The 52,446-nt window shown below is 31.6% G+C and carries 31 protein-coding genes; 29 read left to right on the top strand and 2 right to left on the bottom strand.

Going from position 1 to position 52,446, the window contains the following annotated elements:
* The 3 genes from BR82_RS15180 to BR82_RS0105280 all read left to right on the top strand — a co-directional run.
* A partial coding sequence (locus BR82_RS15180) for a discoidin domain-containing protein (RefSeq protein WP_147590213.1) occupies positions 1-3,891 on the top strand: 3,891 nt, incomplete at its 5' end.
* A gap of 64 nt (positions 3,892-3,955) precedes the next feature.
* Positions 3,956-4,489, top strand: coding sequence for a thioredoxin domain-containing protein (locus BR82_RS0105285; RefSeq protein ID WP_027089343.1), 534 nt, complete (start codon positions 3,956-3,958; stop codon positions 4,487-4,489).
* Positions 4,490-4,535: 46 nt separating this feature from the next.
* Complete coding sequence (locus BR82_RS0105280; protein ID WP_027089342.1) at positions 4,536-4,859, top strand: hypothetical protein; 324 nt, start codon at positions 4,536-4,538, stop codon at positions 4,857-4,859.
* Positions 4,860-4,999: 140 nt separating this feature from the next.
* On the opposite strand, the gene BR82_RS0105275 is transcribed toward BR82_RS0105280, so the two are convergent.
* A complete protein-coding gene (locus BR82_RS0105275) occupies positions 5,000-5,470 on the bottom strand; it encodes a hypothetical protein (RefSeq protein WP_027089341.1) in 471 nt (156 codons plus the stop codon).
* A 152-nt stretch (positions 5,471-5,622) separates the two neighbouring features.
* Between BR82_RS0105275 and BR82_RS0105270 the strand changes: the two genes are divergently transcribed.
* The 4 genes from BR82_RS0105270 to BR82_RS0105255 all read left to right on the top strand — a co-directional run bounded on the left by BR82_RS0105270 (position 5,623) and on the right by BR82_RS0105255 (position 17,373).
* The gene (locus BR82_RS0105270; protein WP_027089340.1) at positions 5,623-6,105 is read left to right on the top strand and encodes a hypothetical protein; all 483 of its coding nucleotides are present in this window, start codon (positions 5,623-5,625) and stop codon (positions 6,103-6,105) included.
* Between the two features lie 196 nt (positions 6,106-6,301).
* Complete coding sequence (locus BR82_RS16280) at positions 6,302-10,126, top strand: leucine-rich repeat protein (protein WP_051592747.1); 3,825 nt, start codon at positions 6,302-6,304, stop codon at positions 10,124-10,126.
* A gap of 388 nt (positions 10,127-10,514) precedes the next feature.
* Complete coding sequence (locus tag BR82_RS15160) at positions 10,515-16,982, top strand: discoidin domain-containing protein (RefSeq protein WP_161635121.1); 6,468 nt, start codon at positions 10,515-10,517, stop codon at positions 16,980-16,982.
* 145 nt (positions 16,983-17,127) lie between these two features.
* Positions 17,128-17,373, top strand: coding sequence for a hypothetical protein (locus BR82_RS0105255; protein ID WP_027089339.1), 246 nt, complete (start codon positions 17,128-17,130; stop codon positions 17,371-17,373).
* Between the two features lie 134 nt (positions 17,374-17,507).
* Here BR82_RS0105255 and BR82_RS0105250 read toward each other — a convergent pair whose 3' ends face one another.
* On the bottom strand, positions 17,508-18,392 hold the full coding sequence (locus tag BR82_RS0105250; RefSeq protein WP_027089338.1) for a hypothetical protein: 885 nt from the start codon (positions 18,390-18,392) through the stop codon (positions 17,508-17,510).
* Positions 18,393-18,696: 304 nt separating this feature from the next.
* Here BR82_RS0105250 and BR82_RS0105245 point away from each other — a divergent pair, with 304 nt between their 5' ends.
* The 22 genes from BR82_RS0105245 to BR82_RS15150 all read left to right on the top strand — a co-directional run.
* Entirely contained in the window at positions 18,697-19,518 is an 822-nt protein-coding gene (locus BR82_RS0105245) for a putative manganese transporter (protein ID WP_027089337.1), read from the top strand.
* Between the two features lie 125 nt (positions 19,519-19,643).
* The gene (locus tag BR82_RS0105240) at positions 19,644-20,609 is read left to right on the top strand and encodes an L-lactate dehydrogenase (protein WP_027089336.1); all 966 of its coding nucleotides are present in this window, start codon (positions 19,644-19,646) and stop codon (positions 20,607-20,609) included.
* Between the two features lie 31 nt (positions 20,610-20,640).
* Complete coding sequence (locus BR82_RS0105235; protein WP_027089335.1) at positions 20,641-21,471, top strand: N-acetylmuramoyl-L-alanine amidase family protein; 831 nt, start codon at positions 20,641-20,643, stop codon at positions 21,469-21,471.
* A gap of 227 nt (positions 21,472-21,698) precedes the next feature.
* A complete protein-coding gene (locus BR82_RS0105230) occupies positions 21,699-23,144 on the top strand; it encodes a S41 family peptidase (RefSeq protein WP_027089334.1) in 1,446 nt (481 codons plus the stop codon).
* Positions 23,145-23,300: 156 nt separating this feature from the next.
* The gene (gene uvrB, locus BR82_RS0105225; protein WP_027089333.1) at positions 23,301-25,274 is read left to right on the top strand and encodes an excinuclease ABC subunit UvrB; all 1,974 of its coding nucleotides are present in this window, start codon (positions 23,301-23,303) and stop codon (positions 25,272-25,274) included.
* On the top strand, positions 25,264-26,619 hold the full coding sequence (locus tag BR82_RS0105220; protein ID WP_027089332.1) for a CCA tRNA nucleotidyltransferase: 1,356 nt from the start codon (positions 25,264-25,266) through the stop codon (positions 26,617-26,619). The genes uvrB and BR82_RS0105220 overlap by 11 nt, the downstream gene beginning before the upstream one ends.
* A gap of 3 nt (positions 26,620-26,622) precedes the next feature.
* Positions 26,623-29,445, top strand: coding sequence for an excinuclease ABC subunit UvrA (uvrA, locus tag BR82_RS0105215; RefSeq protein WP_027089331.1), 2,823 nt, complete (start codon positions 26,623-26,625; stop codon positions 29,443-29,445).
* Positions 29,446-29,458: 13 nt separating this feature from the next.
* Positions 29,459-30,394 carry an HPr(Ser) kinase/phosphatase gene (hprK, locus tag BR82_RS0105210; protein ID WP_027089330.1) on the top strand — a complete coding sequence of 312 codons (936 nt, stop codon included), beginning with the start codon at positions 29,459-29,461 and terminating at the stop codon, positions 30,392-30,394.
* Positions 30,395-30,397: 3 nt separating this feature from the next.
* The gene (gene lgt, locus BR82_RS0105205) at positions 30,398-31,198 is read left to right on the top strand and encodes a prolipoprotein diacylglyceryl transferase (RefSeq protein WP_027089329.1); all 801 of its coding nucleotides are present in this window, start codon (positions 30,398-30,400) and stop codon (positions 31,196-31,198) included.
* A 188-nt stretch (positions 31,199-31,386) separates the two neighbouring features.
* Positions 31,387-33,486: a PTS sugar transporter subunit IIABC gene (locus BR82_RS0105200; RefSeq protein ID WP_084300702.1), complete on the top strand. Its 2,100-nt coding sequence runs from the start codon at positions 31,387-31,389 to the stop codon at positions 33,484-33,486.
* A 20-nt stretch (positions 33,487-33,506) separates the two neighbouring features.
* On the top strand, positions 33,507-34,334 hold the full coding sequence (locus BR82_RS0105195; protein WP_027089327.1) for a PRD domain-containing protein: 828 nt from the start codon (positions 33,507-33,509) through the stop codon (positions 34,332-34,334).
* A gap of 315 nt (positions 34,335-34,649) precedes the next feature.
* A complete protein-coding gene (locus tag BR82_RS0105190; protein ID WP_027089326.1) occupies positions 34,650-35,639 on the top strand; it encodes a mannose/fructose/sorbose PTS transporter subunit IIA in 990 nt (329 codons plus the stop codon).
* A gap of 25 nt (positions 35,640-35,664) precedes the next feature.
* Complete coding sequence (locus BR82_RS0105185) at positions 35,665-36,477, top strand: PTS mannose/fructose/sorbose transporter subunit IIC (RefSeq protein WP_027089325.1); 813 nt, start codon at positions 35,665-35,667, stop codon at positions 36,475-36,477.
* Positions 36,478-36,500: 23 nt separating this feature from the next.
* Positions 36,501-37,418: a PTS system mannose/fructose/sorbose family transporter subunit IID gene (locus BR82_RS0105180; protein ID WP_027089324.1), complete on the top strand. Its 918-nt coding sequence runs from the start codon at positions 36,501-36,503 to the stop codon at positions 37,416-37,418.
* 45 nt (positions 37,419-37,463) lie between these two features.
* Complete coding sequence (locus BR82_RS0105175; protein ID WP_027089323.1) at positions 37,464-37,847, top strand: DUF956 family protein; 384 nt, start codon at positions 37,464-37,466, stop codon at positions 37,845-37,847.
* Positions 37,848-38,025: 178 nt separating this feature from the next.
* Positions 38,026-38,940 (top strand): thioredoxin-disulfide reductase, encoded by a 915-nt coding sequence (gene trxB, locus BR82_RS0105170; RefSeq protein WP_027089322.1) that lies wholly within the window; start codon positions 38,026-38,028, stop codon positions 38,938-38,940.
* Between the two features lie 219 nt (positions 38,941-39,159).
* Entirely contained in the window at positions 39,160-41,199 is a 2,040-nt protein-coding gene (locus tag BR82_RS0105165) for a BglG family transcription antiterminator (protein WP_027089321.1), read from the top strand.
* Positions 41,200-41,201: 2 nt separating this feature from the next.
* Entirely contained in the window at positions 41,202-41,654 is a 453-nt protein-coding gene (locus BR82_RS0105160; protein ID WP_027089320.1) for a PTS sugar transporter subunit IIA, read from the top strand.
* A 2-nt stretch (positions 41,655-41,656) separates the two neighbouring features.
* Positions 41,657-42,730: a PTS fructose transporter subunit EIIC gene (locus tag BR82_RS0105155; RefSeq protein ID WP_027089319.1), complete on the top strand. Its 1,074-nt coding sequence runs from the start codon at positions 41,657-41,659 to the stop codon at positions 42,728-42,730.
* 15 nt (positions 42,731-42,745) lie between these two features.
* Positions 42,746-43,054: a PTS fructose-like transporter subunit IIB gene (locus BR82_RS0105150; RefSeq protein ID WP_027089318.1), complete on the top strand. Its 309-nt coding sequence runs from the start codon at positions 42,746-42,748 to the stop codon at positions 43,052-43,054.
* A gap of 112 nt (positions 43,055-43,166) precedes the next feature.
* A complete protein-coding gene (locus BR82_RS15155) occupies positions 43,167-49,034 on the top strand; it encodes a GH92 family glycosyl hydrolase (RefSeq protein WP_051592745.1) in 5,868 nt (1,955 codons plus the stop codon).
* Positions 49,035-49,444: 410 nt separating this feature from the next.
* On the top strand, positions 49,445-52,446 hold a 3,002-nt coding region (locus tag BR82_RS15150; protein ID WP_147590212.1), incomplete at its 3' end, for a glycoside hydrolase family 3 protein.

Here is a 52,446-nt window from a genome sequence, read left to right as displayed (position 1 = left end):
GGACTTCCAATGATCAGAGCGATGTTCTTAGAAGAGGCAAATGATTATACTTACAGTACAGCAACACAATATCAATATATGTTTGGTGATAATTTCTTAGTTGCACCAGTATATCAAGATACAAATGCTGATGAAGTTGGAAATGATGTTAGAGATAATATTTATTTACCAGGTACATCTGATACATGGATTGATTATTTTACTGGTGAACAATATTTTGGTGGACAGGTTATTAATAGTTTTGATGCCCCAATATGGAAATTACCATTATTTGTAAAAAATGGATCTATTATTCCAATGTATGAAGAGAATAATAATCCAATGGCAGTATCAGAAACAAATGAAAAAGGATTAGATAAGACAAGAAGAATCGTAGAATTCTATCCACATGGAGAAACATCATATGATCTAGTAGAAGATGATGGAATCACATTAAATTATGATGAAGCAACAAATGAACGTGATTATGGAGGAGAAGTAACAACACATATCACATCAAAAGTTGAAGACGATACAGCAACATTGACAATAGGAGCATCAAAAGGGACATATGAAGGATATGATGCAAACAGACATACAACATTTGTTGTAAATGTATCAAAAGAACCAACAGGATTAACAGCAAAAAATGGAAATACAAATGTAGAGTTAACAAAAGTAGGTTCATATGAAGAATTTGAAGAAGCAGCAGCAAACAATGAAGCAGTATACTTCTATGATGAAGCACCAAACTTAAATAAATATTCAATGGATGGGGAAGCATTCAAAGATACAGAAATAACAACGACACCAAAATTATATGTATCATTCCCTAAGACTAATGTTGATGATAACGCTCAAACTTTAGTAGTTAATGGATTTGCTAACGAAGGAAATGTTGCTGCTGATAAGTTAAATGAAAATTTAGCAACACCAGCTAATTTGGTAGCTCCAGAAGAAGAAATAACACCAACAAGTATTAATGTAGCTTGGGATACAGTAGAAGGTGCAACAAGTTACGAATTATTAATTGATGGTAATTTGAATTCTGTAGGTACAATCAATAGTTTCAAACATACAGAGTTAGCTTATGATTCAGAACATACATATCAAGTACGTGCTGTAAATGCTGAGGGATATTCTGCATGGAGTAATGAACTAAGAGTTAAGACATTACTTGATCCATGGAGAAATACTCTTGATGCTACAAATATTCAATGGCCAAATAGCGTTACATATGGAAGTATGTCAAACGCATTTGATCATGATGATGAGACTACTGGTTTCCAATCACCGATGACGAATGGAAATAATAGTATTGTATTTGATTATGGTAATGCTTATGCATTAGATAAATTTGAATTTGTACCATTCTTTATAGGTGATACGATTTATGCAGGTCTTGTCACAAAAATGGATGTTTCTGTCAGCTTGGATGGAGAACATTGGCAAAAAGTCTTTGATGGAAATGAGAATCCATGGGCTTATGACAAAACAACTAAGGTTGTTAATTTTGGCGACAATGTAGTTGGACGCTATGTTAAATTAACGATTTTGGAAACTACTAGAGATTATTTCTCAGCTAATGGATTACATGTTTACAAGAAAGATGGCACTAGTCCATTTGCGGTAGGAAGTATTTCAATTCAAGGAAGAACAGAAGTAACTGATAGTGATTATACAAACTTAAATAATTACAAAGGTTTATCTATTAAAGATGATCCAACCTTTACAAATCAAGTTAAAAATTATGGTATGGATATCAACATGAATGATATCTATGACGTTTATGATTATGCATTTACAATGTTTAAACTAGATGGTGGAACAACTAAGAGAGGATCTGTATCTGGTAATGCATTGTTACTTCCAAATGCTGAAACAGTAAAAGCAGGGGAAACATTTACTATTGATGTATATACTGATAACGTTAAGAATTTAAATGCTATTGGTCAAGTTATTAACTATGATCCTAGCAAAGTTGAATATGTTTCTATTAAACAAGATGCTTCTATTTGTACAATGGAAGATTTGACAGTAAATAAAGTATATGATGATGGAACAGCATATGTAAATATGGCATTTGCTAATAGAGGCGATAAAGACGTTTATAATGGAAGTGGAATTGTTGCAACGATTACGATGACTGCAAAAGAAGACATTACAGTTGCTGATGCAGTAGATTTAAGTAAAGTAACTTTAATTGGACCTAACTACAGTTTTGTTGAATCAGATGTTGCAAATGCTCCAGAAATTCCAGAAGTTCCTGCAATAACTAAGACTTATTATGAATTTGATGATTTTGATATTACAATGACGAATAACTATTATCCAGTAGATGATGGAACAAATGTTAATAGATTTATTCAAAATGGATCATATAATTCTTATGCTACTTTATTTAATGGATCATTTGGTCGTGAATTTGAATTATTATGGGATATTGAATCCAACTATGTTGATGGTAAATTCCCAGAACATGTTAAATTACCAATGACTTTGCATTTTGATTTGAAAGAACCTTCTAAATTAAATGAGGTTTCTGTATTTAATTCACAAACTCAAGGAAATGGATATTTAACTAGTGCTAAAGCTCAATTGATTTTTGAAGATGGTACAAAATCTGAAGAAATTACACTTGAAAACAAAGGTTTTGAGTTTGTATTTGCATGGGATACTGATAAGACTGTTACAGGGGTTGATGTAACACCATTAACAGCTACTGGTAGTGAAGATAACCATATGCTTACTTTGGGTGAAGTGCAATTAAAATATGTTGAAGAAGTTAATGTTGAAAAAATTGCTTCAGCTGATACTAATGTTACTAAATTAAAAGTTGGTGAACTAAGTGATATTAATGCTGTAGTAACACCAAACAATGCACCAAATAAATTCTTCAAAGTAACAAGTTCTGATAGTAACGTTGTTAAAATCGTTACTTTAGCTGATGAAAATGGATATCCAATTTATAAAGCGTATGGAGTTAAAGCTGGTAAAGCTACAATTACTTTAATTTCTGCTGCTGATGAGAATATTACTGCAACTTATGAAATTACAGTAACTAAAGACGGAGAACCAATTATTACTCCAGATAAGACATTATTAGCAATCGCTGTTGATGTTGCAAGCCAAATTACAGAAGAAGATTTAGCTAATGTAGTTCCAGCTGTTGTTAATGAATTTAATGCGGCATTAACGGAAGCTCAAAATATTTTAGCGTCTACAGATGTTACTGAAGAACAAATCAATGCTTCATTTGACCGTTTAGCACATGCTATGCATATGTTAAGCTTTATTAAAGGTGATAAATCATTATTAGAAAATTTTGTAGCTAATGTTGAAGATTTAGTTGCTGATGAATATATCACTTCTACTTGGGAACCATTCGCTGCAGCTTTACAATCAAGCAAAGATGTATTGGCAAATGAAAATGCTATGCAAGATGAAGTTAACGAAGCATATGATACATTAGTAAGAGCATTTGTTGATTTAAGATTAAAACCAAATAAAGATTTATTAGCTGATTTAATTAAGAAAGCAGAAGGAGTAAATGCAGCTTCATATACTGCAGAAACATATGCTGTATTAAATAATCAATTGATTGCTGCAAAAGCAACATTAGACAATGAGTCTGCTGATCAAAAAGCTGTTAATGCTGCATATGCTGCATTGAATAACGCAATTGAGGGATTAGCTGTTGCTGATTCTGGAAATTCTACAACACCAAAACTTCCAGCCAATCCGACTGTTCCAACTGATTTGGAAACTACGATAAAATCTGGTGACAACTTAGTAAAAGAAAGTGCTATAAAAACAGGAGATACAACTAGCTTCACAAGTGTAACTACTTTAGGTGCTTCTCTAGCAGCGATGGCTTACTTAGTTTTGAGTAAAAAAAGAAAAGAAGATTAGTAGATAATATCTAAAGAGGAGTGAAGATACTTCACTCTTCTTTTAGTATAAGTGAGGGATGATGATGAAACTTTATAGAATAGTAATAATCATGCTAATTTGTTTTATGATTGGAGGGTGCCAAGGAAAATCAGAGAAAGACCTTGCTAATCGTACTATTATTGAGCCAGAAACAGAAGTGGATACAGAAGAGCCACAAAAAGCAGAGATTAAAGATTACCCACGCGATACAAGTTCTGGGGAAGTTATAAATATTACGATGGCCCAGATGGAAGAAAAGATGGCTAATAAAGAAACGTTTACGGTATGTTTTGCGACAACTTATTGTATGTATTGTAAACAGCTTCATGCTATTTTAGATAGTTATTTAAAGAACCATCATGTAATTATATATCAGGTTGTCTTAGATTTAGAAAATGCTACAGAGGCAGAAAATTTAGAAATAATTCATAAATATTTTGAGGAATTCTATACAACACCAGGTGTTTTTTATGTCAAGAAGGGGGTAAATAAAAGTTATTTAGATACTTATACATTAGGAATTGAAGAAGAGGTTATTGATCAATGGGTAAGAGAGAACCAAATTGATAGAAAATAAAGACATAAATCATATAAATTATTCTATAATAGAGAGGAGAATTATTTTGAAAAAAAGAAGCATATTATTTTATATACTAGCAGTTATTTTTTTAGCAATTTCGATTTATATGGGGGTTAGTGCATATTTTTCATTAGCCGAGTCAGCAGCTCAATATGATATTTCTTTAATAGATGAGTGGTCTACAGTATTACAAAATATTTTTGCAGCAGCTGGAGGTTTTTTTGCTTTCGCTTGTATTCTTTGTGGAATTGCAATGATATTAGGAAATTTACCAGGTAAAGTTGATGACATAGCTAATTTAAAAAAGAAAAAAATTAAACGACAATCTAATGAAAATAGCGAATCTAAGAAAGATACAGCAGAATAAGCTGTTTATAAATATAAAATTATTTTATTGTAAAACAAAATACCACGTGTTAAACACGTGGTAACAATAAGGTATGGGAAAATTTTTCATGATTTATTTCTATATTAAAATTTCTAGTTCTATTAAAAAGTGTAGATATATTAATTATCTTCAATGATGTTGTTATCAATAAGAAACTTCTTATAACTTTCTAAGTCTACTTTTTCATTACTTGCACATAATGAATCTTTTACTTTTCCATTTTCAACATAATATATTGAAGGAGTTGTTGAAAAATCACCTAATTTTTCATTAATTAACTTTAAATTTTCTTCTTCACTAGTTTTTTCATCATCAAGAATAATGTCCCATAAAGTCAAACCAATTTCTTCAGTATAAGCATCAGTTTCCATAAAAAAGTTTAAACAAGCATTGCAATAAGTCTGTGACAAAAGGACTACAAAAGTTTCATCATTAGCCATTTTATCAAAAACATCCTGCATAGGAATTTTTTTGACAGCACCATTGCCTGGCTGTAGCTCAATAACTGCTTCTTTTTGATTTGAACTGCTAGAAGTAGTAGTACAAGCGCATAATATAAACGATAGTATAATAATTATAAATTTTTTCATATTGCCCCCTAAAAATGTTATTATTTTTAATTATATATATTTTTTTTGAAATAACAATGATTGTTTTATTAGTTTTAGATATGATATATTATATAATAAGATTAGTAATATGAAAGGAAAAATATCATTAATTTATGGTATAGGTAAATGTAGTGAAAAAAAAGATTTGGATAATAATTTTGATAAGTTTTTTACTTACTGCGTGTGGAACATCAAAACAAACAGCAGATAAGAGACTTGTTGGTACGCTCGATAGTACAATGGGAGAGCAAACGTTTTCTTCAACGATCAAGCTTGAATATAATAGTGAGGATGAAACATTGATAGCAGGTGTTTTTAAATATAAATATGATAATCTTGAAAAAACGCAGACAAATAATAATATTCTAGCAGATTTTATTAATCGACAAACGATGATCGATCAAATAGATGGTGTTGAAGTAGAAGCTGATGTTACTGATACAAGTTTTGATTTTGAGGAAAAGTGGAATTATAATCTTGTTGATATAGATAAAGCTTTAGAAGCGGATGAAGAACAAAAGAACTTTATAGAAAATGATAAATATTCATTGAAAAAGATTAAAGAATATTATGAAAAACAGGGATATTCATTTAAAGAAAAAGATATAAAGTAGCAAAAGTATATTGAAAAAACAATATACTTTTATTGTTTTTAGTTAAATGTTTATCAGAATTATGGAAAACGTTTACAGCAAAACTATAAAAATATATACTATAAATGACTATTGATTCTTTTTGTTTGTTGTTATGAATAATAGGAGAACCATATAACAAGATAAGAACAATAGATTTTTAAAAGAAGGAGGACTTATGAAAAAACTATTAAAGATACTTTTAGTATTCGTAATTTCATTACCCGTAATTATTTTTAGTAGTACAGATAATAATGCTGTTTATGCTAATAACATAAGTGGGGATTATTCTTATGAATTAATTGATGAAAATACAATTACTATTTTAAATTATAGTGGTAGTGAAAAAAGTCTAGTTGTTCCAGAAAAAATCGATGGGAAAATAGTTAAAAAAATCGGATATGGAGCTTTTGCAGAATGTAAAAGCATTGAATCATTGGTAATTCCGGAAACAGTTACAACGATTGAAAATTATGCTTTTTCACAATGCAGTCAAATGCAGACGATGATAATTCCAAATTCTGTTGTTTCTATAGGGCAATATGCTTTTGCAGGATGCAGTAGTCTTGAAAACTTAAAAATTCCTAATGAAATAAAAGCAATTTCTTATGGTGCTTTTTTTGATTGTACGAGTTTAAAAAATGTTGAAATTCCTGAGGGCATTCAGACAATTGGCGGAATGGTATTTGGAAACTGTAAATCTTTAGAAACAATCATTCTCCCTAATACAATAACTTCTATTGGTGGAAACGCTTTTTCAAACTGTGTAGGGCTTAAAAGTATTCATCTTTTTGATGGGATAAAGGTTTTAGGGTCTGGCGCTTTTAAAGGCTGTTTAGGACTAGAAGAGATTTTGTTACCAGACACTATAACTAGTATTGGCCAAAGTGCTTTTCAAGATTGTATTAGTCTTGAAAGTATTATAATACCAAATAGTGTAACCGGAATAGGATATGCTGCTTTTAGTGGATGTACATCATTAAAAGAAATTAATATTCCTGAATCAATTATTTCTATAGGAAATGCAACATTTAGTGGTTGTTCATCTTTAGAAACAATAGAGATTCCAGAAAATATTACATCACTAGGTGATAATGTTTTTAGTGGCTGTGTAAGCTTGAAGAGTATTATAATTCCTGATTCAGTAAGAGAAATAGGGACTTCTACATTTAGTTATTGCAGTAGTTTGGAGGAAGTAAAACTTTCAAAAAATTTAACATCAATTCCAACAAGTCTATTTAGATATTGTGATAAATTAGAAACAATAGTAATTCCTAATGGAGTAAAAACTATTGGCGATACAGTATTTGCAGATTGTATGAATTTAAGAAGTGTTACTTTTCCAGATACTATTCGATCAGGTGAAATAGGTAGCCGAATTTTTTCAAATTCCCCTAAAGTAGTGGCTTCAGTAATAAAAGATTCAGAAGCTCATCTATATATGAGAAGAAATTCATACGCTTTTACATTAATTACAACAGGAATAAATTTAGATAAAGTAGAATTAACATTAAATGTTAATGATTCATCTAAATATGTAGCAATTTTATCACCATATACAATTGCAGATAACTCACAATTAATATGGACATCAAGTAATACTGCTGTTGCAACAATAGATAGTAATGGTGTTGTGACTGGTGTATCTGAAGGTGAAGCTATAATTACTGTAAAAACAGCAAATGGATTAAGTGCTGTTAGTAATGTTACTGTAAATGATGAACATACTCCAATTGTAGGAATAAAGTTAAATCAAAATGAACTAATTATGAAAAAAGAAACATCTAGTTCTTTAAGAGCAACAATTAATCCAACTAATACAACTGAAGATAAAAAATTAACTTGGACTTCAAGTGATAATGAAATAGCTACTGTTAGTTCAACTGGAGTATTAACAGCTAGAAAACCAGGTAATGTAATTATTACAGTGACAACAAGTAATGGAATTAGTGATACTTGTAATGTAACTGTAATTAGTGAAATTACGTCAGTAGCCTTAAATCTTACAGCTATTTCTCTTGAAGAAGGGACTTCACAATTGTTAAGAGCTACAATTAACCCAAGTGATACAACAGATTCAAAAGAATTAACATGGAAATCAAGTAATCCTAATGTAGCAATAGTAGATCAAAATGGAGAAGTCACGGCTGTAAAAAAAGGTACAGCAACGATTACTGTTGAAACAGTAAATGGGAAAAAAGCTGAATGTAAAGTGACCGTTGATCCAGCTGTAGTGCTTATTCCAATTGAAAGTATTACCTTGAATAAGACAGAATTAATTCTTGAGGAAGAAGCAAAAGAAACATTAATAGCTACAATCAATCCAAGTAATACTACTGATGACAAAACACTTGTTTGGGAATCTGATGATCCATCAGTAGTAACAGTGAGTCAAGATGGTACTATAACAGCTCAGGCTTCTGGTAAAGCTATTATTACAGTAACTTCTATTAATGGTAAAACAGCTGTTTGTGAAGTTACAGTAATTAAAAAAACAATTCCAATTGAATCTGTACAATTAAACAAAACTGAATTAGTGTTAAAGGCCGGTAAAACAGAAACATTGATTGCGGTAATAAATCCACAAAATACCACTGAAGATACGACACTTAGCTGGACTTCGAGTGATGAAACAGTAGCTGCTGTTGAAGATGGTACGATAATTGCTAAAAAAGCTGGTGAAGCAATCATCACTGTAGCTACAGTTAGTGGTAAGGAAGCTACATGCTTAGTAACTGTATTTGAATTAAATACAGATGAATTAAAAGCTTTAATTGATGAAGCTAAAAATAAAGATGATATTTATACTAAAGATAGTTATACGGCTTTAGCTGATGCAGTTTCTAATGGCGAAGCAGTGCTTAATGATAAAGATGCAACTCAAGAAAATATTGATACAGCAGTTGAATTGTTAAGACAAGCAATTGATAATTTAGTAGAAAGAGCATCTCAAGAGCTATTAGAAACATTGCAAACAAAACTTGAAGAATGTAAAAATTTAGAAGAAAATTATACACCAGAAGAGTTTTCACAATTAAAAGAAATAATTGAAAAAGCTGAACTTTTACTTCAAAATGAATCTGATAATATTTCTAATGAGACTGTTGATCAAGTTTTAAATGAATTAATTGAAGCAAGTGATGCATTATATGTAGTTACAGCAACAAATGAATTAAAAAGTGCTATAACAAATGCTAATGAAATATTAAATAGTGATTTAAGTGAATATTTAGAAGAAAGCGTTACTGCTTTAAGAAACGCTTTAAATGATGCTCAAGCATTAATTGATGATCAATGTCAAGATCTTAGCCTAATCAATGAAGCTGTTAAAAATATAAATACTGCTATTTCTCAAATGCAGAAAATAGTAGATAAAACAGCTTTAACAGCCTTGATCAGTAATGCTGAAATATATCAAGAAGGAAGCTATACAACTGATTCATGGGCAGTATTACAAGAGGCATTAACAGCTGCTAAAAAAGTAGTGGCAAATGAAAATGCTACAGAAACTGAAGTAGAAGAAGCTTTAAATAATTTAGCTGAAGCAATTGAAAATTTAGTCTTAAGAGCAGATAAAACAAGATTGCAAGAAGTTTATGATATGATAGAAGAATTAGATAGAAGTCTATATACACCTGTAAGTTTAGCGGGATTAACAGAACCGATGGAATCTGCTAAAGCTGTATTAGATGATTTAGATGCAACCCAAGAAGAGACGGATAATGCATATGAAGAACTAGTTAGAGGATATCTGAATTTAAGATTAAAAGCTCTTAAAGATACAATTATAGGTTTTGTAAATAAAGTAGATGGTTTAGATCAAAGTAAATATAGCGTACAATCATGGCAACAATTTGAAACAGCACTTAATAGTGCAAAAGAAATAATTGCGGATGAAAATGCGCTTCAGGATGAGACAGATAATGCTTATGAGACATTAGTTAAAGCATACTTAGGACTGCGATATAAACTTGATCGAAATATGTTAGAAGGAATGAAGTAATAACGGAAAGTTAAAATAAAAGGCAATTTATTGGTTGAATTGTCTTTTTTTATAGCAAAATATGGGATAGTTGTCATAAAAATAAGCTGTGAATTTTATAGAGTTTAATTATTTGTTAAAAAGTTCAAAATAATTTTTAATCACTCTAAATACACCTGTTTTTTTATTAGATATAATAATTCACAGATGATTAAAATCTTTATGATGAAGATTTGTATTTATCATCGCCGAAAATTTACCATTTTTGATGGTAAATTAGGGTATTGTTTTATTAATAAAGTAATTAAAAAATAATTTTTAATTATTTTTTAATTTTAGAAAAGGAGGGCTGACTAGAAAAAATTAAATGGGTTTAAATGTTTGTTATTTTAGAGAAAGGGGAAGCAAGATGAAGAAAAAAACAATTCACAAAATAGGTGCATTATCATTAGCGGCAGTATTATCTCTTTCAACAGTTAGTACATCAATGATGGGATTGGCTGCAAAAAATGCTTTATCGAATGAGATTACACAAGCTACAGATGATGCAGGATACAATGTTTTAGGTGCTGTTACTTCTGCGGTATTAGATGGGAATAAAGTAGATTTAACAATCCAAACTGGTGAAAAAATTCGTTTTACATTCTTAGAACAAAATGTATTTAGAATGTATATGGCACCTGAAGGTGAACCATTTAGAGAATATCCAGTCGCAAATAGTAGTGATCATACAGCAACTATTACAAATAAAACAGACGAACAATATGAAAGTGAATATAATGTTGTTCCTACGTTAGAAGAAACTGATACAACTGTTACAATTTCAACTGAAAAAATCAAAATTGAAATTAATAAAGCTCAAACATTAATAAAATTAATGAAGGCAGATGGAACAGTAGTATGGGAAGAAGCTGCACCATTAAAATATAAGACAGGAAGTACAATTCAGACTTTAAAAACTGACGAAGATGAGTATTTCTTTGGTGGTGGAACACAAAATGGACGTTTTTCACACAAAGGAAAAACAATTAAAATCGCTACTACTAATACATGGGTTGATAAATCAGTAACTAGTCCTAATCCATTCTATTGGTCAACAGATGGATATGGTGTTGTAAGAAACACTTGGAAACCTGGTGAATATGATTTTGGATCAAATGATGGTAATGTAGTAACTACTACTCATAATGAAAAACGATTTGATGCATATTATTTCGTTGATGATGAACCTGTTGATATTTTAGGTGATTATTATGAATTAACAGGAAATCCTGCTGAATTACCAGAATATGCTTCATATTTAGGACATTTAAATTGTTATAACCGTGACTACTGGTTAGAAGTACCAGAAGGAACAAGCGGAGCAGTTAAATTAGGAGACAAATGGTATAAAGAATCACAATCTGATAATGGTGGAGAAAAAGAAACATTATTAGGTGATGCTAATACAACTGCTCAACAAATTATCGAAGACCATGAAGAAAATGATATGCCACTTGGATGGTTCTTACCAAACGATGGTTATGGTTGTGGTTATGGTCAAACAGATAGTCAAGCCGGAGATATTGAAAATCTTGGAAACTTTGCAGATTATGCAATTTCTAAAGGGGTTCAAACTGGTTTGTGGACTCAATCAAATTTATGGCCTGCAGATTCATCTAACCCACAAAAAGGTGAACGTGATATTTATAAAGAAGTTGAAGCTGGGGTTCACTCAGTAAAAACTGACGTTGCTTGGGTTGGAGCTGGATATTCAATGGCTTTAAATGGTATTAGTGTTGCTTATGATGCAATCGCATCAAAATCAGGATTAAAACCAAACATTGTTACTTTAAATGGTTGGGCTGGTACTCAACGTTATGGTGGTATCTGGAGCGGTGACCAAACTGGTGGACAATGGGAATACATAAGATTCCATATTCCAACTTATATTGGAACAGCTTTATCAGGACAACCAAATATTGGTAGTGATATGGATGGAATTTTTGGTGGAAGAAATTCAACAGTTCAAACACGTGATTTCCAATGGAAAGCATTTACTACTTATATGTTAGATATGGATGGTTGGGGATCTAACCAAAAATCACCTTGGGCACTTGGTGAAGATGCTACTTCTATCAACAGAACATATCTAAAATTAAAGGCACAATTAATGCCATATATCAACACAATTTCACATGAAGCTACTGCTGAAGGTGGATTGCCAATGATAAGAGCAATGTTCTTAGAAGAAGCAAATGCTTATACTCTAGGAACTAGTACACAATATCAATATATGTGGGGCGATAATTTTATCGTAGCACCTATTTATCAAAATACAAATGCTGATGCACAAGGAAATGATATCAGAAATGATATTTATTTACCTTCAACAAGTGATATTTGGATTGATTACTTTACAGGACAACAATATAGAGGTGGACAAGTATTAAATAACTTTGATGCTCCTATATGGAAACTTCCAGTATTTGTAAGAAATGGATCTATTATTCCAATGTATCCAGAAAACAATAACCCTGAAGCTGTTTCAGAAACAAATACAAGTGGTCTAGATAGATCTCAACGTATTGTAGAATTCTATCCATATGGTTCATCTGAATTTGAAGCATATGAAGATGATGGAAAAACTTTAGGCGGAGCATCTGTTACTACATTATTAACTTCTGATGTAGAAAACGGAACTGCAACTTTAAAAGCTAATAAATCAGTAGGAAGCTATTCTGGAATGGTAAAAGAAAGATCTACTGAATTTGTTGTAAATGTATCTGAAGCACCTACAAGCGTAACTGGTAATGTAGCTGGTGAAGATGTAACATTTAGACAAGTTACAACTCAAGAAGAATACGATGCTGCAACAGATAACGTATACTTCTACAATCCAAATCCTTCAGTAATCGTTAAAGATTATGCTACAGAAGGAACTACTTATGCTGATATCGAAGATACAACAACTCCTAAATTATATGTAAAATCTGCTGAAAAAGTAGACATTACTGCTTATGATTTTACAGTAAACGTTAATGGATTTAAAAATGAACAAGATTTAGGTGAAGATGTTTTAGATGAAAGTTTAGCTGTCCCAACAGGATTAGCAGAAGTATCAAAAACTGATGCTGAAATTACAGTTGCTTGGGATGCTGTAGATGATGCTGTTAGCTATGATATTGAAGTAGATGGTACAGTATTAAGAAATATTACAGATACAACTTATACACAAGTTGATCTATCATATTTAACAAACCATACTTATCGTGTACGTACTGTAGCTGCTAATGGACATTATTCTAACTGGTCAGATTTAGTTACGATCCAAACTGCTGATGATCCATATCGCAATGTTCCTACTGTTACTCCAACATGGGAATATGGTGATTCTTGGGGTGATCTAGAAGGTGGATTTGACCATGATACTAATACAATGTTCCACTCTACAAATGCCGTAACTCCAGATCAAATGTTAACATTAGATTTAGGAGCAGCTTACCAGCTTGATAAATTAACCTATCAGCCACGTATGGATAATAAAGGTAATGGTACTGTTTATCGTATGGATGTTTATGCAAGTTTAGATGGTGTCAACTATACTAAAGTATGGGACGGAAATGCTAATGAAGCATGGACATACAGCAGCAGTATGGATGTTGATGATATTAAAGAAATGCCTTTAAATGGAGTAAAAGCTCGTTACTTAAAATTGAGTGTATTATCTTCAAGAGGTGGATTCTTCTCAGCTTCAGAAATTACACCATATAAATTAGATGGTACAGATGCTTGGGTTGTTGGAGATGTAAATAACTCAGGTGCTGTAGATGATAACGATTTAGTATTCTATGAAAACTATGTTGGATTAAAACCAGTTGATAGTGATTGGGATTATTCAACATTAGGAAACATTGATAATAATGATATTATCGATGCTTATGATATTGCATATGTTGCTAGTATGTTAGGTGATGAAATTACTAATCCTGCTAGTGGCGTTGAAGGTAAGATTGAAATCATTCCTTCAAAAACAGATATTAAAGCTGGTGATACAGTAACATTAAATTACTACGGAATTGGATTAAAGAACGTAAATGCATTTAGTGTTGAAATGCCAGTTGATACTGATTTATTTGAAGTAACTAATTTTGGTTCAGCTTCATTACAAACAGTATTCATGAGAAACTTCTCAAAAACTAGATTCCATTCAGATGGATCTGTAGATAACTATGTATGCTTTACAAATGTTGGAAATCAAGATTTGATTAATGGAACAGGAAGTATCGCAAAAGTAACAATCAAAGCTAATGCTGATTTCACTTGGGATACTAAAGCAACTAGAGCAGTTGTAGTTGGACAAGATTTATCTAAAGCAGATGCTTTAATTGATATTACACAAGTTCCAACAGCACCAGAAACTAAAAATATTTTAGGATCTTCTGATTTTGCAAGCATTACATTCAGTAATGATGTTAAAGAAAACATGACTGGTGATGAATTATGGCAACAATCAAATTGGCGTGATTTATTATTAGATGGTGATAAAGGTGGAACACTTGCTGAATTTAAATGGTATTTAACTTCTTATCCTGAATCTGGAGATATCGCAGAAGAAGTTAAACTTCCTACAGATATGAATTTTGAATTCAACAAAGCTGAACCATTAAAAACAGTAACAGTATATAACCGTACAGGTGGTAACGGTCGTGTAACAAGTATTAAAGCTGTAGCTTATAGTGGTGATACTGAATATGATTTAGGTACATACGATTCTGCACAAGATGAATTTGTATTTACAGTACCTGCTGAAGCTACTAATATTGATCGTGTTGTAATTACTCCAATGACAAGTACTGGAACAGCTACAGGAACTACTACAGGTAGTGAATCAAATCGTATGTTATCATTACGTGAAATTGAATTTGTAACTGATAGTGCAGTTAATGCAACAGGTATCAAATTTGATGAATCAAGTGCTAGCAAAGTTTATGTAGGTGGTTTAGCAGAAGTGTCTGCTACAGTATCTCCAAATAATGCAAGTAATCCATTCTATGATATTACAAGTAGTGATGAAAGTATTGCAAAAGTAATTAAGATTCCAATGGAAGACACATATATTTATGCAGTACAAGGTATTTCTGAAGGAACTGTTACTTTAACAGCAACTTCTGAAGATGGACAATTTGAAGCAACTACTGAATTAGAAGTTGCAGTTGGTGTTGATACATCAGTATTAGATGAACAAATTGCAAAATTTGACAGCTTATATAAAAACTTATACACAACTGAAAGCTATGATCAAGTTAAAGCAGCAGTTGATGCAGCTAAAGAATTAATTGCTTCTGATGAGGCAACACAATCTGACATTGATAGTGCAACAATTAATATTGTTAATGCTATAAATAAACTTGAATTTAAAGGATCTAATACAGATCAACCATCTAGCTTGAACTTAATCCCTCAATCAGGAATGAGCCGCTATGATGAATCAAGTATGTCAGCAGTAGAAAAAGAAGATGCAAGTTATGTAATTGATGGTGATAAAGACACAATTTGGCATTCAAATTATAATAGTGGCTATTCATTACCTCAATATGTAACTATTGATTTAGGTGCAGTATATAACTTAGAACAAGTAGATATGTTAGCACGTCAAAATAGTCGAAATGGACATATTACACATTATCGAATTGAAGTAAGTACTGATGAAGGTGAAAATAAGATCTTTACACCAGTAGTTGAAGGTTATATTGCAAACGATGGTAGCTCAATAGAAGAACCTGGAGTTGCAAAAGAAATTAAATTTGACACAGTAGAAGCTAGATATGTAAGATTTATCGCTATCGAATCATTAGGTGATAGACTTAATGCTTATGCTTCTATTGCAGAATTAAACTTCTATGGTCTTGCAAAAGACGAAGTTGTAGAAACTAATAAAGTAGCTTTACAAATCGCTGTTGATACAGCTAATACATTAAAAGAACAAGGTGCATTAAATAATGTTGTACCAGCTGTTGTTGCTGAATTTGAAAGTGCATTAGCTGAAGCTGAAACAATTTTAGCTGATTCAAGTGCAGATCAAACAACAATCGATACATCATTCTATCGTCTAGCTAACGCTATTCATATGCTAGAATTTGTAAAAGGTGATAAGAGTGAATTAGATGCCTTGATCAATGAAGCTGAAAAATATGAAGAAGGAAATTATACAACTGATTCATGGACAGCATTACAAGAAGCATTAGACGCTGCAAAAGATGTCATGAATGATGAAAATGCATTAGAAAGTGATGTTAATGAAGCATTAAATAACTTGAAAGACGCAATTTCAAACTTAGTATTAAGTGCTGATAAGTCTAGATTACAAGCTAAATATGATGAATTAACAGGATTAGACAGCAGTCTTTACACTGAAGCAAGCTGGCCTCAATTAGAAGAAGCATTAGCAAATGCTAAGGTAGTATTAGATGATTCAAATGCTACTCAAACAGAGGTAGATAACGCTTATGAAGCATTAATTAGAGCTCAATTATCATTAAGATTAATTCCAAATAAAGATTTATTACAAGATTTAATCAACAAAGCTGAAACGTTAAATGCTGCAAATTATACTCAAGAATCATGGGGATTATTTGTACAATCATTAACAGCTGCTCGTTCAGCTTTAGGAAATGAAAATGCGACTCAAGAAGAAGTGGCAGCAGCAATTGAAGGATTAGAAGCTGGAATCAATAGCTTAGTAGCAAATGATGCAGCTACAACTCCTGTAGCTTCAGGAGATACAACAGCAAGCATCAATACTGGAGATTCAACTAGCATGATGACTTCACTTGCTGGATTAGCTTTAGCTTCTGCAATGATCTATGGAGCAAAAAAAAGAAAAAAATCTAATTAATATTTAAAGTATTATATATTTTAAAAATTGTAGGTTTTATCTAATTAAAAAAGAGGAATTTGACCTATATGGAATAATTCCTCTTTTGTTTTATTGATTAAAAAGTTTAATTATATTAAAATATTCAATGTAAGGGGTGTTTAAATTGAAAAGTAAATCAGCAATATTATTTTATGTTTTTTCAGCTTTATTTCTAATTATAACTATATTTTTAACGGTTGACGGATTTATTGGATTAACTGAATCTGCAGCAGAATATGGGGTATCAATGTTAGATGAGTGGGTAACAGTTTTAAAAACACTGCTTTCTACTTCTGGTGGATTCCTTGGTTTTACAATATTATTTTTAGGAATCGGTTTGATTTTAAGTAAATTGAATAAACAAAAATAAATAAAATGTGATGATTGAATTAAGTTAGTTCTTAAAAAATCATCTTTTTTTATAATTATTTATAAAAATTATTATCAAAGAGATATAAAAAAAGAATAGCTATAGCTTGCTATAACTATCCCAATTTTTAATTATTAACTTTCAATTATTAGTTTTATAGAACCAATGTTGCTCATTCCCATTGGTAAATCAAAAAATATATCTAAATATACAAATCCATCAGATGAAACACAGTTTTCTGGTAAAATTAATCTATAAGTTTTATCTGATATTGGATCAGATGAAATATGATACCATGAATTTTTTTGTGGCATAAAAATATCGCCATCTTTACTTGTTGCTAAATGTTTAAACCATAGATCTGTATTTGAACTACTTACATTTATAATAACTTCAACACTATTATCAGTTAGTTTTGTAGCATTAGCTTTAAAAAAAGCAACTTGAGCACTGAAACATGGAGCGTATTGTCCCAAATCATTTAATGGAAGATAACTTTTAGTATTAGTAGTTTTATAATTATTGTAATCTACAGGTATTTTGTAATAACGTTGACTTAGTATAGAATCACCATTTACTGGGGCAATAGCAGCTTTTAAATAGACATAGCCATCTAAAGAAACGCTATCGGCATTAAGAGAAATTGTACTAATTCCCTCATTTAGTGTATAGTATGCTGTGTTTTTATTTGGTATGAAGTTTTCCCCATTTGCATCAGTTGCCAAATGTTCATAATAACCTCTTACTGTATGTAATGTTTCGTTAATAGTAATAATAACATTACCATTATCTTGACGATGAGCAGATATATTGTGTTTTATTAAAGATACTGACATACCATTAATTATTTCATCATCAGGATGAACAGTTAAGAATTGTGTTTGATCAATTTTAGTAGAAGTGTTAGTAATTTGCTTTACTGTATTTTTTTCTAATTGTGATAACTGAGCTGCACTAACATTAGTATAAGAACTAAAAAATAGCATTGTTGAAAATAAACATACGATAATTTTTTTCATAAAAATATTCTCCTTTTCATTATTAGAGTTACATAACTATAAAATAAAAAGTATCATTTGTAATAAAATGTAATATTATATTCTTATTTATTCACATCCTTTCTAATCAAGATATTATCCCATAGTTATGTAATTACTCTCGCAATTAAATATATTTTAATTATAATATAAATTTTAATTGTGTAGTTAATGTTCGCTTTTTTGGACTTATAAAAAAGTTTATATTTATGTATAATAGTAAAAAGTTTGAAAATATTTAATATTGTGATAAAATAAGCTAACTTAAAAAGATTGGAGTGTGTAAATGGAAATATTAATTGAACCAATTGAAGAATCATTAATGGCATTACCAGTTTTATTTTTAGCATGTTTGTTAGTTGAATATCTTTCTAATCGAGATGTAATTAATAAAGTAATGGAATTTGGAAAGGTTGGGCCTTTTGTTGGATCGATATTAGGAAGTATTCCTCAGTGTGGATTTTCAGTTATAGCTGCTAAGTTATATTCAATGCGCTATCTTACAATGGGAACATTGTTAGCTATTTTTATAGCAACCAGTGATGAAGCTCTTGCAATATTAGCGATTCACCCTGATTTGTGGCAAATGTTAGTTTTATTAATTGTTATAAAAATAATTCTTGGAACAGTAGTAGGATTAATAGTTGATCACATAAATCATAAAAATCGTGATAATTATGAATATTTACAAATTGAGCCATGTGATTGCGGTTGTCAAAATGGAATATTCATACCTGCGATAAAGCATACATTAAATATATTTATTTTTATTTTGCTGACTAACATTATTTTAACTATTATTATAAGTGGCATTGGTGAAGAAAATTTGAGTAATTTATTACAAACAAATTGGTTCTTTCAACCAATTATTGCTGGAATCATTGGTTTTATCCCCAACTGTGCAGGATCAGTTATTTTAACACAACTGTATGTAAGTGGTGGTTTAGGATTTGGAGCTTTATTTACAGGATTAACAACAAGTGCCGGAGTGGGAACTTTAGCACTCTTAAGGTATAATGAAGACAAAAAGAATTCGGTAAAGATCTTACTTATTTCGTATGTTGTGGCAATAGCAGCTGGTTATGTAATATCAATTATTATGATTTAGTAGTCAAAAAATGACTACTTTTTTAGTATTATTATGTTATCTTAGGAAATAATAAATAAAAGTGCATATTAAATGATTATTTTAGCTATAAATACTATTATTAGGGTATAAGGAGGAACTAAGCAATGAAAAAAGATGACGATTTAAAAAAGGTTGTATTAATAGGAACAGGATTTGTTGGAATGTCAATGGCCTATTCAGTATTAAATACTGGAGGTATTGATGAATTAGTTTTAATAGATATTGATCAAGAAAAGGCAATCGGTGAAGCTATGGATATAAGCCATGGATTACCTTACAGCAAAAGCAGTTTAAAAGTAAAAGCTGGAAACTATGATGATTGTAAAGATGCAGATATCGTTGTAATAACGGCCGGTGCTGCTCAAAAACCGGGACAGACAAGATTAGAACTAGCTAGTATCAATGCTAAGATCATGAAATCAATTACCCAATCGATCATGGCGACGGGATTTGATGGAATAATTATTGTTGCTAGTAATCCGGTGGACTTAATGAGTTATGTTGTGCAAAGAGTATCTCATTTACCAGCTAATAGGGTAATTGGCAGTGGAACGATTTTAGATACTGCTAGACTTAGATATTTATTGAGTGAATTTTTAAATATTTCTTCAACAAATATTCATGCTTACATTTTAGGAGAACATGGTGATTCATCATTTGTACCATGGATGAATACTTATATTGGATGCAAAAGCATGATGGAATATATCGTTGAAATGAATATTGATATGAATCAGCTGCATAATATATACAAAGAGGTGCAACAAGCAGCATATGAAATCATTAAAAGAAAAAATGCAACTTATTATGGAATAGGGTTATCATTAAATCGTTTGATTAGTGCAATATTTGGAGATGAAAATGCGATATTAACTGTTTCAGCATATCAGCAGGGGGAATATAATCAAGAGGGTCTATATATTGGTGTTCCAGCAATTATTAATCGACAAGGAATAGCTAAAGTCATACCATTATCTTTAAATAATGTTGACCAGGAAAAATTTGATAAAAGCTGCGAAACATTAAAAGAAATGATTGATACGGAATTAGAAGCAATTATTAATAGTTAATGATATAATAATTAGGAAAGCAGGTGGTAAAATGAAAAAGGTACTCAGTGTTTTCCTAATTTTATTTTTTGTAGTAGGATGCAATCAGGAAAAACAAATAGATACAGTGATAAATGATACTAATATTGTAAAGGAACAAAGAAATAGCTTTATAAAAGATTCAAGAGAAATTGTTATTGCTAAAGAAGAACCAGTAAATGAATCATTACCACAGGAAAGTTTACCAATCGTAGGAAATAGTCGTTTAATTGTAATTGATGCTGGACATCAGCGTTATGGTAATAATGAACAAGAACCAATTGGACCAGGTGCTAGTGAGACAAAAGCAAAAGTGACAAGCGGAGCAACCGGCGTTGTCACTGGAAAGTTAGAATCTTTAATAAATCTAGAAGTAGCATTTAAATTAAAAGATAAATTAGAAGCTAGCGGGTACCAAGTTATTATGGTTAGAACAAGTCAGGATGTTGACATGTCAAATAGTGAACGAGCAAAAATTGCTAATGAAAATAATGCTGGGGCTTTTATTCGGATCCATTGTAATAGTGACAGTTCAAGCGGAGCTAAAGGAGCTTTAACAATAGCACCTTCTACTTCAAATCAATACTGTCATCAAATTGCTGATGCTTCACAAGCATTATCAAAAAGTGTTTTAAATAATATATGTAATGAAACTGGTGCTAAAAATCGTGGTGTTATGATTAGCGATACAATGAGTGGGATAAACTGGTGTCAAGTTCCAGTAACGATTGTGGAAATGGGTTTTTTATCTAATCCAGAGGAGGATCGGTTATTATCTGATAGTAATTATCAAGATAAGATTGTAAGTGGAATAGTTAAAGGAATTAATGAGTATATGAATTAAAGATTCAAAATGAATCTTTTTTTTGATAAATATAATAATTGCCTGGGGAATAATTTGATTCTATATCAATTATAAATTTATGTCGTGTTTTAAAGATTAGATGATTTGATAGAATATATGAAATGATAATGGAGATAATGATTAATTATAAAGAATAATGTTTTTTTGATTTTTTACTAAAAATTATTTAGATTATATGCTAAAATATAACAATGTGAGGTGTTAACATGGATGATTTTATTCGACCAAATCCAAAACCTAAAAAAGTAGTAAAAAAGAGTCATTTTAAAGAGACAATATTTATTGTTTTAATGATCATCTGTCTAGGAATTGGGTTTGTTTCAGGTTATATAGTAAAAAAGACAGATATAAGTTTTAATAATAATGGAACAGATACATCACTACTAGATGAAGCATATGAAATCTTAAATGAATATTGGTATAATCCCAATGATACAGAAGTTGATATTGAAGGAAATTCAATTGCCGCATTAGTTAATTCCTTAGGTGATATACATTCATCTTACTTTACTTTTGAAGAATCTGTTGCTTTTAATCAAAGCGTTGAAGGAAACTTTGATGGAATCGGGGTTGCTTATATTTCTTTAGATAATGGAATCATTATTACTAAAGTATATCAAAACAGTCCAGCTAGTCAAAGTAATATTCAGGTAGGTGATACTATTACTGATGTCGATGGTACCAGTATTGCAGGTAAGAGTGCGGATGAAGTAAAAGAACTTGTAAGAGGGCAGGCCGGTACTAAGGTAAAGTTAACGGTAATAAGAGATGGTAAAACTTTTGATGTTGATGTAGAACGTGGCAGTGTAGAAACAGCGGTGAATGGTGAAATAAGAGAAGAAAATGGCAAGAAATTTGGCTATATTGAAATCAGTACTTTTGGTACAACAACAGGTGAAGAAATCGAAAATATTTTGCGTTCTTTTGTTGATGAACAGATAAGTAACTTAGTCATTGATTTACGTGGTAATGGTGGAGGCTATTTAGTAGCTGCTAATGATGTACTTGATCTTTTTGTTGATGAGGGTAAGACAATTTATCAGATGAAAGAGAAAAATGGGGCTATTCAAAAAACTAAAGCAGGCGATGGAAATAAATATAATTTTGCTAATAATTATATTTTGGTAGATGGGGATACTGCATCAGCATCAGAAGTTGTTGCTGGTGCATTACAAGAATTATGTGATTTTAAGCTGATTGGAACTCAAACATATGGAAAAGGTACAGCTCAGACACAAAAACAGTTAAGTGATGGTTCTGTTTTGAAATATACTTATGCTAGATGGATGCTGCCAAGTGGAACATGGATCAATGGAAAAGGATTGACACCAGATTATTTAGTTGAAAATATTGATATTAGTGATATTTCGACCAAGGCTATTGATCAGAGTTTAAGCTATGATTGTGTTGATGATCGTGTTTTAACGATGCAAAAAGGGTTAAAAATATTAGGTTATGATTGTAAAAGAGAAGATGGTTATTTTTCTAGTGATACAGTTGAAAGTTTAAAACAGTTTGAAAGTGCTAATAATTTAACCATAGATGGCATCTATGATGATAATGACAAGAATGTATTAATAAGTAAAATATTGATTTATATTAATGATATAAGTAATGATAATCAGTATAAAAAATTATTAGAGATAATGTAATTGAGATAAGAAGAGTAAATTATTAGCTCTTCTTTTTAAATTAGAAAAATGTTATATAATCATATGATGAGTTATGTTTTTTATTGTCATGGGTATAATTCTTTTAACTTGGTTGTTTTCTTGATATAATAGAAAAGACTTATAGGAGGTGGATAAATGCATCAATTTAAATTAGTTTCTCCCTTTAAACCCATGGGAGATCAGATAGAAGCAATTGAACAATTAGTAGCTGGTGTAAAGGCAGGGAAAAAAGAACAGGTTTTATTAGGAGGAACAGGAACAGGAAAAACTTTTACTGTTTCTAATGTTATTGCTGCAGTTAATAAACCGACACTTGTTTTAGCTCACAATAAAACATTGGCAGGACAATTGTATTCCGAATTAAAAGAATTTTTTCCAGAAAATAGAGTTGAATATTTTATTTCCAACTTCGATTTTTATCAACCTGAAGCTTATATTCCAGGAAGAGATTTATATATTGACAAAAATGCTAAAACTAACTATGAAATTGAAATGCTTAGAAGCGCTGCGATGAATTCATTAATTGAACGGGAAGATGTTATTGTAGTAGCATCAGTAGCTTCAATATATGGTCTTGGTAATCCCGAACAATATAAAGAAATGATTTTTGCTTTACGTGTTGATCAGGATATTGATCGTAAAGAACTATTAACATATTTAGTTGATCGTCAGTATCAGCGTAATGATATTGAACAAACTAAAGGTACTTTTAGGGTTCGTGGTGATGTGATTGAAATTGTTCCAGGTCATAGTGAAAATTATTTAATTAGAATAGAATTATTTGGCGATACTGTGGAAAGAATAACCGAGGTTGATCCTTTAACCGGACATGTTTTAGCTTCTTATAATACATATACGATTTATCCTGCTTATGGTTATGTTACTAAAAAGGAACAAATCTTAAGAGCTTGTGATACTATTAGTGCTGAATTAGAAAAACGATTAGAAGAATTTAAAGCTGAAACTAAGTTATTAGAATTAGAACGTTTAGAACAAAGAACACGACATGATGTTGAAATGTTAAAAGAGGTAGGTATGTGTCCAGGAATCGAAAATTATTCTCGCCATATTGATGGCCGTAAAGCTGGACAAAGACCATATACTTTAATTGATTATTTTCCTAAAGATTTTTTAATGATCGTTGATGAAAGTCATGTTATGTTACCTCAAGTAAGAGGAATGTATAACGGTGATCGTTCGCGTAAAGAAACTCTTGTTGAGTATGGGTTCAGATTACCTAGCGCTTTAGATAACCGTCCGTTAAGGTTTGAAGAATTTGAAAAAATAATTAATCAAGTAATTTATGTTTCTGCAACACCTGGTGATTATGAGTTAGAACATGTAAATAATCAGGTCGTTCAGCAGATTATTCGACCAACAGGGTTACTTGATCCAAAAATAGAAGTTCGGCCTACTAAAGATCAAATTGATGACATTATCAATGAAATCAAAATTCGTCAAAATAAAAATGAACGTGTACTAATTACAACATTGACAAAAAGAATGGCTGAAGATCTTAGTGTTTATTTAAAAGAACTAGGAATTAAGGTTGCTTATTTACATAGTGATACTAAAACATTAGAGAGAACAGAAATTTTAAGAGATTTACGATTAGGCAAATATGATGTTCTAGTAGGAATCAATTTACTTAGAGAAGGGCTTGACTTACCGGAAGTAAGTTTGGTCTGTATTCTTGATGCTGATAAAGAAGGCTTTTTAAGAAGTAACCGTTCATTGATTCAAACTATTGGTCGAGCTGCTCGTAATAGTAATGGTGAAGTAATCATGTATGGTGATAAAATTACCGAATCGATGGCATATGCAATTGAAGAAACCAATCGACGTCGTAAAATTCAAGATGCTTATAATAAAGAACACAATATTATTCCTACAACGATCCATAAAGAAATTCGTGATGCGATCCGTGGTCAAGAAGTTATCGATGATGCTGCAAGCCTTGTAAAAAAAGGCCGTAAAGCAAATAAGAAAGATAAACAGGCAATGATTCATGAACTAGAAAAACAGATGAAAGATGCTGCAAAAGTATTAGACTTTGAAAGAGCCATGGAATTAAGAGATATCATATTGGAGTTGCAGGGTGAAAAATAAATTTCAATTTGATTATCCCGTAAATGAAATTTTTAAGGATATTGAAAGCTTAAATGGTCGTGCTTTTCTTGTCGGAGGAATAGTTCGTGATATGCTGCTTTATGGAAAAGTTGATTATCATGACGTTGATGTTGAAATATATGGTTTGACGATTGAACAGTTAGAAAATATTTTGAATAAATATGGTGAAGTAAATTGTGTCGGTAAGTCATTTGGAATTTTAAAATTAGATTGTTTGACAAATTATGATTTTGCACTTCCTAGAACAGAAAAAAAAGTAGGCAAATATCATCAAGATTTCAAAGTTGAAGTCGATAAAGATTTAGATTTTAAAGCAGCTTCTTCAAGACGTGATTTGACGATCAATGCGTTAATGTATGAAGTGAAAACAGGTAAAATTTATGATTTTTATCATGGTCTTGATGATTTAAAACGAAGAACTTTGAAAATGGTAGATCGAAAAACCTTTCCTGAAGATCCCCTTCGGGTCTTAAGGATAGCTCAGTTTGCATCTCGGTTTGACTTTTATATTGAGCCAGAAACTAAAAAAATATGTAAAGAAATGGTAAAAAAAGGATTACTAGAGAATTTAAGCAATGAAAGAGTATTTCAAGAATACAACAAATTACTTTTGAGTAATCATCCATCAATTGGATTATCTTTTCTAAAAGAAATAAATGCGCTATTTCCATGTTTAGATGTATTATCAAGAACAATGCAGCGTTTAGATTATCACCCTGAAGGAGATGTATGGCGTCATACTTTATTAGTAACAGATTTAGCTGCGCTGTGCTGTCAAAAGACAGGTAATCCGTTAGGTTTTATGTGGGGAGCTTTACTCCATGATATTGGCAAGCCTCTTGTCACCACAAAAGAAGGTCATGCCCCAAAACATAATGAGGCTGGAGTAAAAGTTTTTAATGAGCAATTAAAAGCATTCATTCCTGATAAAAAACTACAACGTTATATTAAAACGATTATTTATTATCATATGCATTTAATGAATATCGTTAGAAATGGTGCTAAAGATTATAGTTATTTAAAAATTTTAAAAGAAATTGACGGAATTATTAGAATAGAAGACTTAATTTTAATAACAAAATGTGATAAACTAGGTAGATACAAAGATGAACATGAAAGTATTAATAATTTTGATCGTGTAATGAAAGAAAAAATGGCTCGATTAGGAACGACAGCAAAAAAACCATTAGTTAATGGAAATGATTTAAAAAGCTTAGGAATCAAAGAGTCATCGAAATATCGTGAACTGTTAGATTGGGCATATGATCTTCAGTTAAGAGGTCATGATAAACCAGCAATATTAAGGATGATAAAAGGTAGGTAGATTATGGAAAACGATAAATTAGTTATTAAAGGCGCCAGAGAAAATAATTTAAAAAATATTAATATTGAAATACCGAAAAATAAATTAGTTATTATGACAGGGTTATCAGGTTCGGGTAAAACTTCTTTGGCATTTGATACTATTTATGCAGAGGGACAGCGACGTTATGTAGAATCATTAAGTGCATATGCGAGACAATTTTTAGGAAATATGGAAAAACCAGATGTCGATAGTATTGAAGGATTATCACCAGCTATTGCTATTGATCAAAAAACGACTTCAAATAATCCCCGTTCTACAGTTGGAACTGTTACGGAGATATTTGATTATTTGAGATTGTTGTATGCTCGAATTGGTAAAGCTTATTGCCCTCAGCATGGTACTATAATTGAATCGCAAACGATTAAACAAATGGCAGATACTATTGATAAATATCCTGATGGCAGTAAATTGCAAGTATTAGCTCGATTGGTAAAAAATCAAAAGGGTACATTTAAGGATTTATTTGAAGATTTATTGAAAGATGGGTATATTAGAGTTCAGGTTGATGGTGAAGTTAAACTGTTAGATGAAGATATTGATTTAGATAAGAATAAGAAGCATAATATTGATGTAGTAATTGATCGAATTGTAAAAAAAGAAGGTTTTCGTAGTCGTTTGATTGATTCATTAGAAGTTGGGTTAAAACTTACTGGTGGTGAAGTAATTGTTTCTAATTTAAGTGATGGCAGTGAAGCACTGTTTTCGGAACATCTAGCATGTCCAATTTGTGGTTTTAGTGTTCCAAAATTAGAACCACGATTATTTTCATTTAATAATCCATTAGGTGCTTGTCCTGATTGTCGAGGATTAGGGATCAAAAATGAAGTAGATGATGATTTGTTGATTCCTGATTGGAATTTGAGTATTAATCAAGGGGGATTGCGTTATTTTAAAACTTCAGTAGGAACTGATAGGGTTGAATGGCAAAGATTTTTAGTTTTGTGTAAAACATATAAGATTGATTTAGATAAGCCATTAAAAGACTTCACTAAAAAAGAATTAAAGATTATTTTAGATGGTTCAGATAAACCAATCTCATATCAAATTGTTTCTAGTAGTGGTAATGTATCAAAAACAACTAAACCTATTGAGGGTGTAAAAACTTTAATAAAAAGAAGATTTGAAGAAACTACTTCATCTTGGTCAAAAGAGTGGTATGCTTCATTTATGGCTGAACATACATGTCCTACTTGTAAAGGAAGAAGATTAAATGATCAGGTATTAAGTGTTCGCGTTGGCGGTTTGAATATTAGTGAATTTACTGATATGTCGATAAAAAAAGCATTACAATTTGTTGATGAACTTAAACTTAGTGAATATGAAGAAAAAATTGCTCATTTAGTCCTAAAAGAAATAAAGGATCGTTTAGGTTTTTTAAATGATGTGGGACTAGGTTATTTAACTTTGTCAAGAAAGGCGGGTGGTCTTTCTGGTGGCGAAGCACAACGAATCAGACTGGCAACGCAAATTGGTTCAAGATTGACCGGAGTATTATATGTATTAGATGAACCTTCAATTGGATTACATCAACGTGATAATGATAAATTGATTGCGACCTTACAAAATATTCGTGATCTAGGTAATAGTGTTTTAGTTGTTGAACATGATGAAGATACAATGCGCGCAAGTGATTTTATCGTTGATATTGGACCAGGTGCTGGCGTTCATGGGGGACAGGTCATTGTGGCTGGAACCCCTGAAGAAGTAATGAATTGTAAGACGTCAATTACAGGACAATACTTATCAGGACGCTTGAAAATAGATGTTCCTAAAAAACGGCGTAAAGGCAATGGTAACTTTATTCAAATCAAAGGGGCCCAAGAAAATAATTTAAAAAATATCAATGTTAAATTTCCTCTTGGCTGTATGTCTGTAGTAACAGGTGTTTCTGGTAGTGGTAAGAGTACTTTAGTTAACGAAATCATGGGTAAAGCAATGCGTGCAAAAATATATCACGCTAAAGAAAAACCAGGTAAACATAAAGCAATTTTAGGTTTAGAAAATATTGATAAAGTTATCGAAGTAAGCCAAGATCCAATTGGAAGAACGCCACGTTCTAATCCAGTTACTTATACAGGAGTCTTTGATGATATTCGAGATTTGTTTGCACAAACAAATGAAGCTAAAATGCGCGGCTATGATAAAGGACGTTTCAGTTTCAATGTCAAAGGAGGACGTTGTGAAGCTTGTCAAGGTGATGGTTTAAAACGTATCTCAATGCATTTTTTACCTGATGTATATGTCCCATGTGAACAATGCGGAGGAAAAAGATATAATGAAGAAACTTTACAAGTAACTTATAAAGGGAAAAATATTTATGATGTTTTAGAAATGACGATCGAAGATGCCGTAGAATTTTTTGGAAATCTGCCTAAGATAAAAGCTAAATTACAGACTTTACAAGATGTTGGTTTAGGATATATTAAATTAGGACAAAGTGCTACTACTTTATCTGGCGGGGAAGCTCAAAGAGTTAAATTGGCGAGCGAATTACAAAAAAAAGCGACGGGCAAAACGGTATATATTCTTGATGAACCAACAACAGGATTACATAGCAACGATGTTTCAAGATTGATCGATGTATTACAGAGAATTGTTGATCAAGGAGATTCAGTTATTATAATCGAGCATAATTTGGATGTTATTAAAGTAGCTGATTATATTGTTGATTTAGGACCTGAAGGCGGCGATGGTGGTGGAACAGTTGTAGTAGCGGGCACACCAGAAAAAGTTGCTAAATGTGAAGAGAGTTATACTGGAAGTTTTTTAAAGAGAATGTTGTAGGGAGGATGTAAGAATGCCAAAATCAATTACAGTTGGTGAAATATTAAATAAGGAGCATTATGTTCAAGTTACTGGTAATGAAAAAGCTTTAGAAAGACCGATCTATGTTGCTGAAATAAATCGACCAGGATTTGAATTAGCTGGTTTTTTTAAGCATAGTGATTTTCGGAGAATAATTATTTTCGGTGATAAAGAATCAGCTTTTATTAATGAAATGTCTGAAGAAAGACAGCGTGAAATTTTTCCTTTTTTAATTAATGAAGAGGTTCCTTGCATTATTATTGCTAAAGGAAATGAATGCCCACCTATCTTAATAGATATTGCAAAACAAAAAGATTTTCCAATATTTGTAACTGAAGCAGCGACTGGAAGAGTATCAATTGAATTAACTAACAAACTTGACGAAGCTTTAGCTCCCGAAACTTTGATACATGGAGTGTTTTTAAACATTTATGGAAAAGGAGTTATTATTAAAGGTGATAGTGGTATTGGAAAATCAGAAATTGCTTTAGAATTACTTAAAAGAGGACATTTATTAGTGGCAGATGATGCTGTTGAATTATATCATTTAGGACAAAATATTGTAGGTAAAGCCCCAGAAGTATTAGCTAATTTATTAGAGATTCGTGGTATTGGAGTTATTGATGTTTCGAAGATGTTTGGAATTAGCTCGATTTTAGATAAAGATACTGTTGATTTAATAATCCAGTTAGACCGTTGGGTTCCATCTCGTGAATATACTCGAGTGGGTGTTGAAGAAAATGACTCAACAGAAGAAATTTTAGGGGTAAAGATTCCTAAAATTGTTGTTCCAGTATCAAGTGGACGTAGTATGTCAGTAATTATTGAAGCTGCTGTAATGAACATGCGCTTACGCGAATACGGCGTAGATTCTAGTAAAGAATTTGTTGATCGGATTTTAAAAAATATTAATAAGAATAAGGAGTAAAATATGACGTTTTTTCCTGATGGCAAAACATTTGTTCAAATTGGTTCTTTTTCAATTGCCTGGTATGCAGTTTGCATTATTGCAGGTGCCCTTATTGCTTATAAAATAGGCCAATACAATTTTAAAAAAATGGGTTTTGATAAAGAAATTTTATCTGATTACTTCTATGGTTTAATGATTACTGGTATAATTGGAGCAAGAATTTGGTACGTAATATTCATGTGGAATGAATTATATGCAAATGATCCTCTTGAAATTATAATGTTTAGACATGGCGGACTTGCAATTCAAGGGGGGATATTAGCGGGATTGATATTTAGCTGGTGGTATTTTAAGAGACATAAAATTGAATTTTTAATTGCTGGTGATGCAATTATGCCAGGCGTATTAATTGCTCAGGCTTTAGGACGCTGGGGAAATTTTTTTAACCAGGAAGCATTTGGTAGTGCTGTAAGTTTAGATTTTTTAAAATCGTTACATCTTCCGGAGTTTATTATCAATGGTATGTATATCAACGGGCAGTATTATCATCCAACTTTTTTATATGAATCTATCGCAAATATAATTGGTTTTTTTGTTATTTATTTTTTGATACGAAAAATTCAGACTAAACAAGGAGAACAGTTTTTTAGTTACTTTATTTGGTATGGATTCTTTAGATTCTTTATCGAAGGATTAAGAACAGATAGTTTGTACTTTATGGGATTAAAAACAGCTCAATTAGTCTCTATTGTTTTTGTATTAGTTGGTCTTGCAGGTTATGTATATTGTAAAAGAAATGGAAAACCAGCAATAAAAGCATGACAAAATATAATTGATAGGATCATGGCTGATCAACTATGATTTTCTATCAATTTTTATTTTAAGTTATAAAAATAAGTTAAAAAATTTGGCTTTAATTGGTTGACATTAAGAGGATATGGTGATTATTATAGTTATAATGGCTTTGTGAAGATGTTTTTTAAGCAATAATATCTAGAATGGGGGATAGTATGAAAACGAGAATATTTAGTATTTTGCAAAGAATAGGTCGTAGTTTTATGCTTCCAATTGCAGTATTACCAATTGCCGGATTATTTTCAGGAATAGGAAGTTCATTAACTAATGAGACGACAATTGCTTCATTACATTTAGAAGCAATTTTAGGAAAAGGAACTTTTTTGAATAATTTTTTAATAATTTTAACTAAAGTTGGTAGTGGTATTTTTAATAATTTACCATTAATATTTGCAGCGGCAGTTGCTTTAGGAATGGCAAAGAAAGCTAAAGAGGTAGCGGTTCTTTCTGCAATTATTGCTTTTTTTGTAATGCATACGACAATAAATGGGATGTTGACATTAAACGAAATCATTCTTGATAATCAAATCATTGATTCCACTGTTTTAGATGGGACAATAACGTCAGTTTGCGGTATGCTTTCACTAGAAATGGGTGTTTTTGGCGGAATTATTGTTGGGTTAGGAGTTAGCTTTTTACATAATAGGTTCTATGATATAGAATTTCCTAGTGTACTGTCTTTTTTTGAAGGTGAACGATTTATTCCCATCATTTCAACAATAGTTTTTTTGTTCGTTGGGATCCTTATGTTTTATCTATGGCCATTTATTCAAAGCTCTATATACGTTTTAGGAAAGTTTGTTTCTACATCTGGATACTTCGGGACTTTTATATACGGTGTTATTAAACGACTTTTAGTTCCTTTTGGGTTACATCATGTTTTTTATCTACCATTTTGGCAAACGGCTATAGGTGGATCGATGGTAGTTGATGGGGTTTTAGTACATGGTGGTCAAAATATTTTCTTTGCGCAGTTAGCGGATCCTAATACTGTTCATTTTAGCAGTGAAGCAACTAAATATTTTACTGGTGAATTTATATTTATGATATTTGGTTTACCAGGAGCTGCATTGGCGATGTATCATTGTGCAAAGCCGGAATCTAAAAAAGCGATAGGAAGTTTATTATTATCAGCCACTTTGACTAGTGTTTTAACTGGAATCACCGAACCGATAGAATTTTCATTCTTATTTGCAGCTCCTCTACTTTTTGGAGTTCAGGTGCTTTTAGCAGGAAGTGCTTATATGATAGCACATATGTTTGATATTGCGATTGGTCTAACTTTTTCCGGAGGATTAATTGATTTTATTACTTTTGGTGTCCTCCAGGGAAATAGCAAAACAAATTGGATGTTAATAATTCCAATTGGAATTATATATTTTTTATTATATTATTTTAGTTTTAAATATTTGATCAAGAAATATGATTTAAAAACCCCTGGTAGAGATGACAATGATAAATTATCTATTTTTAAGAAATATAAAATTGGTGATAATAAACCTATAAATAATGTTGAAATTGATAAACAATCACAACTTATTGTTAGGGGGTTAGGAGGAAGAGATAATTTTGCAGAGATAGATTGTTGTATTACTAGATTACGAGCTACGATCGTAGATAGTGAAAAATTGAATGAGGGTTTGTTGAAACAATCAGGTGCTGCAGCGATAGTTGTACAAGGTAAGGGAATCCAGATAATATATGGACCTAAAGCCTCATCAATAAAGAGTAAATTAGACGAGTATTTATTAAATGTACCAGTTGAATTAGATGATTATCAACAAGAAATAGTGTATAATCAGTCATGTATAGAATTGGGCAATATTGTAGATGGTGAGGTTTTGCCGATAGAAGACTCTTGTGATCAAATTTTTTCACATAAACTTTTAGGTGATGGTGTAATGATCAAACCTTCTCATGGCTTGATCGTTGCTCCTTGTGATGGTGTTGTAACAATGGTATACCCAACCAAACATGCTATTGGATTAAGATTAGATAATGGATGTGAATTACTTTTACATTTTGGAACAGATACAGTAAAATTAAATGGTGTTGGATTTGAAGTTCTTGTTAAATTAAATCAAAGAGTAAAAAAGGGGGATTTGTTATGGAATGCAGATTTAGAATATATTAAGTCAAATTCAACGAACGAAAATATCTTGTTGGTAATTACAAAAATGGAAGGTAATTATAATATTGAAAAAAAATATGGTGAAATAAAAAGAGGGGTTACTATTTTAAAGATAAGTTATTAATTAAGAGAGGGAAGAGAAATATGTATAAGGTCATAAAGGTATTGAATAATAATACTATTTTAGCTACTAATGGAAGTGAAGAGGCTATTATAATGTATAAAGGTATTGGTTTTGCAAAAAAAGTAAATGAGCATTTTGAGATACCCAGAAACGCAAAGAAGTATCTTATGCAAAAAGGATTTAATGCCAAGAAAAAATCTGACGAGATAATGGAATATATTGATCCGATTTTTCTAGAAGTAGCCTCTGAAATAATAAAGCTTGCAGTTCAAAAGTTTGAGAAAGTTAATAACGATATTTTATTACCTTTAGCAGATCATATTTATTTTGCAATAAAAAGAATGGAAGAAAATATTATGCCATCAAATCCATTTATTAACGATATAAGATTGTTATTTCCAGATGAATATGAAGTGGCATTAGAAGGCAAAGAGGTAATTAAAAAGTATACATCTAAAGTAATTAATGATGATGAAGTGGGATTTATAACTTTGCATATTCATTCAGCAGTTTCGTCTAATCAAGTGGCCGAATCAATGGAAGCAATGCGAGTTATCCATGAAGGAATTGTCAAATTACAAAAAGATTTGAATATTGTAATAGATGTTCAGTCAATATCATATGTACGATTAATGAATCATATTAAATTTTTGATTTTAAGAGTTAATTCTGATGAAAAACTTCAAATGGATATAAGTGAATTTACCAAAGATAAATTTCCTTTTGCGTATGAACAAGCTTGTAATATGTGTGATGCTTTATCCAAAGTGCTAAAAAAAGAATTACCAGATACAGAAGTTGGGTATTTAGCGTTACATTTAGAAAGAATATTATCAGGTATTTATTAATATTTAGATGTTTATGATAGAATATGAATAATTTATCTGCTAAAAATAAAATTATTAGTGATAAAATTTAAGTTTAACAGCATGTTTTTATTAATGATGGAAATCAATTCTTGACAGAGTGTAATTATAAATGATATTATTATTACATAAATTGAATACTTTATAGTGTGTAACTGTTAAGCAGGCATTAACTATTTTTTAAGGGAGGTTTTTTGACGTTTTATATAAATAATAAAAATAACAATCTCTCTAGAATAGTTTTTGTCTGCTTTTTTTACATTACTAAGTATTTAAAAGAAAGGGAGGAAAAATATAATGGTAGGAATTATTCTTGCTAGTCATGGGGACTTCGCTACTGGAATTATGCAATCAGGATCTATGATTTTCGGTGAACAAGCGAATGTCAAAGCTGTAACGCTACAACCAAGTGAAGGACCAAATGACCTTAGAGCAAAAATGGAAAAAGCAATTGCCACTTTTGATAATCAAGATGAAGTATTATTCTTGGTTGACTTATGGGGTGGAACACCATTTAATCAAGCTAATGGTTTGATTGATGGACATGAAGACAAATGGGCAATCGTAACAGGTTTAAATTTACCAATGTTGATTGAGACATATGCTTCACGCTTATCTATGGAAACTGCTCATGAAATTGCTACGCATATTACAAGTGTAGCTAGAGAAGGAGTTAAAACTCGTCCAGAATCATTAGAACCTGAAAAACCAAAAGCTGCGCCTGCAGCAAGTGGACAAGCACAAGGTGCTATTCCAGAAGGAACTGTAATTGGTGATGGAAAAATTAAATATGTTTTGGCACGTATTGATACTCGTTTATTACATGGACAAGTTGCTACAACTTGGACAAAAATGACACAGCCAAATCGTATTATCGTCGTATCAGATTCTGTAGCGCATGATGATTTACGTAAGAAGATGATCGAACAAGCAGCGCCACCAGGAGTTAAAGCTCATGTTGTACCTGTTGACAAAATGATTAAGGTTGCTAAAGATCCGCGTTTTGGAAATACGAAAGCAATGTTATTATTTGAAACACCTCAAGATGCATTACGTGCAATTGAAGGAGGAGTAGAGATCAAAGAATTAAATATTGGTTCTATGGCTCACTCAATCGGAAAAGTTGTTGTTAATAAAGCAATTGCAATGGGTAAAGATGATGTAAAAACAATTGAGAAGATCAAAGCTAAAGGAGTCACTTTCAATGTACGTAAAGTACCAACTGATTCAAATGAAAATATTGACACACTTCTTAAAAAAGCAAAAGCTGAATTAGCAAATACTTAAAAATTGAATAACAGGAGGGTTTATAATGAATATTATTACAATAATTTTAATTATTATAATTGCCCTATTGGCTGGTATGGAAGGAGTATTGGATGAGTTCCAATTCCATCAACCAATAGTGGCGTGTACTTTAATTGGTTTAGTAAGTGGACACTTAACTGAAGGGGTTATGTTAGGTGGATCACTTCAAATGATAGCTCTAGGATGGGCTAACGTTGGTGCCGCAGTTGCACCAGATGCTGCATTAGCTTCTGTAGCATCAGCTATTATCATGGTATTAGGTTTACAAGGTGGAGATACTAATGTACAAACTGCTATTTCTACTGCAATTGCAGTTGCTATTCCACTATCAGTAGCTGGTTTATTCTTAACAATGGTATGTCGTACTATTGCAATTCCTATGGTTCACTTTATGGATGCTGCTGCTGAAAGAGGAGATATGCGTGCAATCGATATGTGGCAAATTTTAGCAATTTTATTACAAGGTATTCGTATTGCTATTCCTGCTGCATTATTATGTGTAGTTCCAGCTGAAACTGTAACTAATGCTTTAAATCAAATGCCAGAATGGTTATCAGGTGGTATGACTGTTGGTGGAGGAATGGTTGCTGCTGTAGGTTATGCAATGGTAATCAACATGATGTCTACTAAAGAAACTTGGCCATTCTTCGCTTTAGGTTTCGTATTAGCAGCAATTAATGAATTAACATTAATTGCATTAGGAGCAATTGGTGTTGCTTTAGCACTTATTTATTTAGGATTAAAAGAAAATGGTGGATCTAACGGAGGCGGAACTGGTACCGGTGATCCATTAGGTGATATTTTAAATGATTATTAAAATCTTGAAGGAGGAAAGAAACAATGGCAGAAAAAATTAAATTATCAAAAAAAGATCGTATGTCAGTTGCTTGGCGTCATCAGTTCCTTCAAGGTTCTTGGAACTATGAACGTATGCAAAATGGTGGTTGGTGTTATTCAATTATTCCAGCTATCAAAAAATTATATCCAAATAAAGATGATCGTATTGCAGCATTAAAGAGACACATGGAATTCTACAATACACATCCATATGTATCAGCTCCAGTTATGGGGGTTACATTAGCACTAGAAGAAGAACGTGCTAATGGTATTGAAATCAATGACCAAGCTATTCAAGGGGTTAAAGTTGGTATGATGGGACCTCTTGCAGGGGTTGGGGATCCAGTATTCTGGTTCACTCTTCGTCCAATTTTAGGAGCTTTAGGTGCTTCTCTTGCATTAAGTGGAAATATTATTGGACCATTATTATTCTTCTTTGCATGGAATATTATTCGTATCGCTTTCTTATGGTATACACAAGAATTTGGATACAAAGTTGGTACTTCAATTGCACAAGATTTATCAGGTGGTTTAATTGGAAAAGTTACTCAGGGTGCATCAATTCTTGGTATGTTTATTATCGGTGCATTAGTTGAACGTTGGGTAAGTATTTCATTTACACCAATCGTTTCTACTGTAACACAATCTGAAGGTGCTTACATTGATTGGAGTCAAATAGAAGGAACAGCTGAAGGTATTAAATCAGCATTAGAACAATATAGTTCTTTAGGAGCTACAGGTTTAAATGTTGAAAAAGTTACAACATTACAACAAAACTTAGATCAGCTTATTCCTGGATTAGCAGCTTTATTATTAACTCTATTATGCTGCTGGTTATTAAAGAAAAAAGTTTCACCAATCGTTATTATCATCGCATTATTTGTTGTAGGTATTCTTGCTCGTCTTGGTGGAATAATGTAATATATAAAATAGCTTGATAAAAATAAACTGTAGAGGAGAAAAAAAATGGTACAATCTTTAAATACCAAGGTAGATTTTACGATTAAAGCAACTTCATATTTAGGACTTGCAAATTATGGTAAAATTATGATAGGAGATAAGGCATTTGAATTTTACAACGAAAAAAATGTTAGAGATTATATCCAAATTCCATGGGAAGAAGTTAATTATGTGATGGCTTCAGTTATGTTTAAAGGTAAATGGATTCCTCGATTTGCAGTTGCTACGAAAAGTAATGGTAATTTTATATTTTCATCTCGTGATAATAAAGCATTATTACGAGCGGTCAATAAATATATTGCCTCAGAAAATTTAGTTCGTTCATTAAGCTTTTTTCAAGTTATTAAACGTGGAATCAAAGCACTCTTTACTAGAAAAAAACATAAATAGACTCTGAATCCAGAGTCTATTTATTTATAATAAAGCATAATAATATAACTATTATAAAAGTTGTGTTATACTATAAAAAATTTCAATAAATAATATCCAATGATTAATATATGTATATTTGAGGGTATCATAAATTTGGATTAAAATAATTATTTTATTATAGAAGGAGTGTGTTAAAATGATTGATTTAATAATTGTTGGAGCTGGTCCGGCAGGATTAAGTGCTTGTTTATATGCTTCACGAGCTGGTTTAGAAGTTTTGGTGTTAGATGCTGGAGCTCCTGGAGGAAAATTGAATGTTAGTGCTGAAATTGAAAATTGGCCTGGTCAAAAAAAGAAAACAGGACCTGAATTAGCTTATGAAATGTATGAACACGCCTTGTCTTTTGGAGGAAGACAAGAATATGGTGAAGTAGTAAAAATCGTTGATCATCAAAATTATAAAGAAGTTATTACAACTGATAAAACATATCAATCTAAAACTGTTCTAATTGCAACAGGGACGAAGGAAAGAAAAATGGGAATACCTTTAGAAAACGAATTGACAGGACATGGTGTTTCTTATTGTGCTGTTTGTGATGGACCCTTTTTCAAAGGTGATGATGTAGCGGTTATTGGAGGCGGTAATTCAGCCTTAGAAGAAGCTATCTATCTAACAAAGTTTGCCAATAGAGTTCATTTGATTGTTCGTCGTGATGTTTTTCGCGCAGATAAGATTATTCAAAATCATATTTTTAGCAATGATAAAGTTGAAATCCATTTTTTAAAGAAACCGCATCATTTAATTGCTAAAGATAATAAAGTTGACAAATTGGTATTAGAAGATAGTAAGACAGGTGAACTTAGTGAATTGGCAGTAAAAGCAGTTTTTCCATTTGTTGGATTAGATCCAGTTACTGAATTTATAAGCGATTTAGGAATTACAGATAATAATGGCTATATTATTACTGACGAAACAATGCAAACTAAAATAATGGGTCTTTATGCAGCTGGAGATGTTAGAAAAAAAATATTGCGGCAGGTTGTTACAGCGACCAATGATGGGGCTATTGCTGGACAGCAAATTGCCAATTATATTGAATCAATTGATTAAATATCCAGATACTGGATATTTTTATTTTGTTTGATAATTTATTCTAGAAAGATATTGCTAATAATTCTATAATAAAATACGAAAAATAAATTAAAAATTTAAGTAAATTGTTTAATGTGTTAAATGTTGGAAAATATTCTTACAAAACTTCTATCTACAAATTAAAAGCCTTTCTCGTTATGATAATAATTAAGGGAGGCGGTGCAGGGAGGAATAAAAATGATAAATGGGAGAATGCTGAGAATTATACATTATCTTTACAACGAAAAAGATACGACTTTTAAAGATGTTTCTAAAGTATTAGATATCAAAGAAAGATTAATTCGATATGATATTGAAAAAATAAATGATTTTTTAGAAATGCAAAAATTACCAATGATTCAAAAATTACCCAAAGGACGGCTGTTATTTCCAGACACATTATCATTAAACGATTTTGAACAGGGTGATGAATTTATTTATACTCAAGATAATCGAATATCATTGATCTTGTTACTCTTACTTTTAGATCCTCAACAAGTTAAATTAAATAAACTTTCTTCAGAACTTCAGGTTTCTAGATCAACATTAAAAAATGATTTAGACTTACTAGAAACTCAATTATTGAAAAAACATATTAATATTCAATATAATCAATACTTTAAATTGATTGGGAATGAAATTAATATTACTAATTTAATGATTGAAGAGTTTGAAAAATATGTAGATTTAGTTGCAGGGAATAAAGTATTAATTAATGCATTTGAAGCGAAAATCCTAGAAATTATTAATAAATCTTTTAATTTTATTAGTTTGAAAGATGTTGTGAAATGGATAGATGAGCTGTTAGATAGTATGCAATTTTTATTAACAGATCAACTATATAAATGGTATGTAGCTAATGTTCTAATCTTATTGTTTCATATCATAAATAATAAAACATATCCTTTAGAAAAAACAAATATAAATCCCGTTGAATTAACGATTTTTGATGCATCAATAAATGAGTTAGAAAATATTATACAAAAAAAATTGACATTAAAAGAACAGCAAAGTCTAGTACAACTACTAAATTATACTAACAAATATGGTAAATATGAACAATCTATGGATGTCATCCAGGTGGAAACAATAACCAAACAATTTATTTTACTTATGTCAGAAAAAATTGATTTGCCATTTGAAAAAGATGAAATTCTTTTTGAAGGATTAATGAATCATATGTCTGCTTTGATTACTAGATTAAAACAAGGAATAAAGCTGAATGACAATATCACTTCTATTCTATCAAATAGTGATATCAAGGTATTTGAAATAGTTTTATCAGTAACTAAGGAAATTGAATTACTTGATCAAATTAATAATGATACAGAAATTACTTATCTAGCAATTCATTTTATTGCTAGTATGAAAAGAATAAAAGATAATGAGTATAAACATATTTTATTAGTGTGTGGATTTGGTTATGGAACATCGACGATGTTAAAAGAAACATTAATGAATGAGTTTCAAGTAACAATAGTAGATATTATACCTACATATAGAATAAATAGTTATCAAAAATGGAATGATATTGATTATGTCGTTTCTACTTCTCCAGTCAAATTACCAGTTGATATTGAGTTGATTTGTGTTAATCCTATTTTAACCCAACAAGATTTTATTAATATGAGGAATAAAGGAATACCAAGAAAAACAACTCTTGCTCATTATTATTCAATTAATCAGCACCTAGACTTTTTAACAGATGATCAGCGTTTAAGAGTTCTTGATGTTATTCAAAAAGAGTTAGGAAATCAATTAGAAAAAAAGACCATAAAAAAAATAAATAAACTAAGTGATTTATTAATGTATGAAAATATGCGAATGGTAGATGAAAAAATGAGTTGGCAAGAATCTGTCAATGTTAGTACTGATATTTTGTTACAAAAAGGGCTTATCAACAAAAATTATGTTGATGAGATATTTGCAGGAATTGAAGATCTTGGTTTCTATTCTGTAACAGATGAAAGCTTTGCTTTATTACACGGTGAGAGTAACGAAGCAATCAAACAAAGTACAATGAGTCTGTTGATAAATAAACAGCCAATAAAATTCAAAGATAAGACAATTAAATTAGTATTTGTTTTAGCAAGTAAAGATAAAAAAGAACACATACCTGCTATAATAACGTGGGTAAGAATGATTACAAATACTGATGTTATAGCCCAATTAACTGAATGTGATGATTTGTATGAAGCATATCAGATATTATTGAACTGTGAAAGGAAGGTGATATAAAAGTGAGTTCAATTATTCAAAAAGAATGCATAGTTTTTGATATTGAAACATGTGATAAAAATGAAGCAATTTTAACATTGGTAAAAAGATTGAAGAGTCAAAAAAAAATTACAGGGGTAGATGATTTTTATCAAGATGTATTAAATCGAGAGAAAATTGCTCCAACAGCGATTGGGTATAAGATTGGTTTGCCACATGGAAGAACAAATAATGTAATTGAGCCGGCAGTTTGTTTTGGTAGATTAAATAATGAGATTGTTTGGAATGAAAAAACTAAGGAAGTTGCAAATATTGTTATATTAATTGCGGTTCCCAAAGATAATACTGAGAATTTACATATGCAAATATTATCAAAACTAGCACGTAAACTAATGCATGATGACTTCAGAAATCGATTGACAATCAGCGATAAAGATGAGGTTTACAAATTGTTATGTGAAGGGTTGGAGGTATAATAATGCAATTCAAAGAAAAAGTTTCAACAATCAAAAAACATTTATTAACCGGTACATCACATATGATACCGTTTATTGTTGCAGGAGGTGTTTTGTTTTCTTTGGCAGTTATGTTAAATCCTGAAGGAGCAGCAACACCAGGGACAGGATGGCTAGGAGATCTAGCCAAAATTGGGAATGCGGGATTAGAATTGTTTGTATCAGTATTAGGTGGATATATTGCATATTCGATTGCCGATAGACCAGGATTGGCACCAGGAATGATAGGTGCATATCTTGCTGATCAAATTGGGGCAGGTTTTTTAGGCGGAATAGTAGCGGGATTTATTGCTGGATATGTAGTAAAGGCATTAAAGAAAATAAAATTGCCAATTTCTTTAAAATCATTGGGATCGATTTTTTTATACCCATTATTTGGAACTTTGATTACTGGAGGAATTATTGTTTGGGTAATTGGTGTTCCTATTTCATTGCTTATGGATAGCTTAACTAATTGGTTAAATTCATTGAATCGTGCAGGGAAAATCCCATTAGCAGCTATATTAGGAGCTATGACAGCATTTGATATGGGTGGACCAGTCAATAAAGTAGCAACGCTGTTTGCACAAACACAGGTAGATACTTTACCATATTTAATGGGAGGTGTTGGTGTAGCTATTTGTACACCACCAATCGGAATGGGAATTGCAACATTATTGGCACCGAAAAAATATAATACTGAAGAAAAAGAAGCTGGGAAGGCAGCTATTATTATGGGTACTGTAGGGATTACAGAAGGAGCAATTCCCTTTGCTGCTAATGATCCATTACGAGTAATTCCTTCGATTGTAGTTGGGGCAGCCATCGGGAATATAATTCCTTTTTTGATGGGAGTACTGAATCATGCACCGTGGGGAGGATTAATAGTGTTACCTGTTGTCGAAGGACGCTTAGGATATATTTTGGGTATAGTAGTTGGATCTTTAATAACAGCATTGATGGTAAATTTTTTAAAGAAGGATAATAAAGATATAACAGATTATGATAAAGAAACTCAAGTAGAAGATGATTTAGATATTGAATTTACAGAGTTATAAAATTGGAGGTATAAAATGAAAGTTGTAGGTGTAACTGCATGTCCTTCTGGTGTAGCACATACTTATATGGCAGCCGAGGTATTAGTAATGGCAGGGAAAAAATTAGGAATCGAAGTAAAGATAGAGACGCAGGGAGGAGCAGGGGTAGAAAACAAGTTAACTGCTAAAGATATTCAAGAAGCAGTTTGCGTGGTTTTGGTTAATGATGTTGCAATTAAAGGGATAGAACGTTTTAAAGGCAAAAAAGTTGTCCAGATGGGTGTTTCTGATATCATAAAAAAAGCAGAGCCATTAATGGTAAAAATAAAAAAAACATTTAGTTGATAAGCGTTGCCTATTAATTTTTGTAAAAAAAGTTACAAATATTACAACTTTTATCTACATAATTATTGTGTTAAAGTTAATATGTAAAGAGTTATAAGAGAAGGAGGAAAATATGAAAGGAAAGAAGAAACAAATTTTTTCGTGTCTTGCAAGTGGATTGATTACTGTTTCAACTGTTATTAGTGCATGTCCAATTAATGTATTAGCAGTAGAAAAGAGAAATCAATTAACACAAGATGAGATTCTTTGGCACACTTCATTTAATGATGAACCAGGATTTTTAGAAAGTACGGTTGATGAAACAAAGGGTAGTGAAAATATCAAAGGTTTTGTACCAGCTGAAAAGATTAAAGGTGATATTACAACTTCAGTCGTACTTAGTACTGTTACTGGAAGTAATGATTTTAATGATGCTGAAAGAAAAATCAAGTTATTTGATAGTGACAGCGGAACTAAGTTTTTAACTAACGATAATGTTCCAAGTACTGAAAATCCAGTACATGTTGAATTTGCTTTTGATGAAGCAAAAACATTAGATCGCTATGCTTTAGTATCTGCTAACGATGCTCCAGATCGTGATCCTAAGACATGGACTTTCTATGGTTCAACTGATGGTGAAACATGGACAGTAATAGATCAACAAAGTGATCAAACATTTGAAAAACGTTACGAAACAAAAGAAATGATGATTTCTGATCCTGCAGCTTATCAATATTATAAAATTGAGATAACTGCAAATAAAGGTAACGGTCAAATGACACAATTTGCTGATTTATTATTAGGAACTGGACAAGAAAAAGAAGAAGTTCAAGAACCAACAATGGTTACTAAAATTTCAACAGGACCTACTGAAGCATGGAATCAAAAAGCTAATGCAGGTTGGGACGATGAATATGCTCTTGAAATTTCAGGAACACATTTAGGAACAGAGGCGGCACATTCATGGAATGTTTTATATAAGGATTTGAATATTACAATCGATGAAAATACTGCTTTAAGTTATTTAATTTTCCCAGGTTTAGTTGATAGTGAATATGATTATAACTGGACTCAAATGAATATGGCAGTAGATTTAAAATTTGCTGATGGAACATATTTAAGTGATGTAGGTATTGATGATACTAATGGAAATTTATTAACACCACAAGGACAAGGAGATTCACGTACATTATTAACTAATCAATGGAATAAAATTACTGCTCGCTTAGGAGAATATCCAAGTTTAAGAGGGAAAGTAATTACTGAGGTTTTAGTTGCTTATGATAACAAAGACAATAAAGCTGATGAAGATGTTGATTTTAAAAATTATTTAGATGATATCAAGATTTTTGAAGAAGCTTTAGAAGATTATGATGATGATAATTTAGCTGAATATGTAAATATTTTACGCGGAACGAATGATACAGCTAATTTCTCTCGTGGATTAACAGCACCTCTTGTAACAATGCCTCATGGCTTTAACTTCTGGGCACCAGTAACAAATAGTGGTGATAACAAGTTGTATACATATCAACAAAATGGAACAACAGGAACATTGAAACATATCACAGTAAGCCATGAACCAAGTTATTGGGTTGGAGATCGTGGAAACTGGGAATATATGGTTAATACAAGTATTGATCCTAATGGAACAGAATCAATTGGTGCTAGTGAAAGAGCAGCTGTTTTCTCACACGAAAACGAAACTGCAAAAGCACATTATTATGCAGTAGAATTTACTGAAGGAAATGCACAAGGCTCTAAACTAGAATTATCACCAACTGTACATGGTTCTGCTACTAAATTTACATTTACTGAAGATGCAACTTATCATAATGTAATTTTAGATACTGTTCGGGGAAGTGATAAAAAAGTCACTTTAAATGATGATAAAAAATCATTCACTGCTCAATCAAATCCAAATAGTAATGGTATGAAAACTATGTATGTATATGGTGAATTTGATACTGAGTGGACAACTGAACGCTATGGAAATAGTAATCAAAATTCCGCAATTCTAAACTTTGGTGATGCTGAAACTGTAGAAATGAGAGTTGCAACATCTTTCATCAGTTATGAACAAGCTAAAAAGAATTTAGAATTAGAAATGGACGGAAAAGATTATGATGATGTCTATAATGAAGCACGTGAAGAATGGAACGATAAATTAGATGTTATCACTGTTAAAGGTGCTACTCATGAACAAAAAGTAACTCTTTATTCAAATTTATATCGTATGTTTGCTTATCCAAACTTATTATCTGAAAATACCGGAACTAATGAAGATCCAGTATGGGAATATAAGAGTACGGTAAGTGATGAAGTAAAAGAGGGTGAATTATATTATAATAATGGTTTCTGGGATACATATCATACAACATGGGCTGGATACCAATTATTAACACCTTCTAAATATGAAGAAATGTTAAATGGTTTAGTTGAACATTACAATGACGGTGGCTGGGTTCCTAGATGGGTTGCTCCAGGTGGAACTAACTCAATGGTAGGAACTAGTTCAGATGTTATTTTCGGTGATGCAGCTGCTAAAGGTGCAGACTTCGAATTAGAAGATGCTTATAAAGCTTCATTAAAGAATGCAGCTGTTGCTAATGTTGAAAATCTTACTTTAGGTGGTAGAGCTGAATTAACAACTTCTATCTTTAGAGGATATACAACTAATTCAACTGGTGAAGGATTCTCATGGTCAATGGAAGGATATATCAATGACTATGGAATTTCACAAATGGCTCAAAGACTTGCTGATGAAGCATTAGAAGCAGGAGACAACGAAGCTGCTCAAACTTATCAAGATGAAGCAGATTATTATCGTAATAGAGCATTAAATTATGTAAAATTATTTGATGGATCATCAGATGATCCTACTGAAAAATGGTTTAAAGGTAAAAACGCTAGTGGTGAATGGACAAGTGGAGATAGTTTTGATCCAGTATTCTGGGGTGGAGACTACACTGAAACAGATGCATATAACATGACTGTTACAGTACCACAAGATGGAAATGGTTTAGCTAACTTATACGGTGGACCTGAAGCCCTAGGGGAAAGAATGGATACTATCTTTACAACAAAAGGAACTTACAATGGATATAATGCTGTTGATGGAGTTGGTGGTATTCATGAACAAAGAGAAGCACGTGAAGTTAAACTAGGACAATATGGTCATAGTAATCAACCATCACACGGAATTATCTATATGTATAATTACGCTAAACAGCCATGGAAAACACAAGCATTAGTTCGAGATGTATTACATAGATGTTATGTTGGTGCAGATTTTGGACAAGGTTATATAGGTGATGAAGATAATGGTGAAATGAGTGGATGGCAAGTATTATCATCATTAGGATTCTTCCCAGTAAATATGGGTAGTGGTGAATTTGCAATTGGTTCTCCATTATATGAAGAAGCAACGATTCATTTAGAAAGTGGTAAAACATTAACGATTAAAGCAAATAATAACAGTGATGATAATGTATATATTCAATCAATGACTGTTAATGGTGAAGCTTATAACTCAAGTTTTATTTCTTCAAAAACATTAACTGATGGTGGAGAAATCGTATTTAATATGGGATCTACACCTAATAAAGAATGGGGAATCGAAGGAGAAGGAACTTCACTTACTACTGGAACTGATATTCCTAATCCACAAGAAGATTTAACAGTTGCAAATATAAATGTTCAAGAAGAATTTAGCACAAATGTGAATAAAGACACTGTTGCTGGAAATGATATCACAGATATTACTAATTTATTCGATAATAATTCAAATAATGCAGCAACATTTACTGAAGATACTGACTTATATTATAGCTTTATTAGACCAGTTAAAGTTAATATGTTAACTTTAACATCTACAAAAGATCAACAAGCTGAAGCTCCAGATTCATTTGTATTATATGGTTCAAATGATGGAGAAACTTGGTCTGAACTTTCAAGTAGAGAAAATGTAGAATTTGAATGGGGTAGATATACTCGTCCATTTAGTAGTGATGGTACAAATGGATACCAATATTATAAATTATCACTAAAAGGTGGAACTACATTATCAGAAGTTGAATTAATTGGTTATACTAATGATTACTCATCTATTGATAAAGATTTATTAAGCAAAGTAATTGAATCTGCTAAAGCAGTAGATCAAACAAATTTAGGTGAAGCTGTTAAACAATTGATAAATGATGGTATTGCAGCAGCACAAGCGGTAGTTGATGACCCTGATGCTACTCAAGATGAAATCGTAGCTCAATATACAGCTTTACAAAATATTTTAAATCGTATTTCAAATATTAGAGATGGTTTAGCAAAAATTGAAGCTGAAACATATGATACAAGTCATAGCAGTATTGTAAATGATGGACCTAACATTGGTGGCGTTAAAAAGGATACATGGGTTGGATATAGAGATGTAGACTTTACAGTTGCACCAAATCAGTTAGAAGTAAGATATTCTGTTCAAAATAGTGATGGATGTCAAAAAGGTGAAATCGAAGTTCGCTTAGATTCTAGAGATGGTGATGCTCTATTTACAGTAGATACTACTCATACTGGCGGATGGAGTAATTATGTAACAACAACAGTAGATATTCCAGAAGATGTACAAGAACAATTTGTAGGATTACATGATGTATACTTTACATTTGTAGGAAATGATTCTGTTGATGCAAACAAAGCATATGTTGCTAATGTTGATTACTTTGATTTCAGTAAGATCTTGACTCAAAATGTTACAGTTGAAGGAGAAGGTTCTCTAGTAACAAGTGACTTTGATGTTGAGTATGGTGAAAACTTTACATTAGAAGTAGCACCAAATGATGGTTATAAAACTGTAGCTGTGACAGTAGATGGTGAACCAGTTGCTGACTTTGTTCCTGGAACAAATACAATCGTTTTAGAAAATGTTGATAAAGCACATGATATTGTAGTAATTTTCGGTGAAGATAAAGATTATGATATCAGTTTAAGCGATAATTTAGGTGACAATGCAAAAGTCGAATTTACTGATAGTGAAGGTAATGTAATTGATTCATCAAAAGCAGGAAAAGTTGTAACTATCAATATTTCAGATATTAGTAGTAAAAAAGTATTAACAGATGTTAAAGTAAATGGAACTTCAATTACTGTAAGTGCGACAGATAATGGTTATACTGGTACATTTGTAATGCCAGATGACGTTGTTGAAGTAGAAGTTGTTTTAATTGATAAAGCTAATAAGACAGCATTGGCTATAGCTATTGATATGGCAGAAACTGCCGATTTAGAAAATGTTGTACCAGCTGTAGTAACTGAATTCAATGAAGCATTAGAAAATGCTAAAGCAGTATACAGTAATGAAAAAGCTACACAAGTTGAAGTAAATAACGCCTTTGATCGACTAGCAAATGCAATGCAGATGTTAGAATTCTATCAAGGTGATAAAACAGCATTACAAAAACAAGTAGATCAAATCAATGGATTAGATGAAAGTAAATATTTCGAATCAACATGGAATGCAATGTTGCCAGTATTAGAAAAAGCAAATGATGTATTAGCAGATGAAAATGCAATGCAGGATGAAGTCGATGAAGTATATACAGAATTAGTAAAAGCTTTCTTAGACTTAAGATTAAAACCAAATAAAGACTTATTAAATGACCTAATTAATAAAGCCCAAGGTTTGAATGCTGCTAGTTATACAGCTGAATCATGGAATGTATTGCAAGAAACATTAAATAATGTACAGGCAGTGTTAGATAATCCAGAAGCAACAGAAGCAGAAGTTGCTAACGCGCAAGCAGCAATGGAAACAGCTATAGCAGGATTAGAAGTAAAATCATCTTTACCTGCTGAAGTAATTAAACCAAATGTTTCAACAAGTGTTGATGGTGGAAAAGAAAGTGCAATTAAGACAGGAGATACTGTAAACTTTGTATATCCAGTTGCTGGATTAGCTCTTGCTTCAGCTATACTAGTTGCAAATAAAAAAAGAAAAGAATCTAATTAATAATTGAAAAGTTTTCTCTCACAATAAATAAAAAGCTATCATTCAGTTATAAGTATTTATAACATGAAGATAGCTTTTTATATTAAAATTTGTAATATTTTAAAGAATAACATGATGGTTTAAATTATAAATCAGTAATATCTTGTAAAAATTATGGATAAAAAAATAAAAAATCTTAAAAATTAGCATTTACTAATTGACAGAAAGCGCTTTCTGGCGTATAGTTAATAGTGTAAAAGATATATGTAGTGTGTAACTGGTTAGGCAGGCATTAGCTATACAAAAAATTATAAAAACTTGTTTTTATAATTAGTATTGCTGATGTCTTTTTTTGTGAAAAAGCGCGCGTTCATTATAAAAGACAGTTATAACTATTTATGTCTTATTGAAGAAGAGGAGAGAGAAAATATATGAAGAAAACTAGTAAACGAATATTGGCTACTTCAATGTCGATGGCGCTTGCTGTGACTAGTGCAGTACCAGCATTTGCAAAAAGTATCGATGGCAGTGTTTCTGCACGTGAAGAAAAAAATGCTGAACTTTCAATGAACCTTGCAACTCAAGGGATGGTCTTATTAGAAAATGAAAATAATGTACTTCCAATGGCTAAAAGTGGAAATGTGGCATTATTTGGTAAAGGAGCTGTTGAAACTGTAAAAGGTGGTACAGGTTCTGGTGATGTCAATCAGCGTTCTGTAGTAACTGTATGGGACGGATTTAAAAATGCTGGATATAATGTTACTTCTGAAAGCTGGTTAAGTGAATACGAAACATATTATGATGAAAACGGTGGAAATAGTGGCGGAATGTGGGGTGCTCCATTTGTAGATGAAACAGAAATCACAGATGCCCAAATCGAAGAAGCTAAAGTTAATGGAACAAATACTGTAGTTTATGTAATCGCACGTAATTCTGGTGAAGGTAGTGATAGAACAAATACAGCTGGAGACTACCAATTATCAGAAATTGAAAGAGCTAACTTAGAAAAAGTAGCAGCAAATTTTGAAAATACTATCGTTGTATTGAATGTTGGTGGAATTATTGATACAAAATTCTTTAATGAAATTGAAGGATTAGACTCATTATTCTTAATGTCACAAGCAGGAATGCGCGGTGGCGATGCAGTTGTCAAAGTACTTAATGGTGAAGTTACACCATCTGGTAAATTAACAGATACTTGGGCAGTAGATTATGAAGACTATCCATCATCTGAAACATTTAGTAGTAATGATGATAATATAACACAAGAAGATTATACAGATGATATTTATGTAGGATATCGTTACTTTGATACATTTAATGTAACACCAGCATATGAATTTGGATATGGTTTATCATATACAGATTTCAATCTAGATGTAACAGATGTAACAGTAGATGCTGAAAACGTAACAGTAGATGTAAGAGTAACAAATGTTGGAACAGAATATTCAGGAAAAGAAGTAGTTGAAGTATATTTCTCAGCTCCTGATGGAGAATTAGAAAAACCATACCAGGAATTAGCAGCATATGAAAAAACAGATGAGCTAAAACCTGGAGAATCACAAACATTAACATTAACATATAAAACAACAGAGATGTCTTCATACTCAGAAGACAGAGCAGCTTATATTATGGAAGCTGGAGATTATGTAGTAAGAGTTGGAAACAGCTCAAGAAATACAAGTGTAGCTGGAGTAATCACATTGGATACAACAGCAACAACAGAACAATTAAGCAATCAAATGGTGCAGGATGAAGAAATTGATCTTTTATCAAATGATGGTGTAGCACCATATACATATGCGGGAGAGGCAGAAGAGATTGCAGGTGCAGAAAGATTTACAATAAGTGCATCAGATATCACAACAGAAAACAATGCATCAGAATATGATGATGAAAGTGTAACAACATATGTATTTGAAGATAGTGATTATGAAGCAGTAGATCAAGAAGCAAATCCACGATATACAAAAGAACCAAGTGGAAATAACACAACACCAAGTCAGTTAATCGAACCATACGAAGAAAATATCGTAGTAGTAGAAAAAACGATGGAAAATCCAACATTACTTGATGTATACCAAGGTAATGTAAGTATGGAAGAATTCCTAGCAAGTCTAAGTGTTGAAGAAATGTCATATATCGTAGAAGGAATTGGTTGGGGTGGAAGTAGTACACCAATCATCGGGGCTCAAAGTAACTCAGTACAAGGAGCAGCAGGTGAAACAACAGGTAGATATTATGAAACAAGAACAATTCCAAATATCGTATTAGCTGATGGTCCAGCAGGAATCCGTATTACACAAAGTTATGAAGAAGATGGAACAACATATTATCAATATTGTACAGCATTCCCAATCGGAACATTAATTGCTCAAAGCTGGGATAAAGATGTTGCAGAAGAATTTGGTACTGCAATTGGAGAAGAAATGGTAGAAATGGGAGTAACAATGTGGTTAGCTCCAGGAATGAACATTCATAGAAATCCATTATGTGGACGTAACTTTGAATATTATTCAGAAGATCCATTAGTAGCTGGAGTAACAGCAGCATCAACAACAATGGGTGTACAAAGCCATGAAGGTATCGGTGTAACAATCAAACACTATGCTGGAAATAACCAAGAAAATAATCGTAATGCAGTAAACAATACAATTAGTGAAAGAGCATTAAGAGAAATCTATTTAAAAGGATTTGAAATTGCAGTAGAAACATCAAATCCAATGGGAATCATGACATCTTATAACTTAAATAATGGAATGCCAGCAGCAGATGATTATGATCTATGTACAGATTTAGCAAGAGGAGAATGGGGATTCAACGGATTGATCATGACAGACTGGGGTGGAGGACAATCAACACCAGTAAACTCAATGCATGCCGGAAATGACTTGATCATGCCAGGTGGATCATCAGCATCAATTGCAGCAACAACAGGAGTAACACTTCCATTAGGAGATTTACAAAAAGCAACACGCAATGTATTGAATGTAATCATGGATTCAACACAATTCAAGAAAATCGGAGCAGAAAATGGTGTAGAAGTAGAAATCGGAGCATTCACACAACATGCCGGATTAGATGAATACTTAAGTTCAGCAAAATCAGAAGTATCAACAGTAAATAAAGTAGCATTATCAATTGCAGTAGAAGTTGCAAATAATGTAAGTGAAGAAGAATTAGCACAAGTAGTACCAGCAGTAGCAAATGAATTCAATGCAGCATTAGCAGAAGCAGAAGCATTATTAGCAGATGCTACAGCAACACAAGAAGCAGTAGATGCATCATTTGATCGATTAGCAACAGCAATTCAAATGTTAAGTTTCATCAAGGGAGATAAAGCAGACTTACGCTCATTAGTAAGTATGGTTGAAGGAAAAGATGAAACATTGTATACAGAAGCAACATGGGCAGTATTTGCAGAAAAATT

The organism is Thomasclavelia saccharogumia DSM 17460, from assembly GCF_000686665.1.
Classification (GTDB): Bacteria; Bacillota_I; Bacilli_A; order Erysipelotrichales; family Coprobacillaceae; genus Thomasclavelia; species Thomasclavelia saccharogumia.
The sequence above is the reverse complement of the archived record's forward strand: the minus strand, read 5'-3'. Positions and strand labels throughout refer to the sequence as shown.

Bases quoted from the DNA above. Each gene is read 5' to 3' on its own strand.
- BR82_RS0105285 (WP_027089343.1), top strand. From the start codon at position 3,956: ATGAAACTTTATAGAATAGTAATAATCATGCTAATTTGTTTTATGATT.
- BR82_RS0105275 (WP_027089341.1), bottom strand. From the start codon at position 5,470: ATGAAAAAATTTATAATTATTATACTATCGTTTATATTATGCGCTTGT.
- BR82_RS16280 (WP_051592747.1), top strand. From the start codon at position 6,302: ATGAAAAAACTATTAAAGATACTTTTAGTATTCGTAATTTCATTACCC.
- BR82_RS15160 (WP_161635121.1), top strand. From the start codon at position 10,515: ATGAAGAAAAAAACAATTCACAAAATAGGTGCATTATCATTAGCGGCA.
- BR82_RS0105250 (WP_027089338.1), bottom strand. From the start codon at position 18,392: ATGAAAAAAATTATCGTATGTTTATTTTCAACAATGCTATTTTTTAGT.
- BR82_RS0105245 (WP_027089337.1), top strand. From the start codon at position 18,697: ATGGAAATATTAATTGAACCAATTGAAGAATCATTAATGGCATTACCA.
- BR82_RS0105240 (WP_027089336.1), top strand. From the start codon at position 19,644: ATGAAAAAAGATGACGATTTAAAAAAGGTTGTATTAATAGGAACAGGA.
- BR82_RS0105235 (WP_027089335.1), top strand. From the start codon at position 20,641: ATGAAAAAGGTACTCAGTGTTTTCCTAATTTTATTTTTTGTAGTAGGA.
- BR82_RS0105230 (WP_027089334.1), top strand. From the start codon at position 21,699: ATGGATGATTTTATTCGACCAAATCCAAAACCTAAAAAAGTAGTAAAA.
- uvrB (WP_027089333.1), top strand. From the start codon at position 23,301: ATGCATCAATTTAAATTAGTTTCTCCCTTTAAACCCATGGGAGATCAG.
- uvrA (WP_027089331.1), top strand. From the start codon at position 26,623: ATGGAAAACGATAAATTAGTTATTAAAGGCGCCAGAGAAAATAATTTA.
- hprK (WP_027089330.1), top strand. From the start codon at position 29,459: ATGCCAAAATCAATTACAGTTGGTGAAATATTAAATAAGGAGCATTAT.
- lgt (WP_027089329.1), top strand. From the start codon at position 30,398: ATGACGTTTTTTCCTGATGGCAAAACATTTGTTCAAATTGGTTCTTTT.
- BR82_RS0105200 (WP_084300702.1), top strand. From the start codon at position 31,387: ATGAAAACGAGAATATTTAGTATTTTGCAAAGAATAGGTCGTAGTTTT.
- BR82_RS0105195 (WP_027089327.1), top strand. From the start codon at position 33,507: ATGTATAAGGTCATAAAGGTATTGAATAATAATACTATTTTAGCTACT.
- BR82_RS0105190 (WP_027089326.1), top strand. From the start codon at position 34,650: ATGGTAGGAATTATTCTTGCTAGTCATGGGGACTTCGCTACTGGAATT.
- BR82_RS0105185 (WP_027089325.1), top strand. From the start codon at position 35,665: ATGAATATTATTACAATAATTTTAATTATTATAATTGCCCTATTGGCT.
- BR82_RS0105180 (WP_027089324.1), top strand. From the start codon at position 36,501: ATGGCAGAAAAAATTAAATTATCAAAAAAAGATCGTATGTCAGTTGCT.
- BR82_RS0105175 (WP_027089323.1), top strand. From the start codon at position 37,464: ATGGTACAATCTTTAAATACCAAGGTAGATTTTACGATTAAAGCAACT.
- trxB (WP_027089322.1), top strand. From the start codon at position 38,026: ATGATTGATTTAATAATTGTTGGAGCTGGTCCGGCAGGATTAAGTGCT.
- BR82_RS0105165 (WP_027089321.1), top strand. From the start codon at position 39,160: ATGATAAATGGGAGAATGCTGAGAATTATACATTATCTTTACAACGAA.
- BR82_RS0105155 (WP_027089319.1), top strand. From the start codon at position 41,657: ATGCAATTCAAAGAAAAAGTTTCAACAATCAAAAAACATTTATTAACC.
- BR82_RS0105150 (WP_027089318.1), top strand. From the start codon at position 42,746: ATGAAAGTTGTAGGTGTAACTGCATGTCCTTCTGGTGTAGCACATACT.
- BR82_RS15155 (WP_051592745.1), top strand. From the start codon at position 43,167: ATGAAAGGAAAGAAGAAACAAATTTTTTCGTGTCTTGCAAGTGGATTG.